General features: G+C 31.8%; 51 protein-coding genes, 1 tRNA gene, 1 pseudogene and 1 riboswitch (2 of these 54 cut by a window edge). Of the genes and pseudogenes, 45 read left to right on the forward strand and 8 right to left on the reverse strand.

Features of this window, described 5'->3' with window-relative positions:
- From ftsX to nrdG, 8 genes are all read left to right on the forward strand, one after another.
- Nucleotides 1-182, forward strand: partial view of a permease-like cell division protein FtsX gene (gene ftsX / locus GKG01_RS03975; RefSeq protein WP_094206029.1) — the 3' end only. It extends 712 nt beyond the left edge of the window; 182 of the gene's 894 nt are visible here — the last part of the coding sequence; the start codon falls outside the window, past its left edge; it ends in the stop codon at nucleotides 180-182.
- A gap of 10 nt (nucleotides 183-192) precedes the next feature.
- A complete protein-coding gene (locus GKG01_RS03980) occupies nucleotides 193-1,416 on the forward strand; it encodes a M23 family metallopeptidase (RefSeq protein ID WP_154271571.1) in 1,224 nt (407 codons plus the stop codon).
- A 155-nt stretch (nucleotides 1,417-1,571) separates the two neighbouring features.
- Nucleotides 1,572-3,026 (forward strand): peptidase S41, encoded by a 1,455-nt coding sequence (locus GKG01_RS03985; RefSeq protein ID WP_154271572.1) that lies wholly within the window; start codon nucleotides 1,572-1,574, stop codon nucleotides 3,024-3,026.
- A gap of 22 nt (nucleotides 3,027-3,048) precedes the next feature.
- Nucleotides 3,049-4,497 (forward strand): peptidase S41, encoded by a 1,449-nt coding sequence (locus GKG01_RS03990; protein ID WP_154271573.1) that lies wholly within the window; start codon nucleotides 3,049-3,051, stop codon nucleotides 4,495-4,497.
- A gap of 142 nt (nucleotides 4,498-4,639) precedes the next feature.
- Nucleotides 4,640-5,815, forward strand: a complete 1,176-nt coding sequence (locus GKG01_RS03995) for a S41 family peptidase (RefSeq protein WP_154271574.1) — start codon at nucleotides 4,640-4,642, stop codon at nucleotides 5,813-5,815.
- An 8-nt stretch (nucleotides 5,816-5,823) separates the two neighbouring features.
- Nucleotides 5,824-6,783, forward strand: coding sequence for a polysaccharide deacetylase family protein (locus tag GKG01_RS04000; RefSeq protein WP_154271575.1), 960 nt, complete (start codon nucleotides 5,824-5,826; stop codon nucleotides 6,781-6,783).
- 236 nt (nucleotides 6,784-7,019) lie between these two features.
- Nucleotides 7,020-9,143, forward strand: a complete 2,124-nt coding sequence (nrdD, locus tag GKG01_RS04005; RefSeq protein ID WP_094223669.1) for an anaerobic ribonucleoside-triphosphate reductase — start codon at nucleotides 7,020-7,022, stop codon at nucleotides 9,141-9,143.
- Nucleotides 9,143-9,643, forward strand: a complete 501-nt coding sequence (gene nrdG / locus GKG01_RS04010; protein WP_154271576.1) for an anaerobic ribonucleoside-triphosphate reductase activating protein — start codon at nucleotides 9,143-9,145, stop codon at nucleotides 9,641-9,643. The genes nrdD and nrdG overlap by 1 nt, the downstream gene beginning before the upstream one ends.
- A 48-nt stretch (nucleotides 9,644-9,691) precedes the next feature.
- Here the strand turns inward: nrdG and GKG01_RS04015 are convergent, their stop codons facing one another.
- Together GKG01_RS04015 and GKG01_RS04020 are read right to left on the reverse strand one after the other, a co-directional pair.
- Nucleotides 9,692-11,377: a hypothetical protein gene (locus GKG01_RS04015; RefSeq protein ID WP_154271577.1), complete on the reverse strand. Its 1,686-nt coding sequence runs from the start codon at nucleotides 11,375-11,377 to the stop codon at nucleotides 9,692-9,694.
- Nucleotides 11,377-12,285 (reverse strand): AAA family ATPase, encoded by a 909-nt coding sequence (locus tag GKG01_RS04020; RefSeq protein WP_094208904.1) that lies wholly within the window; start codon nucleotides 12,283-12,285, stop codon nucleotides 11,377-11,379. The genes GKG01_RS04015 and GKG01_RS04020 overlap by 1 nt, the downstream gene beginning before the upstream one ends.
- An 80-nt stretch (nucleotides 12,286-12,365) precedes the next feature.
- Here GKG01_RS04020 and GKG01_RS04025 point away from each other — a divergent pair, with 80 nt between their 5' ends.
- The 18 genes from GKG01_RS04025 (at nucleotide 12,366) to metK (ending at nucleotide 29,547) form a co-directional block, all read left to right on the forward strand.
- Nucleotides 12,366-13,178 carry a DnaJ domain-containing protein gene (locus GKG01_RS04025; protein ID WP_094207416.1) on the forward strand — a complete coding sequence of 271 codons (813 nt, stop codon included), beginning with the start codon at nucleotides 12,366-12,368 and terminating at the stop codon, nucleotides 13,176-13,178.
- A gap of 244 nt (nucleotides 13,179-13,422) precedes the next feature.
- A complete protein-coding gene (locus GKG01_RS04030) occupies nucleotides 13,423-13,953 on the forward strand; it encodes a hypothetical protein (RefSeq protein ID WP_154271578.1) in 531 nt (176 codons plus the stop codon).
- A gap of 57 nt (nucleotides 13,954-14,010) precedes the next feature.
- Nucleotides 14,011-14,721, forward strand: a complete 711-nt coding sequence (locus GKG01_RS04035) for a hypothetical protein (RefSeq protein ID WP_154271579.1) — start codon at nucleotides 14,011-14,013, stop codon at nucleotides 14,719-14,721.
- Nucleotides 14,722-15,007: 286 nt separating this feature from the next.
- A complete protein-coding gene (locus GKG01_RS04040) occupies nucleotides 15,008-15,316 on the forward strand; it encodes a hypothetical protein (protein ID WP_154271580.1) in 309 nt (102 codons plus the stop codon).
- A gap of 2 nt (nucleotides 15,317-15,318) precedes the next feature.
- Nucleotides 15,319-16,335: a V-type ATPase subunit gene (locus tag GKG01_RS04045; RefSeq protein WP_094208901.1), complete on the forward strand. Its 1,017-nt coding sequence runs from the start codon at nucleotides 15,319-15,321 to the stop codon at nucleotides 16,333-16,335.
- Nucleotides 16,336-16,347: 12 nt separating this feature from the next.
- On the forward strand, nucleotides 16,348-18,279 hold the full coding sequence (locus GKG01_RS04050) for a V-type ATPase 116kDa subunit family protein (RefSeq protein ID WP_154271581.1): 1,932 nt from the start codon (nucleotides 16,348-16,350) through the stop codon (nucleotides 18,277-18,279).
- Nucleotides 18,280-18,292: 13 nt separating this feature from the next.
- The gene (locus GKG01_RS04055; protein ID WP_094207412.1) at nucleotides 18,293-18,712 is read left to right on the forward strand and encodes an ATP synthase subunit C; all 420 of its coding nucleotides are present in this window, start codon (nucleotides 18,293-18,295) and stop codon (nucleotides 18,710-18,712) included.
- A 2-nt stretch (nucleotides 18,713-18,714) separates the two neighbouring features.
- On the forward strand, nucleotides 18,715-19,023 hold the full coding sequence (locus tag GKG01_RS04060) for a V-type ATP synthase subunit F (protein ID WP_154271582.1): 309 nt from the start codon (nucleotides 18,715-18,717) through the stop codon (nucleotides 19,021-19,023).
- Nucleotides 19,024-19,031: 8 nt separating this feature from the next.
- Nucleotides 19,032-19,640 carry a hypothetical protein gene (locus tag GKG01_RS04065; protein ID WP_154271583.1) on the forward strand — a complete coding sequence of 203 codons (609 nt, stop codon included), beginning with the start codon at nucleotides 19,032-19,034 and terminating at the stop codon, nucleotides 19,638-19,640.
- Nucleotides 19,633-21,399, forward strand: a complete 1,767-nt coding sequence (locus tag GKG01_RS04070) for a V-type ATP synthase subunit A (RefSeq protein WP_154271584.1) — start codon at nucleotides 19,633-19,635, stop codon at nucleotides 21,397-21,399. Before GKG01_RS04065 ends, GKG01_RS04070 begins: the two co-directional genes overlap by 8 nt.
- Nucleotides 21,400-21,407: 8 nt before the next feature.
- A complete protein-coding gene (locus GKG01_RS04075; protein ID WP_094207410.1) occupies nucleotides 21,408-22,784 on the forward strand; it encodes a V-type ATP synthase subunit B in 1,377 nt (458 codons plus the stop codon).
- Between the two features lie 4 nt (nucleotides 22,785-22,788).
- Nucleotides 22,789-23,406, forward strand: coding sequence for a V-type ATP synthase subunit D (locus GKG01_RS04080; RefSeq protein ID WP_094207409.1), 618 nt, complete (start codon nucleotides 22,789-22,791; stop codon nucleotides 23,404-23,406).
- A gap of 84 nt (nucleotides 23,407-23,490) precedes the next feature.
- Complete coding sequence (locus GKG01_RS04085; RefSeq protein ID WP_154271585.1) at nucleotides 23,491-23,844, forward strand: hypothetical protein; 354 nt, start codon at nucleotides 23,491-23,493, stop codon at nucleotides 23,842-23,844.
- A gap of 81 nt (nucleotides 23,845-23,925) precedes the next feature.
- Complete coding sequence (pepF, locus tag GKG01_RS04090; protein ID WP_154271586.1) at nucleotides 23,926-25,662, forward strand: oligoendopeptidase F; 1,737 nt, start codon at nucleotides 23,926-23,928, stop codon at nucleotides 25,660-25,662.
- 11 nt (nucleotides 25,663-25,673) lie between these two features.
- Nucleotides 25,674-26,045, forward strand: a complete 372-nt coding sequence (locus GKG01_RS04095) for a VOC family protein (RefSeq protein ID WP_154271587.1) — start codon at nucleotides 25,674-25,676, stop codon at nucleotides 26,043-26,045.
- A 1-nt stretch (nucleotide 26,046) separates the two neighbouring features.
- Nucleotides 26,047-26,961, forward strand: a complete 915-nt coding sequence (locus GKG01_RS04100) for an ATP-binding cassette domain-containing protein (RefSeq protein WP_102163657.1) — start codon at nucleotides 26,047-26,049, stop codon at nucleotides 26,959-26,961.
- Nucleotides 26,961-28,169: an ABC transporter permease gene (locus GKG01_RS04105; RefSeq protein ID WP_154271588.1), complete on the forward strand. Its 1,209-nt coding sequence runs from the start codon at nucleotides 26,961-26,963 to the stop codon at nucleotides 28,167-28,169. Before GKG01_RS04100 ends, GKG01_RS04105 begins: the two co-directional genes overlap by 1 nt.
- A gap of 57 nt (nucleotides 28,170-28,226) precedes the next feature.
- Nucleotides 28,227-28,322: riboswitch (SAM riboswitch) on the forward strand.
- A gap of 46 nt (nucleotides 28,323-28,368) precedes the next feature.
- A complete protein-coding gene (gene metK / locus GKG01_RS04110; RefSeq protein WP_154271589.1) occupies nucleotides 28,369-29,547 on the forward strand; it encodes a methionine adenosyltransferase in 1,179 nt (392 codons plus the stop codon).
- Nucleotides 29,548-29,667: 120 nt separating this feature from the next.
- Here the strand turns inward: metK and GKG01_RS04115 are convergent.
- Together GKG01_RS04115 and selB are read right to left on the reverse strand one after the other, a co-directional pair.
- Nucleotides 29,668-29,764 (reverse strand) — tRNA-Sec (locus GKG01_RS04115).
- A gap of 117 nt (nucleotides 29,765-29,881) precedes the next feature.
- Nucleotides 29,882-31,759, reverse strand: a complete 1,878-nt coding sequence (gene selB, locus GKG01_RS04120) for a selenocysteine-specific translation elongation factor (protein ID WP_154271590.1) — start codon at nucleotides 31,757-31,759, stop codon at nucleotides 29,882-29,884.
- A gap of 367 nt (nucleotides 31,760-32,126) precedes the next feature.
- Between selB and GKG01_RS04125 the strand changes: the two genes are divergently transcribed.
- From GKG01_RS04125 to fdhF, 5 genes and pseudogenes are all read left to right on the forward strand, one after another.
- Nucleotides 32,127-32,612, forward strand: coding sequence for an NAD(P)H-dependent oxidoreductase subunit E (locus tag GKG01_RS04125; protein ID WP_094207401.1), 486 nt, complete (start codon nucleotides 32,127-32,129; stop codon nucleotides 32,610-32,612).
- 17 nt (nucleotides 32,613-32,629) lie between these two features.
- Nucleotides 32,630-34,510, forward strand: a complete 1,881-nt coding sequence (locus GKG01_RS04130; protein WP_154271591.1) for an NADH-quinone oxidoreductase subunit NuoF — start codon at nucleotides 32,630-32,632, stop codon at nucleotides 34,508-34,510.
- 5 nt (nucleotides 34,511-34,515) lie between these two features.
- Nucleotides 34,516-35,439, forward strand: coding sequence for a 2Fe-2S iron-sulfur cluster-binding protein (locus GKG01_RS04135; protein ID WP_094207399.1), 924 nt, complete (start codon nucleotides 34,516-34,518; stop codon nucleotides 35,437-35,439).
- A gap of 32 nt (nucleotides 35,440-35,471) precedes the next feature.
- Complete coding sequence (locus GKG01_RS04140; protein ID WP_154271592.1) at nucleotides 35,472-35,927, forward strand: ferritin family protein; 456 nt, start codon at nucleotides 35,472-35,474, stop codon at nucleotides 35,925-35,927.
- Between the two features lie 7 nt (nucleotides 35,928-35,934).
- Nucleotides 35,935-38,625 (forward strand): annotated as a pseudogene (gene fdhF / locus GKG01_RS04145) (formate dehydrogenase subunit alpha); the annotation flags it as partial.
- 149 nt (nucleotides 38,626-38,774) lie between these two features.
- On the opposite strand, the gene GKG01_RS04150 reads toward fdhF, so the two are convergent.
- Both GKG01_RS04150 and GKG01_RS04155 read right to left on the reverse strand, forming a co-directional pair.
- Entirely contained in the window at nucleotides 38,775-39,851 is a 1,077-nt protein-coding gene (locus tag GKG01_RS04150) for a histidinol-phosphate transaminase (RefSeq protein ID WP_154271594.1), read from the reverse strand.
- A gap of 10 nt (nucleotides 39,852-39,861) precedes the next feature.
- The gene (locus GKG01_RS04155) at nucleotides 39,862-40,968 is read right to left on the reverse strand and encodes a ribose-phosphate pyrophosphokinase (RefSeq protein ID WP_094207395.1); all 1,107 of its coding nucleotides are present in this window, start codon (nucleotides 40,966-40,968) and stop codon (nucleotides 39,862-39,864) included.
- Between the two features lie 116 nt (nucleotides 40,969-41,084).
- Here GKG01_RS04155 and tadA point away from each other — a divergent pair, with 116 nt between their 5' ends.
- From tadA to fni, 5 genes are all read left to right on the forward strand, one after another.
- Nucleotides 41,085-41,552, forward strand: a complete 468-nt coding sequence (gene tadA / locus GKG01_RS04160; RefSeq protein ID WP_154271595.1) for a tRNA adenosine(34) deaminase TadA — start codon at nucleotides 41,085-41,087, stop codon at nucleotides 41,550-41,552.
- Nucleotides 41,530-42,411 carry a TIGR01212 family radical SAM protein gene (locus GKG01_RS04165; RefSeq protein ID WP_172975091.1) on the forward strand — a complete coding sequence of 294 codons (882 nt, stop codon included), beginning with the start codon at nucleotides 41,530-41,532 and terminating at the stop codon, nucleotides 42,409-42,411. The genes tadA and GKG01_RS04165 overlap by 23 nt, the downstream gene beginning before the upstream one ends.
- Nucleotides 42,412-42,482: 71 nt before the next feature.
- Complete coding sequence (locus GKG01_RS04170) at nucleotides 42,483-46,688, forward strand: acyl-CoA dehydratase activase-related protein (RefSeq protein ID WP_154271596.1); 4,206 nt, start codon at nucleotides 42,483-42,485, stop codon at nucleotides 46,686-46,688.
- A gap of 123 nt (nucleotides 46,689-46,811) precedes the next feature.
- Nucleotides 46,812-47,765, forward strand: a complete 954-nt coding sequence (locus tag GKG01_RS04175; RefSeq protein ID WP_154271597.1) for an LCP family protein — start codon at nucleotides 46,812-46,814, stop codon at nucleotides 47,763-47,765.
- Between the two features lie 26 nt (nucleotides 47,766-47,791).
- Entirely contained in the window at nucleotides 47,792-48,802 is a 1,011-nt protein-coding gene (fni, locus tag GKG01_RS04180) for a type 2 isopentenyl-diphosphate Delta-isomerase (protein ID WP_172975092.1), read from the forward strand.
- Between the two features lie 47 nt (nucleotides 48,803-48,849).
- On the opposite strand, the gene GKG01_RS04185 is transcribed toward fni, so the two are convergent.
- Both GKG01_RS04185 and GKG01_RS04190 read right to left on the reverse strand, forming a co-directional pair.
- Nucleotides 48,850-49,383: a biotin transporter BioY gene (locus tag GKG01_RS04185; RefSeq protein WP_154271599.1), complete on the reverse strand. Its 534-nt coding sequence runs from the start codon at nucleotides 49,381-49,383 to the stop codon at nucleotides 48,850-48,852.
- The gene (locus tag GKG01_RS04190) at nucleotides 49,376-50,065 is read right to left on the reverse strand and encodes a hydrolase (protein ID WP_154271600.1); all 690 of its coding nucleotides are present in this window, start codon (nucleotides 50,063-50,065) and stop codon (nucleotides 49,376-49,378) included. The genes GKG01_RS04185 and GKG01_RS04190 overlap by 8 nt, the downstream gene beginning before the upstream one ends.
- A gap of 178 nt (nucleotides 50,066-50,243) precedes the next feature.
- On the opposite strand from GKG01_RS04190, the gene rpsF reads away from it, so the two are divergent.
- The 9 genes from rpsF to GKG01_RS04235 form a co-directional block, all read left to right on the forward strand.
- Nucleotides 50,244-50,531 carry a 30S ribosomal protein S6 gene (gene rpsF / locus GKG01_RS04195; protein ID WP_002835043.1) on the forward strand — a complete coding sequence of 96 codons (288 nt, stop codon included), beginning with the start codon at nucleotides 50,244-50,246 and terminating at the stop codon, nucleotides 50,529-50,531.
- A gap of 20 nt (nucleotides 50,532-50,551) precedes the next feature.
- Nucleotides 50,552-51,064 carry a single-stranded DNA-binding protein gene (locus tag GKG01_RS04200; RefSeq protein WP_002835042.1) on the forward strand — a complete coding sequence of 171 codons (513 nt, stop codon included), beginning with the start codon at nucleotides 50,552-50,554 and terminating at the stop codon, nucleotides 51,062-51,064.
- Nucleotides 51,065-51,084: 20 nt separating this feature from the next.
- Nucleotides 51,085-51,309 (forward strand): 30S ribosomal protein S18, encoded by a 225-nt coding sequence (rpsR, locus tag GKG01_RS04205; protein ID WP_002835041.1) that lies wholly within the window; start codon nucleotides 51,085-51,087, stop codon nucleotides 51,307-51,309.
- Nucleotides 51,310-51,362: 53 nt separating this feature from the next.
- Nucleotides 51,363-52,424 (forward strand): branched-chain amino acid aminotransferase, encoded by a 1,062-nt coding sequence (locus tag GKG01_RS04210; protein WP_154271601.1) that lies wholly within the window; start codon nucleotides 51,363-51,365, stop codon nucleotides 52,422-52,424.
- Nucleotides 52,425-52,509: 85 nt separating this feature from the next.
- Entirely contained in the window at nucleotides 52,510-54,345 is a 1,836-nt protein-coding gene (locus GKG01_RS04215; RefSeq protein ID WP_154271602.1) for a nucleoside-diphosphate sugar epimerase/dehydratase, read from the forward strand.
- Nucleotides 54,346-54,357: 12 nt separating this feature from the next.
- Complete coding sequence (locus GKG01_RS04220) at nucleotides 54,358-55,731, forward strand: M15 family metallopeptidase (RefSeq protein WP_154271603.1); 1,374 nt, start codon at nucleotides 54,358-54,360, stop codon at nucleotides 55,729-55,731.
- A 9-nt stretch (nucleotides 55,732-55,740) separates the two neighbouring features.
- Entirely contained in the window at nucleotides 55,741-56,049 is a 309-nt protein-coding gene (trxA, locus tag GKG01_RS04225; protein ID WP_002835037.1) for a thioredoxin, read from the forward strand.
- A 196-nt stretch (nucleotides 56,050-56,245) separates the two neighbouring features.
- Entirely contained in the window at nucleotides 56,246-56,572 is a 327-nt protein-coding gene (locus GKG01_RS04230; protein ID WP_102163629.1) for a DUF6110 family protein, read from the forward strand.
- Nucleotides 56,572-57,671: the 5' portion of a heavy metal translocating P-type ATPase gene (locus tag GKG01_RS04235; protein ID WP_154271604.1), read on the forward strand. Its footprint extends 976 nt past the window's final position; 1,100 of the gene's 2,076 nt are visible here — the first part of the coding sequence; the start codon lies at nucleotides 56,572-56,574; the stop codon falls past the right edge of the window. Before GKG01_RS04230 ends, GKG01_RS04235 begins: the two co-directional genes overlap by 1 nt.

The following is a 57,671-nucleotide window of genomic DNA, read 5'->3' on the forward strand; positions in this document are numbered from 1 at the left end:
GTTATTACCTGTACAGATATGGATATTTGAGGTATAATAAGACTGTGTATGGATTGATATCAACTTATTTGGTTCCACCAGTGATGATTAGGTGGGATTTATTGAAGATTTTTATCAGTCTAGGTATCGGAATTGGAGCATTCGGTTCCGTATTAAGTAGCAAAAAATATCTCAAAATATAAGGAAGGAATTATGAAGAAGAAAATTGTCGCATTAGCCTTGTGCATGATGCTTATGACTAATGCAGTGTATGCAGACAAATTAACCGAATTAAATAACGAAAAAAAAGCAAAAACTTCGGATTTAAACGAATCTAAATCCAACCTAAATAAATTAAAAGATGACAAAGATGCTGAGTTGGAAAAGTTGAAAAACATCAACTTAAAATTAACTCAAACTCAGTCAGAACTTGCTATTCAACAACAAGAATTGGCAAAAATTAATAAATCAATAGATGACACTAAAAAAGAAATCGAAAATTACAAATCTAGTATCAACGAAAAAACAAAAGAATTTCAAAAAAGATTAAAAGGAATGTACATATCAAAAGACGGCGCAAAAGTCGATGTGCTTTTCGGATCTGGAAATTTGAATGATTTATTGAACAACGTAAGTTTGATGAATTACATTGCTAGGTTTGATAAAAATCTATTGAATGATTTAAAACACGAAAAAATTTCATTAGATTACAAAGAAGATGAACTAAAATCCAAAATGCAAACAATGGAAATTGTAAAAAAGAATTTGGAATTAAAAGTCGTAGCGTTAAACGATACATTAGCTGAACAACAAAAATTAATCGACGATATTTCTAAAAATGTAACGATGACTGAATCAGAAATATCTTCATTAATAAAAGAGCTTGAAAAAATTGATGGCAAAATCGACCAAGAAAAAAAGGCTATACTACAAGCAAAATTACTTGCAGCACAAAGAGCTCAAGCTGAAAAAAGAAGACGTGAAATGGCGCAAAGAAACAAGGCAATCAATACTAATATTTCAGCACCAGTCATCAATAACGACGGAGCATACTTACAATGGCCGGTACCATCATCTCACAGAATGACTTCTTTTTATGGATGGAGAAGCGATCCATTCGGAAGAGGATCGGGATTTCACACGGGATTAGACATTTCAGCACCAATGGGAACAAATGTCATATCTGCAGAAGATGGAGTTGTAGTTCATGTTGGATGGAGCGGTGGCTACGGAAATCTTGTGAAAGTTCAACATGATAATGGAGCATTGACATATTATGGACACTTGAGTGGATTTAATTGTAGTGTAGGTCAACGAGTAAAACGTGGACAATTAATCGCATATATAGGATCAACTGGATATTCAACAGGACCTCATCTTCATTTTGAAGTTAGATTCAATGGTCAACACACTGATCCATTAAACTATCTAAGATAATTATGAAACTAAGTTAGCAATAACTTAGTTTTTTTAATGCAATAAATCATCTGAAAATATTTGAAAAAATATATAACCAAATGTTTGACAATTATGTGTTTTATTTGTAATATGGAGTTATAGAAAACGATTGACAATATTTAAGAGGAAATAAAATGAAAAAAACAAAGAGAAGTCAAAAAATAATTTTATTCTTACTAACGTGCATTCTTGCATTAAATACACAAACACGAGGATTTGCAAAGAATGAATTGGATAATGAAATTCTTACATTTCCAATAGAAGATAACTTGAAATTAGAAAATTACAATCCCGATGATTTAAGAGTTAAACAATTGGGGAAAATTGAATTAAACAGAGTACTTACGAAATCTGAGTATGAAAAAGATATGAAGAATTTCGTAAATTATTATTTGGAATGGCAAGCTTATTTAGGAAATTCTACAAGAGAAGAATTAGAAAAACTTGCTGAAGAACTATTGAAAACATCAGATAATAAAACGGTTTCTGATTTAAACTTGGATTTTGCAAAATTAATTGCAAACACTCATGATGGACATACATCAGCTATGTATGAAATAGGGAAAAGCTGTATGCCAATTAAGATTAGAATTATTAATGGAGATTATTACATAATTAATACAACACCTGAATACGAAGATTTATTATATTCTAAGATAATAAAATTTGATGATATTGATACCAAGGACATAACAAAAAGATTATACAAATACACTTCAGCAGAAAATAAATATTTCAAAAATACGATAATAAAAGATTTCTATCTATATTATGGAGATGCACTAGAAAAAGAAAATATAATTAAAAATGGAGAATTAAAATTACAGATAGAAACTGATGGCAAAAAACTTAATAAAACAATCAAAATGATAGATTTGCCAGATGTTAAAATAAATAAATATCATTATGAAAATACGGATTTTTCTCAAATCATATACGATATGACAGATATCGCAAAAGATAAATTCATAAAAAATGACAAGATGAGATACATGCAAATGAAACCATTTCATTATTATATAAACGATAATAACTTAATTATCCAATACAACAATTGTTATAATACTGATAAAGATAACATCTTGGAAAATATGATAGAAAAAATGGATAAAGATGTTTCACAAAATAATGTAGAAAAAATAATTGTAGATGTCAGATACAATACAGGTGGTTGGCCAACACATGCAAGAGAACTTGAATTGGCACTGAAAAGATATCAACTATTGAATCCAAAATTGGAAATAAAATTATTAACTGGATCAAAAAATTACTCTGCTGGATCCTTTTTCGTAGATGGAGTCAAGAGAAATTTTGATAATCTTCAGATAATTGGGGAAAATACTGGAGGACCTTCTGGTTGGACGACAGAAACGTCAACAATTATGTATTTAGGAAATAGTAAATTATTTGTCAAAAAATCAAGTGGAGTTAGAAGATACGATTATACATTAGAAGACGTAGTACACTGTTCCAATCTTAATAAAAGAGATGGATTAACGTGGTATCCCGATATGTTTATCGAAAATCAAATCCAAGATTACGCCATTGGCAATGACAGGGTTATGAATTACGCATTGAGAAATCAATAAAATTAAATATAGGAGGAGATTTATGAAAAAATTAAAAACAATAACTTTGGTGTCTGTGTTAATAATAAGTCTGTTATGTACAAGTACAAACAGTTTTGCAGATAGTGAATTAGATGATGTTGAAGTATTAACAATAGATGTAAATTCTATGTTTCAAGATGAAAATGTAGACTACAGTAAGCTTAAGACGACTGTTGTACAAAATATAGATTTTAATAAGACTTTAACTGATAAGGAATATAATACAGATTTATCTAATTTTCTTCATTATTTTAATCAATCTCAGTCTTATCTTGGGTATTCAACAGAAGATGAAATGAAAAAAGAATTAAATAAAATTATCCAAAACAAAACAGGCAGAACAGTTTCAGATTTGAAGTTTGATATGGATAAAATTATCGCTATGACCAATGATGGTCATGCTCTTGGCATGTTTAATGTAGGTAGTGCTTATTTACCGATAAAAATGAAAATTATTGATGACGATATTTACATAATTAATACTACAGAAAATTACAAGAATTTACTGTATAGTAAAATTATTAGCATCAATGGAGAGTCTGCAAAAAGTTTGCTTGATAAGTTTTATAAATATGTTTCAGGAGAAAATGAATATTTTAAGAACGCTAAACTTGAATCATATTACTTGAGTTATATTGATATATATAATAAAGAAAATATAAGTAAGAATAACATGTTATCACTAGAACTAGAAAATGATGGCAAGATTCAAAATATCGATATAGAAGCTATAAAAATGGAACCTACTAAAATCTTCAAACAATATTTTGAAGGTAGTGAATCAAAGAGATTTGTTTATGATATTAATGATAAAATAGGTAAAAAATTCGTACAAAATAATAAGGAAAGATTTACCGATGACGAAGCATTTTATTGTTACGAAAGAGAAGGAAGCCTCATTGTAAAATATAATCAGGCAGCTGATAAAAGTGATGAGATTAGTTTAAAAAATCTAGAAAAAAATATGGATAGTATTATCAAGAAAAATAATACGAACAAGATCATATTAGACCTTAGATACAATAATGGAGGAGAAACGACACATTTTAGAGAGCTATCTAGAAAATTACAAACATATCAAATATCAAATCCACAACTTGAATTCAGAGTTTTGACAGATTACAATTCTTATTCAGCAGCGACATTTTTAATTGATGATATTAAGAGGGGGTTAAATAATGTTACTATAGTAGGTAATTTTACAGGAGGACCATCTGGTTGGACAACATCTGCAGGTTCTATGTTGTATTTTGGAAATAGTCACCTATTTATTTCATCTGCATCAAGTTATTTATTTAGATTTGACTATAACTATAATGATATAATGCACTGTTCTAATCTTAATAAAAGAGATGGTTTGACGTGGTATCCTGATATGTTTATCGAAAATCAAATCGAAGATTACGCCATTGGCAATGACAAGGTTATGAATTACGCTATTAACAATTAAATAATGTAATTAATATCTTCTTTTATTTATTAAAAGAGGATATTTTTTTATTAAAAGCACAATAATCTTAGACAAATTGTAACTCAATTTTAATACAAAAAATCGTTAATCTGTTATACTATATATTAGTTAGAGGTGATTTATGAAAACATTTAAAAAAGTTTTTATTGGATTGGGGCTTTGCTTATTGGTGTATCTAAGTTTTTCTGTAGGAAATGCTACAGGAAAAAGAACAGCGATTGCCAATGAAAATGGTATTCCATTAGCGAAGATCAATAAGATTGAAAACTTGATTGACCAATATTATCTTTTTGATATAGACAAAAACAAGCAACAAGAAGGAGCTGTTGAAGGCTATGTAAAAGCTTTGGGAGATCCTTATTCTGAGTTTTTGACTAAGGAAGAGATGGATAGTTTGAATCAACAAACTGAGGGAGAATATGCAGGTGTTGGAATTGTGGTTACTCCTTCTGAAACTGGTGCTATAACTGTTGTTAGCGCTATTAAAGGCAGTCCAGCTTTTGAAAAAGGCATCAAAAAAGATGATATTATACTTAAAATTAACGGCAAGGATTATAACGCATCACAAATGAATGATGCTGTAAAGGTGATGAAAGGTAAGCCTAATACAGATGTTAAGCTTACTATTGCCAGAATGGAGAATAAAACTAGTAAGATTTTCGATGTAAATATTACGCGTCGTATGATTAGTTTGACTACTGTTAATTCTCAAAAAATTGGAGATATTGGATATATCAACATTACTCAATTTGACAGAAAAACTGATAAGGAATTTATTGAACAGTACGAAAATTTGAAAAAACAAAATGTGAAATCAATTGTTTTGGATTTGCGTAACAACCCTGGTGGTTTGTTAGATTCTACGGTTAAAATAGCAGACTATCTTCTTCCACAAGGAGTAATAGTTAAGACTGTGGATAAGAATAAAAAAGAAGATGTCCAAAAGAGTGATGCTTCAGAACAAAATCTACCAATGGTAGTTCTTGTGAATGGTTCAAGTGCATCTGCATCTGAAATTTTGACAGGGGCTTTGAAGGATTACAAGAAAGCTACGATTGTCGGAGAGAAAACTTTCGGAAAAGGTATCGTTCAAACGATTATTCCTATGGATAAAGGCGAAGGGTTGAAGCTTACTATTAGTGAGTATTTTTCACCAAATGGCAACAAAATTCACAAGCAAGGTGTTAAACCAGATGTTGAAATTAAATTAGATGAAAAAGCTAAGGGTATCGGAGTTGAGTTTATGAAAGAAGATAATCAACTTCAAAAAGCTTTAGAGATTTTAAATAAAAAATAGGAGATATTATGAGAGAAGAAAGAGAAGCGAGAAGAAAACGCAAGAGAAGAAAAAAAATAATCAATTCAATAGTTCTTTTGGTTTTTGTATTGGCTGTAGGAAGTTTTGTTGCAGTAAAAGTGGCCAACAGCGAACAAAGTCTTAATCCAAAAGTAGCTGAGAATTCTTCTAAGAAATCAAACAAAAAAACTGTTGATAAAAAAGAAGAGCCAAAACCAGATCCTAATAAATTAATTAAGGGTTCAAATCATATTTTAAAAGCAGATTCTTATGCTTACGATGCGAAGAAAATTAGTCAATTTATTAGACCTACAAAATCTGAGGGCTATGTTAAAAACACTGACAACAAAAAAATTTGTTTCTTGACTTTTGATGATGGTCCAAATCACAGCATAACTCCACAAGTTTTGGATGTATTAAAGAAAGAAAATGTTCCTGCTACATTTTTTGTAGTTGGTAAACATGTTTCACAAGATACAAAAGATATTTTGGAACGCCAATTAAATGAAGGTCATGCAATTGCTCTTCACTCTTTTGAACACGATTATTCAAAATTATATCCAGGAAGAGTTGCAAACGCTGATAGAATTAAAAAGGAAGCAGAAATGGCACAAAAAGCATTGCAAGATGTGCTTGGTCCAGATTTTAAAACGAGTGTGTGGAGATATCCGGGCGGACACATGAGTTGGCAACAATTAAAGCCAGGTGATGATGCGTTAGAATCTTTGGGCATTCACTGGATAGATTGGAACAGTTTAGTTGGAGATGCTGAACCAAAAAGCAGAAGACCAACGACTGTAGAAGGTATGGTTGAATTTGCAAATACTTCATTAACTTATCAAGCTGAACAAGATTTAGTTGTAGTTTTGTGTCACGATGCACCAGGAAAACAACTAACTGTTGATTCACTTTCAGCAATTATTAAAAATTTTAAAGATAAGGGATATGAATTTGGAATTTTAAAATAATTTTAAAATTATAAATATTAGCTTAAATTTGCCACAATTAAATTATTATGCAGAGCACCTTTTTGATAAGGTGCTTTTTTAATGTTTTAAATCCTACTAACTATATATAGTATGAATAAAAATCAAAAACCCACATATTGATACTATCTGTAGTATTTGATATAATAAAGCAGTAATAAAAATCAAGTAAAAAAGATTTTAATCATATAAAAAAGGAAAGAGAAGAGGGATTGCAAATGCTAACTGTAGAAAAAAGAGACGGACGACAAGTTGAATTTGATGCTAAAAAAATTGTCGTTGCGATAGAAAAAGCTATGAATAGTAGTACAGGAATTTACGAGGAAAATTTGGCTGAAAAAATCGCCAAAGAAATTGAAGGATATGCCAAAACGATTGGAAAAGTTTTGAGTATTACCGATATCGAAGACCAAGTGTATTATAAATTAATTCAGTACAACAATCCCGCTACGGCAAGAGCATACGAAAACTATAAAGCCGTACAAAAATATAAAAGGGAAACTAACACGACTGATGAAAGTATAATCGGTTTATTGGAAGAAAGTAACAAGGATTTGTTAGAAGAAAACTCCAACAAAAATGCAGTGATAGCTTCTACTCAAAGAGATTTAATAGCTGGTGAAGTTAGTAAGGATATTGCTAGAAGAAAGCTTATTCCTCAAGATTTGCTTCAAGCTCACGATGAAGGAGCAATTCACCTTCACGATATGGATTACATAATTCAACCAATGTTTAACTGTTGCCTTGTAAATATGAAAGATATGCTTGATAAGGGAACAGTTGTAAACGGCAAATTAATCGAATCGCCAAAATCATTCCAAGTTGCTTGTAATGTAATGACTCAAATAATCGCACAAATAGCAAGTAATCAATACGGTGGTCAAAGTATCGATATTAGATGTTTGTCAAAGTATTTGAGAAAATCTTACGAAAAGAATTTGAATTTGTGTATTGAAACTCTTGGAGACATCGACATGGCTGAAAAAATGGCAGATAAGATGACTCAAAAAGACTTGGAATCAGGAATTCAAACAATCCAATATCAAATCAATACATTGATGACTTCCAATGGACAAGCTCCATTTGTGACTTTGTTTATGTTTATTGAAGATCACGATGAATACAAGGAAGAAACTGCAAAGATAATAGAAGAAATTTTGAAGCAAAGAATTCAAGGAATTAAAAATGAAGCAGGAGTGTATGTTACACCAGCATTCCCTAAATTAATTTACGTTTTGGACGAAAATAACATTCACAAGGACAGCGAATTTTATCATTTGACTTCACTTGCAATTCGTTGCACAGCTAAGAGAATGTATCCTGATTACATTTCGGCTAAGAAAATGAGAGAAAACTACGAAGGAAATGTGTTCAGTCCAATGGGATGCAGAGCGTTCTTGTCTCCATGGAAAGATGAACATGGAAATTATCAATTTGAAGGTAGATTTAATATCGGAGTTGTTACGATTAATTTACCACAAATCGGAATTTTGGCAGATGGCGATGAAGACAAATTCTTCGAAATATTAGACAAAAGATTAGAAATGTGTAAGCGTGCAGGAGTGTTGCGTTACGATTTACTAAAAGATGTCACTAGTGATTCTTCTCCAATTCATTGGCAACATGGAGCTATCGCGAGACTTAAACCACACACACCAATCAAAGATTTGTTGATAGGAGGATATGCGACTGTGACTTTGGGTTACATTGGAATTTACGAAGCAACGCTACTAACAATTGGTGAAAGCCACACAAATCCAAAAGGCAAAGAATTTGCAATGAAAATAATGGATATCATGAATGAAAAAATAAAACAATGGAAAAAGGAAACTAATCTAGGATTTGCATTGTATGGAACTCCAGCAGAAAGTTTAACTCACAGATTTAATAGTATCGACAGGGAAAGATTCGGAGTAATCGAAAACATCACAGATAAAGGTTACTACACAAATTCATTCCACGTTGATGTAAGAGAAGAAATATCTGCTTTTGAAAAGTTCTCATTTGAATCGAAATTCCAAGATAAATCATCAGGCGGATGTATTTCTTATGTAGAAATTCCAAACATGAGCAAGAATTTGAAAGCTTTGGAAACTCTTGTCAAATACATTTACGATAATATTCAATACGCAGAATTCAACACAAAAAGCGACTATTGTCAAAACTGTGGTTTCGATGGAGAAATTACAATCAACGAAGATGGTGATTGGCAATGCCCGCAATGTGGAAACAAAGACCATGCTACGATGAATGTTGTTAGAAGAACTTGTGGATATCTTGGAGAAAATTTCTGGAACGAAGGAAGAACAAAAGAAATCAAAGATAGGGTATTGCACATTTAATGAATTACGCACAAATCAGACAATACGATGTGGCAAACGGTCCTGGAATTAGGTGCACGTTTTTTGTAACAGGGTGCAGCCTCAACTGTAAGAATTGTTTTAACAAAGAATACCAAGATCCGGATTTTGGAGACAAATGGACCGATACGCAAACAAATCAAGTAATAGATTATTTGAATCAAGAAGAAATTGATGGACTCACAATTTTAGGTGGAGAACCATTCGAATCATGCGATGATTTGATAGAAATTGTGGGAAAAATTAGAGAAAATACGAACAAAAGTATCTGGATTTTTTCGGGATACACTTACGAAACACTTTCTCAAAAACAAAACTGCAAAAAACTATTGGACATGTGTGATGTACTTGTAGATGGAAGATTCGTAGAAGAATTAAAAGATTTGAGATTGAAGTTTCGTGGATCTTCAAATCAAAGATTGATTGATTTGAACAAGACCATAATGGACGACATCATATTAGTTGATGAAAATAAATTATAAATAAACCGTTAGAATCAGCTGGTTCTAACGGTTTCGTTTTGCAATTAATTACATATTAGATATTATATTTTTGATAAATGAGCCGACGGTTTTGCTAAACATTTCGGGAGATTTAATGTAGCAGAAATCATTAGTGAAGATTTCCTTTTCAAAAGTCAAATCGTCTTGTGATCCAGTGAACACTCCTAGTAATTTTATTTTTTGCATTCTAGTCAAGAATACTTCTTTTGCGCTGTCTTTTACTGCCAATTCTCCGACATAATCTTCTGCTTTAAATCTGGTTTTGCAAACAAAATTGAGATTTACAATATTGTTGGGCTTACCATCTGTTAGCATTATCAAAAGTTTGGACTCCATTTGTTCCGTCATAATATTTCTCATAAATTTGAGTGCCAATCCGTCTCTATTTGAGCCTTCTGGATGATAATGAAAAATATTTTTGCAGTTCTGCTCGTCGTAGTCTTTGAATTTTGTAATTATCAAATAATCGTACATATTTTGAAAACCAAGTACACGAACTTTTATGGACAAATCACTTAATGCTTTCGCTATAACATAAGCTTGTGCTGCTATAATTTCTTTCTTCTCACTTTGACTCGCAGACATATCCAACAATAAATCAACAGACATTGGACTGTTTTCGTTTTTGTAGATTTTGTTAAAAATTTTATTGTCGTTTAGTTTGGTGTGACGCCATGCTCTTTTGATATCGATAGTTCCGAACGTCGACCTTCTAACATCATCATCTTCATTTTTGAGAAGAGCAAGTTTCAGCATTTCACTTAAAACATTGACTTGGCGATTGTAAATGAGGATATTTTTCTCGAAATGTTTAATATTCTCATTGTAAGATTCTACCAAAAGATTCGTTCTATAATTTTCAATTCTAGTAGAATTGGCATTCACTATGTGAAAATTTATATCAGAATGAATATCAGTAGACAGTTTATTTTTCAAAGAATTCAAAATAGATTGATCAACGATACTTTTTCCGTACAATCTTTCGATATTTTGATGAACATCCTTAGTACGGGAAGTTTTTTGAGTGGAAGAGTCGTTGTCGACATCCTCATCTTCCAATAATTTGTACAAATCTTCAGTAAATTCTTGTGATCCAATGGAATATTTTTCAAGTTGAGATACATTTTCTTGTTTTGTTATAATTTTCTGATTAGTTTTCTGGATAACTGGTTTGACTTCTTTTTTTATCTTTTCGAAATTATCATTATTGCGAATATCTTTATATGAGTAGAAATATTTATTTATAATCTCAATCAAAAGATTTATAAGAGACAAGCTATCATTGCACTTTGTTTTAGTCAACATTAAGATTTCTCTGATGGATTTTGTAGTTGTCCAGGGCTTATCAGTGTAATGATATTTTTCCAATTCTTCAGATATATTTTTAGGATTGGACCTATAATACTTGTCACAATAGTATAATTTCTGTAACCTGTCAAAATCCTCAAGCCCATTTCTTTCATTTAACATTTTTTCTTTTAGATTGTTGTCTAAAATTATCATCAAAATCGAAAAAATATCCGTTTTATTTGACACATTATCAATTATTTTCATAACGGAATTAATATCGTAGAATCTGTGGGCAAATCCAAAAAGCACAGTCTGAAAAATCTCTGAATTGACATTTTCTTTTGTAATAAAATCTAAATTAGGGTTAATGTTGTAATCTTCACTCAACAACCAAAATAGATTTTTGGACCTTGAATCTTCCATTATTCAAATATCTCTTCCGGTTTTAAATCGTCCTTAAATATGGTATCGATAATATCTTGCACGATTGTTTTTTCAAATTCATCAAATGTTTTATTGACAATTCCAAGTTTTAAGCTTGATTTAACGCTCAAACCTCTTTTCATAGCGTGGATTGAAGATAACAAACCACGCAAGTCGATACATCTTCCAGAAATTTCAGAATTCAAACTTTTTTCTTGTAAATCCATAAAAAATCTCACGAACATTTTTTGAGCGGTGTCTGTCAATGAAAATTCTTCTGAAAGTATCTTGTTCAAAGTTTTTTCGTCTGTTTTTGGCATATCTATGACAAAAAATCTGGACAACAACGCTTCATTGATTTCACGCGTACCAGCGTATCCGTAATTCATTGTAGCTAAGAATCTTGTTTTATCGTGAATGTCTACTTTTTCAAAACCAGGTATATCTATAATTCGACGATAATCCAAAACGGAGTGCATAATAGCAACAGAATCGTTCTTAGCCATATTAATCTCATCGAACACGCAGAAACCTCCATTCAATGAAGATTCCAACACTGGACCTGCTCTGAAAATAACTTCATCGTTTTTCAAAGTATCCATACCAATCAAACTTTCAGAATCCGTGTTCACATGAAAAGAAATATTCCATTGTGGTCTTTGGAAAATATATGCCAAATTATCGCACAATATATTCTTGCCGGTAGCTTTAGGACCAACCAATAGCAAATTATTCGCTTCCAAAATGCTTGTTATAGCCATCTCCAAAACTTCTTTTCCATAGTAGTTGAATCGTGGTTTAGGAATTCTGGATTTGAATTTGTCATCTACATCATTGTCCTTCAAAAAGTTTTCTACATCTTTTATTAAATTTTTATTTATATTTTGTGATTCAAGTAAATTAATCATATTACCTCTTTCATAAACTATCTAATTTGTGACATTAGTATGATATAATAAATTAAAAGAAATTGGAAGTAGGTGAATAAATGAAGAAGGCATGGGGAGGTTTCGTAAAAGGATTTGCGAAATTTTTGGATGGATTTTTCGGATTTTTAATAGCATTTATAGAAACATTGGTGAATTTAACTGTGGGATTTAGGTATGTACTAGGATCCATATTATCCTTTGGTTGTATATTTATATTGTTCTTTCCTTATATATTTTTCAAATACAAATGGATTACATTTACGGTTTTGTTCATAACGATATTTCCTATTTTGGGTAAAGGATTCGTCAATTATCTAAAATATGTAAAATATTCTATGGTTGAATTCCTACTTGGATACGGGGATTATTATCTCAATAATTCACAAACAAAATACACCTCTTATTCTGATTACAAGAAAAAATACATCTTCAACAAACAAGAAGAAGAAAGAAAAGCGCGTGAAGAACGACAAAGACGTGAACAAGAAGAATGGACTAGAAGATTTAACGAATGGTTCAATCAAAACGGATTTGGCTTCGATGATTTCGGGTATTACCAACAACAAGGTCAATACGGTGGATACAACCAAGGTTATGGTCAACAAGGATATGGATATCAAAACCAATACCAAAATCCAGTGGATGATTTTGTGAGAACTTACGAACAACATTGCGACACGTTGGGAGTTGGATACAACGCAGACAAGTACGAAATAAAATTGAATTACAGAAAACTTGCCAAGAAATATCACCCTGATATAAACAAAGCAGCAGATGCAACTGCGAAGTTCCAAGAAGTTAACAATGCATACGACTTTTTGTCCAATGAACAAAACATAGAAAGATACAATAGAATCAAAAACAAAAAATAGTTTATCGCTGGGAGAATATCTCCCAGTTTTTTATTGGGGAAATTAGAAAAATCATAAAAAAGTCTTGACTAATTCAAAATTATATGATACTGTACAGTTAATAGAAAGGAAAACCATTTATAGATGATGGGAGGAAACAAAATGAAATTACAAAATCCTCAGAGATATAAGAACGGAGACATATTAACTTTAAGTATAAGGTTGTATATTTAGTTTAAATTATCAAAATTCAGGAGGAAATTATATGAAAAAATTTAAAAAAATAATATCGATATTGTTCATTGGAGTATTTGTGATTTTTAGCTCTAATTCTGTATTTGCAGCTAACCAAATTACAGATAAAAAAGATAAAGCTTTTGTTATAGTTAACGGACAAGAGATAGTTTATGAAGGCGAAAATTATGACAACCCGAATACTGGAGAATATATTCACTGGACGGGGGAAAGAAGTTCTGATAAAGACTTTACGTTTAAAATTAGATATTCAGTTCAATCTTCAAAATTTACAGTTCATAGTAGTAAAGTTTTAATTACATCAAATGCTCACATTGAAAATGTATATGGAAATGTCTTAAGTGGATATAATGGTCATTTATATCAAGTCACTATTGATGGATTTTATTCGAGAGCACTTCAATTTTCGGTAGGATCAAGTCAGTCTGGAACAATAAAAGGATTAAAAAATGGTGGAAGCTATAGAGTAACTATAATTAATAATGATTACTTAGACGGAAATAAATATTTAGTTGGATCTGGGAGCGTATCACCCTTATAGTAACTCATAAAAATATATTAAGGAATTTGTAAGTTATAGATAGAAGGGATAATTTGAATGTTTAAAATTAATGCTAATAATAAAAAGACGAGAAAAATATATATTGTTATATGTATGATTGTTTTTGCAATTGTGTTTAGTTCAACAATTTATGCGGTTAAATTAGTTAATGAACAAACTAAGGTTAATGAATTAGAATTACCAGAATTAGATTCTATGAAGGTTACTAATCAAATAAAAAATAGAGAAAAAGGTATTAAACCACAATCTATTTCTAGAATGAATTACAAACAAATTCAAGAACAATTGGGAGTTTCCCTTTTAAATAGTGAATTGTCAAAAGACGATAGATATATGATTACAGATGTTGAAACTGATAATAAAGACTATGCTATAATCAAATGTGATAATTATATTCTTGGAGACACTTCAAATTATTCTTATAATGAAGAAGATGGATTTTATAGTTATGATGAAGGAAACTTGTACAAATCTCCAATATCAATACAAGCAGATATAGTTTTAAGTGAAACTCAGCTGAATAATTTATGGACTACTGATTATTTAGGAATGTACAAATTCACTGAGCAGTTCGTTTCAGAACAAGGGTATAAAGTTAATTTAATTGAAGAAACAATTGACGGAATTCAACCACAAAATTTTGTATCTAAAAAGACAGCTATTTTCGTAGCGGATGGAATTAGATATACATTGACAGGTAGAACAACAGTTGAAAATATGAAACAAATAGTAAATTCAATGAAATAAAATATTTAGGTGCTGCACAATAAAAAGTGCAGCATTTTTTATTGAAAAAATTTTAAAATTTTAATCACAAAAAGCAAAACTTTGTCTAAATTTTTAAAAATTTATTTTTCATTTAAAAAAATATAAATTAAAAATATCAAAGTTACAGCAATCAAAAAAATATAATAAAAATGTTTTCATTTATACATATAGCAATTTTTATAAAAAATTCAACAATATATCTAAAATCAATTTAGATTTAAAAAATTATATGGGTTATAATAGGTAGATGTGAGGAAGTGAGTTTATGAAAGATGTAATCAATAAAATAATTGAGATTGATAAAAAAGCACAGGATTTGGATGAATCTTTTCAAAATGATCTTGTGACTGAACAAAAAAAACAAAAAGAAGCTATAAGACAGCTTGAAGACAAATATCAATCAGAATCTGTAACTAAACTTAATTCTGTCCATGAAGATATTATTAATAGCCAAAACAATAATATCGATAATCAAAAGAAGAGTATTGAAGAAAGGAAAAATCACTTGAAGGAAATCTTCGATAATAACGAGGATAGATTGGTGGATAAATTCTTCAATATTATTACGGAGTAATTATGGGATCTGCAAGATTATATAGTGCGCTTAATACTAAGATTTCTAAGATTAGCTCAGAGCTTTTGTCTGATGAAGATTTTAAGAAATTATTAGAAGCTGATACTAATAAGGATCAATATGATTATCTTTTGAAATTGGGAAAGATTGAGGGTGAATACGCAAACGAGGGCGTGAGTCAGTTTGAAAATAGTCTTAATGATAAGATGATTAGAACTGAAGAAAAGTTGAAGTATTATATGAACGGCAGATACAAGGATTTTTATAATTCTTTGTTGGAGTATTATGTCGTTGAAGATATTAAAACTTTGGCGCGTGTTATCGTTAGAAGGGAATACACCGATAGGTTGAATGATAATCTTATAGTTCTAAAGGATACAAAATTTTCTCGAATTTCTTCGTCGACTACGATTCAAGATTTTGTGGATATGTTAGATGAGCCATACAAATCTATTGTCGATAGGTACAAGGAAGAAAATCGTCACAGAATTTTGTTTTTTATTGAGATGAACTTGGATAGAAATTATTATTCAAACATTATCAAGATGAGTCAAGGTTTATCGAAACAAGATTCTAAGATTGTCCAAGATTATTATGGTGAAAAAATCGACTTATTGAATTTGGAATGGATTTATAGAGCTAACAAATATTATGAAATCAATAGCGAGATTATTTTCAACTTTACGATTTTGGGCGGTAAATTGTTCCAATTGGACGATTTGAAGAAGATTTCGTATATGGATTTTGATGATTTGATAAATTTTATTTCCGAAAGTAAGTATTCTTTCTTGGTTAATACCGACAATGATATTGATTTGTACATGGATAGGAGAGTTTACAGATATCTTTATTTCAAGGCTATGGATTTGCTACATACTAATAAGTACAATATTTCGAAACTTATTGCGATTGGCGAATTACTTGAGTTTGAAAAATTTGATATTGAAAAAAGTGTGGAATCTAAGAGATTTAATTTGGATTTTGAAAAGTCCAAGTCTTATCTGATTAGAAGAGTTTAAGGAAGTGGTAAATTGAGAGCAGAAAAAATGTACATGATGAATGTAGTTGGAAATCTGAAGTATCTTGAATCCACTATAAAAGATTTGTTGGATATTGGAAGTGTCGAACTTACTGATAGTTTGAGCCAAATCGAAAACAATACTTTTATCGTTAATATCAATAGTGAAAATATCGAAAAAACTATGGAGTTTAATAATGTTACTGGTTTCGAAAACAGGGATATTAAGGAATTGAATTCTATTGCTAATAATTTGAAGGATATTTTCAAAATTGATTTGAAAGATGAGAGATTAAAAAGAGAGTACAACGAAGATGAAATCAAAGACTTCTACAGTTCTATTAAATCTAAGGTGGACAAGATTTACGATTGTGAAAATCAAATTGATGAAAATAAAAAAGAGTTAGAAGATTTGTATTTGATAGAAGATTTGGATGTATCTATTGAAAGCTTGTGTGATATGAAGTATTTCGATTATCGCTTTGGCTATTTGTCTAAGGAAAATAGATTAAAGTTGAAGAAAAACTACGATAATATCATGGCAAGTGTACTTCATTTGGCAAGTAAGAACAAAAAGGAAGTTTATGTAGCGATTTATCCTAAAGATGTGTCCATTGAAACAGATAGAATTTTGAGATCGTTGAACTGGACGGATATCAATATTAATAAAAATAGAAAAGAAGTTCCAAAAGAAATAATTTCCAAAATTGAATTGGAAAATGAAAACTTGGGAGCTGAAATCTCAAAATTAAATCAAAGCTTAAATGAGATTTACAGAGATAACAAAAGCAAAATCATTGATATGGTGATTTCTGCTAATTTGTTGATTCAATTAGAAGATGTGAAGAGTTTACTTGGAAGAAGTGAAAACTACTTTTACTTGGCAGGTTGGGTTCCTGAATCAGCTAAGAGTGTTGTTCAAGAAAAATTATCTGCATACGATGATATGTTCATAAATTTCTTGGATGCAGATGACAGTGGACTAACTCCTCCCACTAAGCTCAAAAACAACAAATTTTTTAAGCCGTTTGAGCTTTTAGTTAATATGTATGGCACTCCAAATTACAAGGAAATCGACCCAACTGTATTTTTCGGATTGACATATATGTTGTTGTTCGGTGCTATGTTTGGGGATTTGGGACAAGGCGCTGTGATGTTTGTAGCAGGTGTCTTATTAGCGAAATTCAAAGATAAGATGATGGGCGGACTTCTTGAAAGAATTGGTGCAAGTTCCATGGTGTTTGGAATTCTTTACGGTTCTTTCTTCGGACTAGAAGGAATTATTCCGGCATTATTTTTGAAACCATTTGAAAATATCAACAAAGTTTTGATTATAGCTATTGGACTTGGTGTAGTACTTTTACTGATAGCTTATATTTTGGGATTATGTAACAATTACATTTTCAAAGATGTGCAAGAAGGGCTTTTCGGACAAGAAGGTTTGGCAGGATTTTTGCTATTCTTGTTATTCTTATTATTAGCTGCAACAGTTGCATTAGAATTGCACATTGTCCCTGTTGGAGTAATTGCGGCATGTATGTTGATTGTGATTTTTGTCATGATTTTCAAAGTTCCTTTGACACAACTTTTGTACAAGAGAAAGCCTCTTCACAATGGTTTGGATGTTACAGGTTATTATGTTGAAAGTTCATTTTCAATTATTGAAACTTTGATTTCGATGTTTTCTTCAACTGTATCATTCATAAGAGTGGGGGCATTTGCTATCAACCACGTTGGTTTATTCTTGGCATTTACATCTATTGGTAAAATGATCGGAACTAATGCTGGTAACATAGCTATGATAATCGTAGGAAATATCGTGATTTTGGGTCTTGAAGGTTTGATTGTGTTCATTCAATCATTGAGACTTGAATATTATGAATTGTTTAGTAAATATTTTAAGGGTGATGGAATTTTGTTCCAACCAACTATAAAGAGAATTTAAAGGAGATAAATATATGTATTTTATTTTAATTTCAACAGCAATAATAGTTTTATTAACTATAGGTTCAGGTGTTTATTTGTTATACAACAACACTGATTCATCAAAAACAAAATTAAAGAAAGCATTAAGAACTAATCTTTTTGCAATTATTCCATGTCTTGTAATGGCATTTGTATTCTTAATGCCTAACTCTGCATTTGCAGAATCTGCTGCTGGTGCAACTAATGGTCTTGGACTTTTGGCAGCTGCTTTGTCAACAGGTCTTGCAACAATTGGTACTGGTTATGCAGTAGGTGTTGTAGGCTCATCAGCATTGGGAGCTGTTAGTGAAGATCCATCATTATTAGGTAAATCATTAATTTATGTAGGATTAGCAGAAGGTATTGCAATTTACGGATTGGTTATTTCAATTCTTATTTTGCAACAATTATAATTATGAAATCCGTAATTATAAGTGCGGATAATGTTACAAATCTTGGTATGCGCCTTGCTGGAATCACAGGTTTAGTTGCGAAAAACGAAGCTGAAATGAAGAGAGCTTTTAAGGCTGCAACTATTGATGATACTTTGGGCGTTGTCATTATCACTGAAGAAGTGTTCAATGCTATAAAAGAGGAAGTTACAAAACACAAAGACAAGGGTAAGAAGCCATTAGTTGTAACAATACCCGGAAGAAAAGGACTTGAAGACAAAGATTTCTTGATGAAATACATCAAGGGGTCTATAGGAATTAAGGTAGATTAGAGGTAGAAATGATTTTATTAGAAAAGAAATTAGATATTTTTAACAAAATAATCTATGCAAATAAGAAAAAAGATTATGAAAAAAAACTTCTTGAAGTAAAAAACTCTAATCAAAATGAGCTAAAAGACTACGAACAAAAATTAATTGATGAATACAATTTAAATTTGAAAAAAAGAACCAGAAAAGCTGAACAAAAATCTATCGAAAAATTGAGAACTGCTGAACAAGAAAGCAGAAGAGAGCTTTTGGTTTTAAAAGAAAATGTATTGCAAAAATTGTTTGATAATGTTACTAAAAAAATATTGGATTTTGTGAAGACTGATGAGTACAAGGAGAAATTAATCAAGAACATTGAAGAAAACTTGGCTGATTTGGATTACAAGGTAGTGTTATTGGTTTTACAAAACGATTATGATTATGTAACTGAGAATTTCAGTTCAGAAAAAGTCGAAGAAATCAAATCCATTGCGAACAATTACTTGGGTGGATTTATGATTCAAGATGTAGAAGAAACAGTGAATTTTGATTACACTTATTTGTCAAAAATGCAAGATTGTAAACATGAAATGGGTGAAGATATTCATAATCTAATGACTGGTGGTGATATCAATGAATAATGGTAAGATTTTTTCTATTAATGGTCCTGTAATAAAAGGAAGAAATATGACCGATTTCACAGCGAAAGAAATGGTGTTAATCGGTGAAAAGAAATTAATCGGAGAAGTTATCAGCCTTGAAGATGATATCGCAGTTATCCAAGTTTACGAAGAAACTGAAGGATTGAAAAAGGACGATGAAATTTATCACACTAATAAACCACTTTCATTAAAATTAGGACCTGGTTTATTGAAAAATATGTTTGATGGAATAGAAAGACCATTAAAAGAAATCAGAGATAAATTTTCAACTTTTATCCCAGAAGGTATCGGACTTATTTCCATCGACGAAGAAAAATTATGGGATGTCACTATAAAAGTTAAAAATGGTGATACAGTTACTCAAGGACAAATAATAGCAGAAGTTCCAGAAACAGAAGCTATCGTTCACAAAATTATGATTCCAGTTGGAGTTAATGGTACCGTAAAAAATGTGCTTGAAAATGGCAAGTACAATATTGAGACTACTATTATGCAAGTGGAAGATGATTTTGGAAACTTAACAGATATAAAATTGTACCAAGACTGGCCAATAAGAATTCCAAGACCTTCGAAAGAAAGACTAGATGTCGATCGTTTATTGGAAACTGGTCAAAGAATTTTGGATGTGTTCTTCCCACTTGCAAAAGGTGGTACTGTAGCAATTCCTGGTGGATTTGGTACAGGAAAAACAATGACACAACACCAATTGGCAAAATACGCCGACGCAGATATTATTATTTACATTGGTTGTGGTGAACGTGGTAATGAAATGACAGAAGTATTGGAAGATTTTCCAAAACTTATCGACCCAAACAACGGTAAGCCACTTATGGAAAGAACTGTATTGATAGCCAATACTTCCAACATGCCAGTAGCCGCCAGAGAAGCAAGTATCTACACTGGAATTACAATGGCAGAATATTTCAGGGATATGGGATATGATGTCGCTATAATGGCAGACTCTACTTCTCGTTGGGCAGAAGCTCTTCGTGAAATTTCTGGAAGACTTGAAGAAATGCCTGCAGAGGAAGGATATCCTGCATATCTTCCATCTAGAATTGCACAGTTCTACGAAAGAGCGGGAATTGTGAAAACTTTGAACGACAACGAAGGATCAGTTACAATTATCGGAGCAGTTTCTCCAGCTGGTGGGGATTTCAGTGAACCAGTTACAGAAAACACTAAGAGATTCGTAAATGTATTCTTGGGTTTGGATAAGGACTTGGCATATTCAAGACACTATCCAGCTATTAACTGGATGAGTAGTTATTCTTCTTATGTAGAAAAATTAAGAGATTATTACGAATCCAAACTTGGTGAAGATGTTGTCGATTTGAGAAATCAAATGCTTAAATTGTTATACGAAGAAGACAAATTAAAAGAAATAGTAATGCTTGTTGGTGAAGATGTTCTTCCAGACGATCAAAGATTGATTTTGGATATTTCAAATGTAATGAAGTTAGGATTTTTGCAACAGAATGCTTTTAGCAAGGTGGACACTTATGTTCCTCTTAAAAAGCAAGTTGAAATGCTTAAAACTATCAAATTATTATACGAAGAAGGACGCAAAGCGATCAAAGAACAAATTCCTATTTCTCAAGTAAAAAATGCAGATTTGTATTCAAAAGTTATCGCCATGAAAAACACAATTTCCAACGAAGATTTAAGTGGAATAAAAGATTTGAATGACGAAATCAAAGAGTTTTACAGCGATTTAATTAGAAAATACGAAAAGTAGGTGATTTTATGATAAAAGAATACATTAAACTAAAAAAAGTTGAAAGTTCAATTATAGAAGTTGAAAATGTAAATGAAGCATCTTTTGGGGAAGTTGTCGAAGTAAAATCATCTGCATCAGATAAATCAATGGTCGGTAAAGTTGTAAACATTAACGACGATACTGTTACTATCCAAGTTTTTGGTGACAGTACAGGAATGAGTACACAAAATACTAAAGTTAGATTTTCACAAAGGCCATTTGAAATAGCTTTGTCAGAAGATATTTTGGGAAGAAAATTCAACGGAATTGGTCAACCAATAGATGATGGAGGAGATATTTACGCAGCAAAACGCTACAACGTAAATGGACGTGCCATCAACCCGGTTTCCAGAGTTTATCCAAGAGATTTCATCCAAACAGGAATTAGTTCGATAGATTGTTTGATGACTTTGATTAGAGGACAAAAACTTCCAGTATTTTCTGGCTCTGGAATGAGTCACAATAGATTGGCTGCACAAATCGTTCGTCAAGCCAAAATCAAAGGCGCAAACGAAGATAACTTCGCTATTGTATTTGGAGCGATTGGTGTAAAACACGACGAAGCAAGATTTTTCGAAGATACTTTCAGACAATCCGGTGTATTGAATAATGTGTGTATGTTTGTAAATTACGCTGACGATTCAATAATGGAAAGAATTATTACTCCAAGGGCGGCACTAACTGCAGCGGAATACTTGGCTTTCGAAAAAAATTATCACGTATTGGTTATCATTACTGATTTGACAAGTTATGCAGAAGCTCTTCGTGAAGTTTCATCAAAAAGAGAAGAAGTTCCTTCTAGAAAGGGCTATCCAGGATATTTGTATTCTGATTTGGCATCATTGTATGAAAGAGCAGGTATGATTAAAGATGCAGAAGGCTCTGTAACTTTGATTCCAATTTTGACGATGCCTAATGACGATATCACACATCCTATTCCGGACTTAACAGGATATATTACTGAAGGACAAATTGTTTTGGAAAGAAGTTTGATGCAAAAAGACATCTATCCACCAATCAATGTTCTTCCATCTCTTTCAAGACTTATGAAAGATGGTATTGGTGAAGGATACACAAGAGAAGATCATCCAGATGTAAGTAGCCAATTATTTTCAAGTTATTCTCATGTTCAAGAAGTCAGAGATTTGGCACAAATTATCGGAGCAGATGATTTGAGTGAAGCAGATCAAAAATATTTGAAATTTGGAGACGAATTTGAAAATAGATTTGTAAAACAAGATTATTATGAAAACAGAGAAATAGAAGAAACACTAGATCTTGCGTGGGATTTATTGAAGATATTACCAGAAAACGAATTGGACAGATTATCACCAGAAATGATAAAACAACATATGAATAGGTGATTATATGGCAGTTTATAAGATGACTCCTACAAAGGGGAATTTAATAAAAGCTAAAAAGACATTAGATTTTTCCAAAAAAGGTTACAATCTTTTGGATAAAAAAAGAACTGTCCTCATCAAAGAAATGATGGGACTAATGAAAAAAGCACAAACTCTTCAAGATTCCATCGAAAAAGAATTCGATGAAGCTTACGAGCTTTTGACAGAAGCATCCATAACAGTTGGAACTGATAGACTTGAAGAAATTTCCCATTCGATTAGTCACGAAAAAGAATTCGATATAATTTACAAATCAGTAATGGGAGTTGAAGTTCCGAATATTGTATATCCAAAATCAAAAGCCGAAGCACAATATGGTTTCTTTAGAACTAATGCCTCATTCGATAGGGCGGTTCTTGCTTTCAACAAAATCAGAGAAACTATATACGAATTGGCTGAAATGGAAAATGCAGTGTATAAATTGGGTAAAGAAATTAAAAAAACTCAAAAACGTGCCAATGCGTTGGATAAAATACAAATTCCAAAATACGAACAATCCATCAAAGATACTGAAGATATCTTAGCCGAAAAAGAAAGAGAAGAATTCTTCAGATTGAAGATGGTCAAAAAGAAAAAGAAATAAATTTCGGTTGGGCAGTAGATTTGCCTGACCGTTTTTTTGTTATAGTATAGATATAACAAATCAATTTAAAGGAGAGATGAGAACTTGATAAAATTTTTAGCACAATGTATTTGGTGGCAAGATATTAGAAAACCAAAGAAAATTTCTGAAAATATTTTAAGAATATTGTATATTGCATTGGAATTATTTATCAGCTGGTTGTTGATAATGTATTTGACAAATTTCAGCTTGAATAAAGTTGTTTATGTGATTTTGTCTGTTTATGTAGTGTTATCTTTGTTGACATTCGGGGCTATTAAATCGTATGAGTTGGAAATATCTGAAGACAAACCTCTTTTATCTTGGGGATTTTGGATTTTGGGATGGCCGCTTTCTTTAATCGGCCTATTCTTTTTAGCTTTTAATAAAGAAAATATTTTGAAAAAAACTGAAAAATAATTTTAGGGAATTCTAAAACGAATTCCTTTTTTGTTTGTGATTGATGTGTGTTTGGGGTATTATATAAAGAGAGGTGATTTTATGTGTAATTGGGATTTGTCCAAGATGTATAAGGACAAGAACGCAATCGAAAAAGATATTAAATTAGTTAACGAAAATATTAATAAAATTGATGAATTGAAGAAAAATGAAAAGGATAATTTCTTAGAAATATTGGATTTACTTTTCGAAACTGACAGAGTAATGGATAATTTGTACACTTACGCTTCAATGAAAAAGGATGAAAACAGCAAGGTTTCAGATAGTGTAAAATTGGAATTGGAATTATCATCATTGTACAACAAGCTACAATCTAGATTTTCTTTTGTTGAACCATTTGTTTTATCATTAAAAGAAGATGAACAAGACAAACTTATCAGAGAAAATCCAAGTTATGAAATATTCTTCAAAAAGATTTTGAGATTTAAGGAACACACATTATCTGCAGAAGAAGAAAACATTATTTCTCTTATGAGTGAAGCTATGTCAAGCCCACACAATGATTTCTACAGTTTGCAAAACACAGATATGGAATTTCCATATGTAGAATCAATCGATGAAAAGCTTACAAATGCTAATTTTGTTCCACTATTATCTAAGCTTCCACGTGAGCAAAGAAAAGAAGTTTTTGAAAAATATTACGATGAATTAGCGAAGTACAACAATACATTTGGATCCACTTTGTATGCAAATATCAAAAATTTGGTTATACTATCTAAAATCAAAAAATACGACAGTGCAAGACAAATGGAATTGTTCAACGATGATGTTGAAGAAGTTGTGTACGATAATTTAATCGACATTGTGCACGAATACTTGCCATACATGTACAAATACTACAAGGCAAGAACAAAATTGTTAGGATTAGATGAACACCACATGTACGATGTTTATGTTCCATCTACAAAAGGTTTTGACCGTGAAATCCCATTTGAAGAAGCTAAGAAAATGGTGATTGAAGCTGTAAAACCAATGGGAGAAGAATATCAATCTATCATGAAGAAGGCTTTTGAAGAAAATTGGATTGATGTTTATCCAAAAGATGGCAAGAAACCAGGCGCTTACAGTTGGGGATCTTACGACTCTTATCCATACATTTTATTAAACTACACAAATGATGTGGATTCTGTGTTCACTTTGATTCACGAATTGGGTCATTCGATTCATTCATATTATTCAAGAGCTAACAATGAGTTCAAATATGCAGGTTATACTATATTTGTTGCGGAAGTTGCAAGTACTTGTAACGAAATGTTGTTGTTAGATTATATGATTAAAAACGCTAAAAATGACGATGAAAAATTATACTTGTTAGATCATCACATCAATTCATTCAAATCAACAATTTTCAGACAAACTATGTTTGCAGAATTTGAAAGAGAAACTCACAAATTAGTTGAAGAAGAAAAGGCATTAACTGGAGAAGATTTCAACGAAATCTACCTTAACTTAAACAAAAAATACTTCGGAGATAGTGTTGTATCAGATGATTTGATTAAGTACGAATGGTCAAGAATCCCTCATTTCTACACTAACTTCTATGTGTATAAGTATGCTACAGGTCTTAGTTCATCATCAATCTTGTCACAAAAGATTTTATCGGGAAATGAACAAGATTTGGAAAACTACAAGAATTTCTTAAAAGATGGTAACAAAAACTATCCACTAGTACAACTTAAAAACGCTGGAGCAAACATCAAAGATAAAGAAGTTTTGAGAACTGCTTTTGAAGTTTTTAAAGAAAAAGTATTAGAATTTGAAAAAATTGTCAATAAATAAAGGAGAAATTCATGAAATATAAATCATTACACACATGTATCAGAGTAACTAATTTGGAAAAATCAATCGAATTTTATGAAAAAGCTTTAGGTATGGAAGTTACAAGCAAGAAAGATTTCCCTGAAGATGAGTTCACACTTGTGTATATGACAAGCGATCACAACTACGAAATCGAATTGACTTATAACTACGGGAAGACAGATTATACTCATGGCGATTTCTACGGTCACATGGCTTTTGAAGTTGAAAATTTGAAAAAATCACACGAATATCACAAATCTTTAGGTTATGAAGTTGATGAATTAGGTGGACTTGAAGGTGTTGCAACATTTTATTTCATGAAGGATCCAGATGGATTTAACATCGAAATAATTGGTAAATAGTATGAATCTTGAGTTAAAACATGTGAATAAATCTTTTGGAGATAACAAAGTTTTAACCGATATTTCATTTAAAGTTGAAAGCGGACGTGCTTTTGGGTTTTTGGGTAGAAATGGAGCCGGAAAAACTACAACTATGAGAATCATTACGGATGTTTTGAGTGCTGATAGTGGACAAGTTTTGATTAACGGCTCTCCCATTAATTATAATGAAGTTAATATCGGATATCTTCCAGAAGAAAGAGGATTGTATTCCAACGAAAAAGTGTTTACACAATTGTATTATTTTGCCAGACTTAAAGGTACAGACAGAAGAAGTGCTCTTCAAAATGTAAGATATTGGCTTGACAGATTTGACCTTGCAAAATACAAGAACAGAAAATTGTCCACTTTATCCAAAGGTTTAAGGCAAAAAGTTCAAATCATTTCTGCTCTTTTAAATGATCCAGATATTTTGGTTCTTGATGAGCCGTTTTCTGGACTTGATCCAATCAATGCCCACGAACTAAAATTGGCTGTTGGAGAATTTATACAGAATCAAAAAATAGTTATATTCTCCAGCCATTTGATGAGTTATGTAGAAGAATTCTGCAGAGATATATGCGTTATCGAAGAAGGTAGAATTATTTTGAATGGGGATTTGAATGAAATCAAAACTTCTATGGCTGAGAAGAAAATGCTACTTAATGCAAACAACATGGGAATTTGGGAATTAAAAGAACTGTTAGAAGCAGAAAATTTGATTTATCCAGATGCAGTTGTCAGAGAGTTCAAACTTTTGGTTAGACTTACTGAAAATGTAACAAAAGAAGACATATTGGAATTTATGATGCTCAATCAGATTGACATCAATTGTTTCAGCCAATATGAACCAAGTCTTCAAGATGTGTTCGTGTCAAAGGTTGGTGTTACAGAATAATGAAAAAATTCAGTAGAGTATTTAATTTTGAATTTAACTCCATAATTAGACACAATTCTTACTTGATTGCGACATTGGTAATTACGGTATTGGTGTTTGCTTTGTCTTTTTTGCCAAGATTTATGCCATCTATTTTTAATAACGCCAATGCAGGGGCAAACAAAAACGCAACCGTTGATATTAATGCACTCACATTTAAAAACACATGCATTTATTCATCTAATAAGGATATTGATGTTGAATATTTGAAGACTATAATGGGTTTGGATAGCAAAGATGTGCTTACATCGGAGGCTGATGTAAAAAAATCTGTAGAAAATGGTGAATACAATATAGGATTTGTAGTAGAAACTCCAACAAAGTTCAATTCTTATATCAAAAACAAAGAATTTATGGACGATCATTCCGAAAGGTTCATAAGGACTTTGGAAAAGTATAATTACGACAAAAGTTTAATTAATAATGGAGTAGATCCTGGAATAATTGAGAAAAATTCTAAAGCGGAGATTAATTTTACAGAAAAAGTTTTGAATAAAGACAGGTCGCATTCATTTGTATTTTCAATAGTTTTTGTTATTCTTTTCGATTTGATGATACTATTTTATGGAAGCGTTATGAGTAACAATATTTCAAGAGAAAAGAAGGACAAGACAATTGAAGTGCTCTTATCATCTGCAAAGCCAAGTGTGTTTGTATTTGGTAAACTTTTAAGTTCAGCAGTTTTGGGAATAATCCAATACTTTATATTTATTATTGCGGGAATAATCGGAATATTTGTCAATAAAAACTATTATCCAGAAGGCATATGGACGTTTTTCACAAATACTTTGAGTCTAAAATTCTTGTTGACTATACTTTTGTTTGTAGTGTTTGGATTTGTTTTGTATTTGATATTGTTCCAAATTCTTGGCCTTGCTGTAAAAAGAGCGGAAGAAGTTAATTTCCTAATAGTTCCAATATTTTTGGTACTCGTTGGATTATTCTTTGTAATAATCAATTCATTAGGAAAAGACAGCGATATTTTGATTAAAATATTATCGTTTGTGCCTTTTTCATCTGCAACCTTGATGCCAGTTAGATTTTTATTGAATGATGTGAAGTTATTGGAAATAGGAATATCATTTGGATTGATGCTTGTAGTGATAGTTTTGTTGTTAATAAAAGCAATAAAAATGTATCGAAAAAGCGCAATGGAAAATATCGATTAAAACACTTGACAGAATATGCAAATAGTGTTAGTGTTATATTGTAACAATTAGATAATTATCTTATTAAGAGTAGTGGAGGGAATGGGCCCTATGAAACTCGGCAACCTATTAAATTAGGTGCTAAATCCCACAGGAAATCCTGAAAGATAAGTTTACACATCCTTACCTTTTCAGGTGAGGATTTTTTTATGGAGGTATTATGAAAAACATATTTTTAACATCTGAATCAGTAACAGAAGGTCACCCAGACAAAGTTTGTGACCAAATTTCAGATGCAATATTAGATGCAATAATTAAAGAAGACAAAGATGCAAGGGTTGCTTGTGAAACTTGTTCAACAACAGGACTTGTTATGGTAATGGGAGAAATCACTACAACAAGTTACGTGGACATCAGATCAATAGTTAGAAAAACTTTGGCTGAAATTGGCTATGATAATGCAGATTATGGTATTGATGCAAGAACTTGCGCAATCATCACTTCATTAGAAGAACAATCTACAGATATCGCACAAGGCGTTGATGAATCTGAAGAATATAAGGGCAACAAATCAGACGAATACGATAGATACGGTGCAGGAGACCAAGGAATGGTATTTGGTTATGCAACTAATGAAACAGAATCAGGATTGCCATTGCCATTGGAATTATCACACAAATTAGCTAGAAGACTTGCTACTGTAAGAAAAGAAAAAATCTTGAATTATTTGAGACCAGATGGAAAAACTCAAGTAACTGTTGAATACGAAAATGACGCTCCAAAAAGAATTGAGGCTATAGTAGTTTCAACACAACACGATCCAGATGTTGATTACGAACAATTAAAAGAAGACATCAAAAGAGAAGTTATCTTGAAAATCGTAGATGAATCTATGATTGATGAAAACACAAAATTCTTCATCAACCCAACAGGAAAATTCGTGATTGGGGGACCAATGGGAGATGCTGGACTCACAGGAAGAAAAATAATAGTAGACACTTACGGTGGATTCTGTAATCATGGTGGCGGAGCATTCAGTGGAAAAGACCCTACAAAAACTGATAGATCAGCAGCATATTTTGCAAGATATATTGCAAAAAATGTCGTAGCAGCTGGACTTTGCGACAAATGTGAAGTAGGTTTCTCTTATGCAATCGGAGTTGCAAAACCAATCAGTATGTTCATCAATACATTTGGAACGAATAAAATCGAAGAAGAAAAAATTATTGAAGCAATAAATGAAATCTTTGATGCAAGACCAAAAGCAATAATCGACAAATTGGATTTACAAAGACCTATTTACAGAGATGTTGCAAGCTACGGACATTTCGGACGTAATGATTTGGATTTATCATGGGAAAAATGTGACAAAGTTGAAGCTTTGAAGAAATATCTATAAAATAAAAATCAGTGAATGTTAAAATATTTCAACATTCACTGATTTTTTTAGTACTTTTTTAGTACTTTTTTAGTACTCCAAAAAAAATAGATAGCTAAATTTAGCTATCTATAAGGTGTTTGGCGGGAATTGGTAGGAATCGAACCTACCCGGGCAGCTCCTAACTACCTGAGACGGTTTTGAAGACCGCAGGGCACACCAGCACCCATCAATTCCCAAATACCTTAATATTATACCAAAAACAAAGTTAATTTACAAATTATTTTACAATCAATTCACAAAACTGTAATAAATATAATAGATTAGGGCAATGCACAAGCAAAGCCCAGCTCTATTATTTAAAATCTTTTACTTTAACCCTGTCATTTTCAATTCTTTTAGTGTAGCCTTTAATGTCCAATGTTTCTAAAAGAGTGATTGCACTTTTTCTTGACATATTGAGCATGTCTTTGAGTTCTTTTACATTCAAAGTTTTGTTGTTATTGAAATGATCATCGACAGTTTTGATGAATTTGTCGTAACATTTTTTAGAAATCAAAAAGTTATCTCTTAAAATTACGACGTCTTTTTGCAATAAAATTCCCAAAATAGTCTTGTCCTTTTGGTTGTGAACAACATTGTCTATCTTCAATAATTTGTCGAACTGGTTTTGACAAATATCTTGAAGCATTTTCTTTCTGATTTTTTCATCTTCATCACTTAATTGAACTTTGTGAGATTTAGAAGATATTATACCACTTTCTTCCATCAAAACCTCTTGGTCGTTTAAGTCTTTAAGCATGTAATTGAAGAATGGTCTATCGTCATCAAGTTGTAATTTTTTAAGAAGTTCTTCCTTGTTAATACCAGGTAATAAAGGATTTGTCTTGTGGAATGATATCACAAACATTTTTAATTTACCTAATAATTTTAAGTAAGCTTCTTTTTCTAATACTTTATCATTTCTAATTACAACTTTATCTTCTTGTTTTAGTTCGTCTAATTCTTTTAAAACTTTGTCTTTTGATTCCGAAGAATAGAATACCAAGTCATCAATTTTAGTAGGAAAAATCTCGTCTCGCAGATAATTTAAGATGATGTCTTTGATTTTACCTTCTTCTTTGATTTTTAGATTTTCAATGATTTCTTCATCGAATAATTTATGTTTTCTAACAGAACCATCTATTATAATTCCGCCACCAATTGTAACTTGTGGTGAAAATTGTCTCAAAATAAATGGGTCAGATGTTTTTGCATAAATTTTTTCTTCAAGTCTTATTTGAACCAGTGCTTGAGTTCCTGGTTGGATTACTTGCTTATCAAGAGGAACAACTCTTCCGAAAATTTCTTTTGTTCCGTGGAATAGTCTGACTCTGTCCCAGTGGTTAAGTGGAGAGGCACTTTCAAGTAGCGTAAGTCTAACATCTATCATATTGAAAGCTTTCAATGAGTTTTTCTTAGCTATTACATAACCTCTGTCTATTTCATCTAAATTAAGATTTATATTCAAAGCAACCCTCTGTGATGGGTGAGCTACATTCACATTTTTGTTATGGACTTGAATATTTTTAATGTTGATATCTTTTTCTATTGGATAAATAAAAGATTCTCCCTTATGAATATCTCCGTCTAATAAAGTTCCTGTAACAACTGTTCCAATTCCTTTTACGTTGAACTTTCTGTCAATATTCATTCTGTAATCTCTTTCTGCATGTTTTTGCTTTAAATTCTTGGATTCAGAATCTATCATTTGAATCAAATTATCTAGTCCTCTTTTCGAAATAGAATCTACTTCGCAAATAGGACAATTTTCAAGGAAAGTTCCTTTTACTAATTCTTTAACTTGTTCGATTGTTTTTTCAGTTTCTTCATCAGTTGCCAAGTCTCTTTTGGTTAAAACGACAATGCCTTCGGTTTTATTTAAAAATCTAAGTATATCCAAATGTTCAACAGTTTGAGGCATTACACCTTCCTTACTATCGATACATAAAAGAATCATATCCATTCCAAAAGTACCGGTCATCATATTTTTTACGAATTTTTCGTGACCTGGTACGTCAATTATTCCAGCTCGTTGACCACTTGGAAGATCAAAATAGCTAAAACCTAAATCGATAGAAATTCCTCTCTTTTTTTCTTCCGGTAGTCTATCAGTGCTATTTCCGGTTAAAGCTTTTATTAATGTAGTTTTTCCATGATCAATATGGCCTGATGTACCTATAATAAAATCCATATAACCTCCAATTAATTTACTAATTCATATTATATCATATTTTTCTATTTTGTATAAAACATAAGGAAATTATTTTCATAAATTTTTGTACAAACATATTAATTTAATTAAATGAAGTAATAACAATTCAAACTTATCAATTACTTTATCAATATAACAAAGTTGATTATCCGAATAATGCATTACAAAGAATACTTATGCAATAAAAGTGCGGAAATATGATAATATTTAAAATGATAATGAATATTAATGTGGTTTTCAAATATAATACTAATTTACTTTAGGCAATATAAGTGGTATAATTAAGAATATAAAAGAAAAAATAATTTTGATAACGGAAGGAAAACAATTTTATAGGAGGATTTTAATGAGTTTTACATTTGACTTAAAAGAACATGCTTCTCAAGTCGAAGAATTTCGAGAATTTGTAAGAAGCAAAAAGGATATTAAAGGTCCTTTGATGCCCGTTTTACAACGTGCACAAGATGAATTTGGTTATTTGCCTAAGGAAATTATTACAATGATTTCTAAAATATTAGACATTCCTTTGTCAGAAATTTACGGTGTTATAACTTTTTATGCACAATTTTCTTTGATTCCAAAAGGAAAATACGATATTCAAGTTTGCGAAGGAACTGCTTGTTATGTAAAAGGAGCTCAAAGAGTTTCTGAAAAACTACAAGAGATTTTGAAGATTCCAGCAGGTAGCACTACTGAAGATCAAAAATTTTCTATCACACCATGTAGATGTGTTGGTTTGTGCGCATTAGCTCCAGTTATTGTTATTAACGGCGATGTGTACGGTAAGGTAGCTGTTAATGAATTAGAATCAATTGTTAGTAAATATAATTAGTTATTAGGGGATTTGTTATGAATATTGAAAAACTTAATGAGATAAGAGAAGAGTATGCAAAAAATATCAAAATGCGTGAACTCGTAAAGGATAAAATTTATGTTGAACATACTAATCCAAAAGAAAAACAAATAGTTGTGTGTGGTGGGGCTGGTTGTGAAGCTACAGGCGCTAAATCTTTGATTGATGAGTTTAACAAATATATAGAAGAAGAAAAAATTGAAAACGTAGTCGTTGTTCCAGTAGGATGTATTGGACTTTGCGAAACTGGTCCTAATGTTGTTGTATATCCTGAAGGAATTTTCTACACAAGAGTTAAATTATCAGATGTTAAGAGCATTGTCGATAAATCTATTGTAAATGACGAAGTTGATGAAGATGTAGTTTACGAAAATGCAAAACAAGACGATAAGATTTTGAAATACAATTCAGTTGATTTCTACGATAAACAATTTAAGATAGCTTTAAGAAATGTAGAAAAAATTCAATTAGAATCTTTAAACGAATATATTGGTGCAGATGGTTATCAAGCTTTACATAAAGCCATTTTTGATTTAGACCAAAAAGAAATAATTGAAGAAATGAAGAAATCAGGATTGAGAGGTCGTGGAGGAGCAGGTTTCCCTACAGGAAGAAAATGGGAATCAGCTTATAAAGTAGAAAATAATCAAAAATATGTTATCTGTAACGCAGACGAAGGTGACCCTGGTGCTTTCATGGACAGAGCAATCCTTGAAGGAGACCCTCATTCAGTATTAGAAGGTATGGCTATTTGCGGTAGAGCGATAGGTGCTAATCAAGGTTTTATATACGTAAGAGCAGAATATCCAATTGCAGTTAAAAGATTGAGAATTGCAATTCAACAAGCAAAAGAAATGAATCTTTTAGGAAACAACATTTTTGGATCTGATTTCTCATTTGATATCGAATTGAGATTGGGTTCTGGAGCTTTCGTATGTGGTGAAGGTACTGCATTGATGGAATCTATCGAAGGAAGACGTGGAATGCCTCGTACTAAAATATTCAGAACTGCTGAAAGAGGATTGTGGGATAAACCAACTATTATCAACAACGTTGAAACATTTGCTAACGTTCCAGCAATCATGTACAAAGGTGCAGATTGGTTTACAAGTTATGGTACAGAAGGTTCTCCAGGAACTAAAGTATTCGCTTTAGGTGGTAAAGTTGTAAACACTGGTTTGGTAGAAGTTCCAATGGGATCAACTTTAAGAGAAATCATATTTGACATCGGTGGTGGAATTAAAGACGGCAAGAAATTTAAAGCTGTTCAAACAGGTGGACCATCTGGTGGATGTATTCCAGAAGAATTTTTGGACACTCCGGTTGATTTTGAATCATTGGCAAAAATCGGTTCAATCATGGGATCAGGCGGAATGATTGTTATGGATGAAGATGACTGTATGGTTGATATCGCTAGATTCTTCCTTGAATTTACAGTAGATGAATCTTGCGGTAAGTGTGTTCCATGTCGTGAAGGTACTAAGAGAATGCTTGAAATCTTAGAAAAAATCACTTCTGGAAAAGGTGAAGATGGAGATATCGAAGCATTAGAAGATTTGTGTGACACCATTACTTCTGCATCACTTTGTGGTCTTGGACAAACAGCTCCAAATCCGGTTATATCAACATTAAAATACTTCAGAAATGAATATGAAGCTCACATTTACGATAAGAAATGTCCTGCTCATGCATGTAAGGCACTTTTATCATACGAAATTACAGACAAGTGTATAGGTTGTACAAAATGTGCTAAAAATTGCCCTGTAAGTTGTATAGAAGGAGAAGTTAAGAAACAACACGTTATCGACAAATCTCAATGTATAAAATGCGGTAATTGCGAAACTGTATGTCCTGTTCACGCAGTAGTTAGGAGATAGATAGTATGATTACTGTAACTATTGATGGAAAAGTAATTCAAACTGATAAGCCTAAATTCATTATCGATTTAGCAAGAGAAAATGGGATTGATATTCCAAATTTATGTTACGATAAAAATTTGGCTGTGGTGAGCGCTTGTAGACTTTGTTTAGTTGAAGTTGAAGGAAGCAAAAAATTAATGACTGCTTGTTCTACTTTGGCAAAAGACAACATGGTTGTTCATACTAAAACTGATAGATTAATAAAACACAGACAAAGAATTCTTCAAATGTTGTTGGATTCTCATCCAAATGATTGCTTGACTTGTCAAAAATCCGGTGAATGTCAATTACAAAAATATTCTTATGAATACGGAGTAAAATTCAGAGAACATGACGGAGCAAGAAGAGAAAAATTAGTAGATGATTCTTCTCCATACATCATTAGAGATGATAGCAAGTGTATACTTTGTGGAAAGTGCGTAAGAACTTGTAATGTCATGGATGATAGAAAAATTCTTAATTTCTCAAATAGAGGATACGAAACAAGAATTAACTTAGATATTAACGATACATTTGAATCTTCTTATTGTATATCTTGCAATAGATGCGTAGTAGCTTGTCCAGTAGGTGCATTGATGGATAAGAGAGCTATGAATTTAGGAAGAAAATGGGAGTTAGAAACTAAGAAAGTTCAATGCAAAGTTTGCGAATACGGTTGTGAATTTGAAGTCTTGAGAAAAAATGGAAAGAATCTTGCATTAAGAGCATTAAGCCCAGAAAATGGCAGACCACTTTGCTTAAAGGGTAGATTGACTACAGAATTATTGAATGTGGATAACCCAAAACAACCTTACAAAAAAATTGGTGGAGAATTTGTCGAAGCTAGCTGGAATAATGTATTAGGTTTGGATAAGATTCTAGACAAAATCGAAAAAATAGATAATTAATGTATAAATAAAAAGAATGAATAGGTGAAATAATGAATAGAGAACAATTAATATCAATTATTGATGATGCTGTAAATAGAGAAGATGATTCGTATACATTTTACAAAGATGCAGCTGAAAAAGCAGAAGATCCACAAACTAAAAGTCTTTTTGAAAGACTTAGCAAAGAAGAATTAAAGCACAAAGATTACTTACAAAAATTCTTAGAAACTAAGGCTGAAACTATCAAAATTGATGATAGCGAAGATTATAATTTATCACAAGACATTGATAGACCAAGAATGACTACAGAAATGGACTTTAGAGATGCTATCAAATTAGCTATCAAAAGAGAAGAAGAAGCTATGCAATTGTACGCTGATATTGCAAATTCTTGCTTAGATAAAGCTGAACAAGATATTTTTTCTGGATTATCTAAAATGGAAAAATTGCATAAAACTGAACTAGAAGAAATATTTTTGAATGTAGGATTTAACGAAGTTTGGTAGGTGTAATATGTTAAATATAAATATTGATGGTATTGATATTCAAGTCGAAGAAAATACCACTGTATTAGAAGCTGCGCATAAAGTTGGGATTGATATTCCGACATTGTGTCACGATAAATATCTGAGCGAATTTGGCGGTTGTAGAATGTGCTTAGTTGAGATAGAAGGATCCAGAAAACTTCAAACATCATGTTCTACCATGGTCAAAGACGGAATGGTTGTTAAGACAGAAACTGATCGTTTAGTAAAAACTAGACAAAATATACTTAAACTTTTGATGATGAATCACCCTAAAGATTGTTTGACTTGTTCAAAAGTTGGTAATTGTAGATTACAAGATTTGTGCTACAGATATGGTGTTAAAAACCCAGAAGTATTAGGAAAATATGGAAATTACGACATAGAAGTTCAAAATCACGAAGTCGATGATACGAATCCATTGATTTTTAGAGATCAAAACAAATGTATTTTGTGTGGAAAATGCGTCAGAGTTTGTGAAGAAGTTCAATGTACACATACAGTAGATTTTAAAAATAGAGGATTTGATTCTTATATTTCTACAGCTTTTGATCTTCCTCTATCTAAGGAAAACTGTCGTATGTGTGGACAATGCATAAGCGTGTGTCCAACAGGTGCATTAATCAATAAACAATTAAAAGATACAAGACCTTGGGAAGTTGAAAAAGTTAAGACAACTTGTCCATTCTGTGGAACAGGATGTCAATTCAACTTAATAGTAAAAAATGGAAAAGTTCAAGGTGTTGAACCATGTGATGGTTATGTAAATCAAAACGCACTTTGTATCAAAGGTCGTTTCCATACAGATATGATTCACTCAGACGAAAGATTGACTTCTCCATTGATTAGAAAAAATGGAGAATTGGTTGAATGTAGCTGGGATGAAGCCATAGGTTATGTTGGAAATAAGTTAAGAGATATTAAGATGGAATTTGGTCCAGATTCAATAGCTGGTCTAAGTTCGGCTAGATGTACAAATGAAGATAACTTTGTATTCCAAAAAATGATGAGAGCAGCGATCGGAACAAACAACGTCGATCACTGCGCCAGAACCTGACACGCCCCAACAGTTGCAGGTCTTGCAGCTACATTAGGAAGTGGAGCTATGACAAACTCTATAGAAGAAATTCTGGGTGCAGAATTGTTGTTTGTTATAGGTTCTAATGCTACAGAAGCTCATCCTATTATTGGTAATAAGATGAAACAAGCTGTTAAAAAAGGAACTAAGCTTATCGTTGTTGATCCAAGAAAAACAGGCTTGGCAGAAGAAGCGGATATTTGGTTGAGATTAAATCCAGGTACGGATGTATTCTTATTAAATGCTATGATGAAAGTTATCATAGAAGAAGGATTAGAAGCCAAAGATTATATTGAATCACGTGTTGAAAACTTTGAAGGCTTGAAGAAAACAGTAATGAAATACGATTTGGAAGAAGCTGAAAAAGTTACAGGTGTGGACAAAGAATTAATCAGACAAGCAGCTTTGTTGTATGCAAAGACTGAAAAGGCTGGTATATTCTATACACTTGGTATCACAGAACACACTCATGGAACAGAAAACGTAATGAGCTTGGCAAATCTAGGAATGTTAACTGGACACGTTGGTATTGAATCTGGAGGAATCAACCCTATCAGAGGTCAAAACAACGTACAAGGAGCTTGTGATTTGGGTGCATTGCCTAACACATATCCTGCTTATGCAAAAGTTACAGATCCAAAAGCTCGTGAATTTTTCGAAAGCGTATGGAAGACTCCATTGAGTCCAAATCTTGGATACCAAATTCCTGAAATGTTTAATCAAGCAGTTAAGGGAAATCTTAAAGCAATGTATATAATGGGTGAAGATCCTGTTTTATCAGATCCAGATGCAAACCACGTTAAGAGAGCTTTGAATAATTTAGATTTATTAGTTGTTCAAGATATATTCATGTCTGATACTGCAAAACTTGCGGATGTTGTATTCCCAGCAACTTGCTATGCAGAAAAGGACGGAACATTTACAAATACTGAAAGAAGAGTTCAAAGAGTTAGAAAAGCTGTTGCTCCTCCGGGACAAGCTAGAAATGACTGGTCGATTTTGTGTGATGTAAGTAAAATCATCAATCCAAATGTATTCTTTGGTTATGAAACAAGTGAAGATGTATTTGAAGAAATGAGAGTAACTATGCCAAGTTACAGAGGTATGACTTACGAAAGAATTGACAAAGTTGGATTGCAATGGCCATGTCCTACAACATCTCACCCTGGTACAAAATACTTGCATAAAGGAATATTTGCAAGAGGTCAAGGTCAAATGATGGAAATAGAATACAGACCATCAGAAGAATTGCCAGATGAAGATTATCCAATGATTTTAAGTACAGGAAGAATGTTGTATCATTACAATATAACTACGAGATACTCAAAAGATTTGGATGGAGTAAGTCCTTACGAACTTGCAGAAATCAATCCAGTGGATGCAGAAAGATTGGGAGTAAAAGATTTGGATACTATTAGAGTTACATCCAGAAGAGGAAGTATCGTAACTCGTGTTGTAGTAACTGACAGAGTGTTACCTAATATGATATTCATGACATTCCACTACAGAGAATCTCCAGTAAACGAAGTGACATCAAATCACTACGATCCAATTACAGGAACTGGTGAGTATAAAGTGTGTGCAATTCATGTTGAAAAAGTTGATTTGCATCCAGATCATGAGGATACAATTCAAAGATTTGTTAACATGGCAACTTTATTATCAGACGAACACAAAAAAGATAAAAAAGTAATTTAAACAAACAAAAAAAGATCTCAGATTTTTAAAATCTGGGATCTTTTAAATTGCGATTATTTTAAAATATCTTCAATCAATTTTAGCAATTTGTCGTTTGATTGCTCATCCAAAATACAAAATCTAAAAAAGTATTCACTCAAATTATTAAACGATGCACAGTCTCTTATGATAAGAGCATGAGGAATTAATTTTTCTCTTAATTCATGCGCAGTTAATTTTTTGTCCAATATTTCGCATAGTACGAAATTCGATTTTGAAGGATAAACTTTCAAGCAATCTATTTTTTCTAAAGTAGATATCATTTTTTCTTTTTCACTATTAATAAATTCGAACACGTTTTTGTGGTAATAAGTATCCGTGAACATCTCGCCACCAAGAATGTCGGCAAAGATATTTATGTTCCACAAATTTGTGTGTTTATTTATTTCATCGTAAAGCTTTTTATTTCCAGTTATTCCGTAACCCAATCTTATTCCTGCAGCTGCGAAAAACTTCGATGTAGAGCGTATAACAAGTAGGTTATCGCATTTTTCAGTTAAATTTACTGCTGAATATTTGTCTACATCTGAAAACTCAACATAAGTTTCATCTATCATAAAATAGCAATTGCTTGATTTGATAAGTTCTTCAAGTTTTCCGTTTTCAATGGCATATCCTGTTGGATTATTAGGATTGGTTAATATTACAAGACTTACGTCATTTTCTTTTATCATTCTCGATAATTTCTCACAATCTATCGCAAAATCATTTGATTTATCCAAATCGTAAGAAATTATATTGGAGTTGATTTTGTTGAGTTCTCTTTCGTACTCAGAATAACTAGGGTTGAATATTATTGCGTTTTTTGGATTGATTAGAGATATAAATGATGAAATCAAATTAGTGCTACCCGATGTAAGCAAGATTTTGTCTCTTGATACATTGGTGTATTTTTCAATAGATGATAATAATTGATCGTAATTTGGGTCAGGGTATACTCCGACTTTATTAAGATTTTTTTCAAGCTTAGTCATCGCTTTAGGGCTTGGACCCAAAGGATTGACGTTTGAACTGAAATCCTTGATTTCATCTATATTAAATCCGTATTCTTTTTGAATTTCAAAAAGATTTGCTCCATGAGATGATTTCATTATTTTCTCCTTATAAAATATTAATACCTCTTGTTTTATCTAACAAAATTGAGATAGATTCTTCTCTGTTGATGTGGTGAATAAATTCGCTCATCAATTCGCTCATATCTACAGCGTGGAACCATTCTTTGTTTTTGATTGATTCTGGTACGTATGTCAAGTTTGTAGAATAAACTCCGTCGATGTAGCCTTCTTTATTCATTTGATCGAATTTGTCAGGACCTTCAGTAAACAAAGCGAAACTTACTGCGCAGAATATTCTGTTTGCTTTTTGTTTTTTCAATTGTTTTGCAATATCAATAACAGATCCACCTGAGGCAATCATATCATCTACGATTAATATGTCTTTGCCTTCTACTTCACGTCCGATGTATTTGTGTTCAATAATAGGGTTCTTGCCGTCGACTACTTTAGTGTAATCACGTCTTTTGTAGAATAATCCTATGTCTTGTTTTAAAATATTTGAATAGTAGATTGCTCTATCCATTGCACCAGTATCTGGTGAAATAATGATCATATTTTTCTTGTCTAATTCATCAGTAGTTATGTTTTCTTTTTCTAAGAAGTGAGTAACTATTTCTGCTGTAGGATAGATGTTTTCAAATGTCATCAATGGGATTGCGTTTTGTACGTTTGGATCGTGCACATCAAATGTGTAAATTCCATCTACTCCCATGTCTTCTAATTCTTGAAGTGCCATTGCACAGTCAAGTGATTCTCTGGATTTACGTCTGTGTTGACGTGATGAATATAAAAGAGGCATCATTACATTGATACGTGAAGCCTTTCCATTGATTGCGGAGATAACTCTTTTGATATCTTGGAAGTGTTCATCTGGACCGATTATAGTTTGTTCGCCAAACATATTGTACTTCAATCCATAGTTTCCAACGTCCGATATGATTAAAATATCACGACCTCTAACTGATTCGTCGATTGTAACTTTTCCTTCACCGTTACTAAATCTGGATTCTGTTATCTTTAATAAATAACTTTCTGTTGCACCGTTTTTTTTCATTAAAAGTTCGTCAACTTCTTTTGCCAAACCTTCAATGTTTTTCATAGCTATGATTCCAAGTTCTCCGTATGGAAACTCTTCAAATTTTGATTCTGACATAAGTCCTCCTTAAATACTACATTATATATAAAGAATATCACAAACAATTTCCGTATTCAAATTTAAATAACACAAACTATTTGATATAATCGGATAGGAAAGGTGTTTTATAATTTATGGAAAATAATGATGAAAAATTCATGATGAAAGCTATAGAACAAGCGAAGATTGCTTATGATATGGATGAAGTTCCTGTAGGTTGTGTCATTGTTAAAGATGGAGAAATAATTGCTCAAGCTTATAACAGTGTGGAAACAGATAACAATGCGACAATGCATGCAGAATTAAAAGCTATTAATCAAGCAACTAAGGTTATTGGAAATTTTAGGCTTGATGATTGCACAATGTATGTGACATTGGAGCCTTGTGTGATGTGCACAGGAGCTTTGGTATATTCGAGGATACCAAAAGTTGTGTTTGGAGCTTTTGATAAAAAAAGAGGCGCTTGTGGGTCTTTACTATCATTACATGATTACGAAGGACTCAATCATAAAATAGAAGTAAAAAGTATCATGGAAAATGAGTGCGTAGAATTGTTGCAGAGTTTTTTCAGGGGGATTCGTGAAAAAAATAGAAATAAATAGATTAAGTGATTATTTGAAAAAAACATACGGAACGAAAGTTTACAAATTACCGCTAGATGGTGGATTCAGTTGTCCTAATAGAAAAAATTCTAACGGTTGTATTTTTTGTTCTGAAAGTGGATCTGGTGAATTTACTTTTAATGAATATTCAATTAAGGAGCAAGTCGAATTGCAAATTAAAAGATTATCTGAAAAGAAAAAAGCAGACAAATTCATTGCGTATTTTCAATCGTTCACCAATACTTACAAGCCTGTAAATGAACTTAGGAAAATTTACTCAGATGCTATTGATAACGAAAATGTGCTGGTGCTTGATATAGCCACCAGAGGAGACTGCTTAGATGATGAGAAGATAAAGCTTTTGAGTGATTTAAACAAACATGTGGATGTATGGGTTGAAATGGGCCTTCAATCCACTAAAAAGTCTACGATAGAATTAATCAATCGTGCTTATAGCAATGGTGTTTATTTTGATATGGCAAAGAAACTAATGGATAATGACATCAAAGTAATCTCACATGTAATAGCAGGTCTTCCTTATGAAACTGAGGATGATTTTTTGGAAAGTGTTTATCAAACGCAATTGCATGATATTTGGGGAATCAAAATTCATTCATTATATATACAAACAGATTCAAGGTTGTACGATTATTATCTACGAAATAAATTTAAAATTCTGACGATGGATGAATACACTGATTGGGTCGTAGATAGTTTCAAAATTCTGAACGAGGATACTGTTGTGCATAGAATGACTGGAGATGCTTACAAGCCAAAACTTTATCTTCCTAAATGGTCTTGTGATAAATTGAAAGTAATTTCTGAGATAAATAGTAAAATTAAAACATACAATACATAAAAAAATTTATTGAAGTTTTTGTGCTTTTGAAATATACTTACTTAGTATAGGAATATGGAGGGAATAGCACAATGAAAATCCACATGGGATTAGATGTAGGTTCAACTACTGTCAAGCTTGTCGTTATAAATGAAAACTACGAAATTTTATTTCAAGAATACACTAGACATCGTTCTGACATAGAAGAAACTGCCAAAAATGTTCTTAAACAAGCATACGATTCACATCCAGAGTTCAAAAACAGCGATTGTACAATTATGGTCACTGGAAGTGGCGGAATGTATGTTGAAGATAATCTAAATATCGAATTTATACAAGAAGTTGTGGCTGGAACTACAGCTATTAAAAAATATATCCCTAATGCCGATGTGTGTATTGAGCTTGGGGGAGAAGACAGTAAGATAACTTATCTAAAAGGAAACGTAGAACAAAGAATGAACTCCATCTGCGCAGGTGGAACTGGAGCATTCATAGACCAAATGGCAGCTTTGTTAAAGACGGATGCATCTGGTCTTAACGAATTAGCCAAAGATTACAAGAAAATATTTTCGATTGCAAGTAGATGCGGTGTATATGCAAAAACTGACATTCAAGCTTTGATTAACCAAGGCGCAACAAAAGAAGACATGGCAGTTAGTGTATTCCAATCTGTTGTCAATCAAACAATATCAAATCTTGCTTGTGGTAGACCTATTGAAGGAAATATCGTATTTTTGGGTGGACCACTTTATTTCTTATCAGAATTAAGAAATAGATTTATCACGACACTAGATGATGGTGTCAACACATTCTACAGTCCTGAAAATGCTCAAGTATTTGTGGCATTAGGAGCAGCTATTGCATCAATGGATGGAGAAGTTGTTAAGTATGAGGATTTGTTGAACAGATCTTATGACAAAAAACAAGAAATTAGTGATGAGTTAATACTTGAGCCGTTATTTAAAAATGAGAATGAAAAAGAAGAATTTTACGAAAATCACAAGAAATCAAACGTGAAATTCAAAAATCTTGACGAAGTACAAGGAAACTTGTATTTGGGGATTGATGCGGGCTCAACTACTAGTAAAATTGTAGTAATTGATGAAGATTGCAACATTGTTTACGATTTTTATGCGAATAACCAAGGAAATCCACTTGATTTAGTTAAGGAACAATTATCTGTAATTTATTCTAAACTAAATGATAACCAAAAAATTGCAAGTAGTGGTATAACAGGTTATGGTGAAGATTTTATAAAACAAGCTTTATCGGTCGATTTTGGTGAAGTAGAGACAATAGCGCATTTGACTGCTGCAAGATATTTTGATCCAGATGTTGATTTTGTTTTGGATATTGGTGGTCAAGATATGAAAGCTATGCATGTGAATGATGGAATAATTGATTCCATTCAATTAAATGAAGCATGTTCTTCTGGTTGTGGATCATTTATTGAAACATTTGCTCACAGTTTAAATTTATCCGTACAAGAATTTCAACAAAAAGCACTTGAATCAAAAAATCCTGTAGATTTAGGTTCAAGATGTACAGTATTTATGAATTCGAAAGTAAAACAAGCGCAAAAAGAAGGCGCTAGTGTCAGTGATATTGCAGCGGGTTTATGTTATTCAGTAATCAAAAACGCAATCCAAAAAGTTATAAAACTTAGAGATCCATCAAAGTTAGGTGAACATATCGTAGTTCAAGGTGGTACATTCTACGGGGATGCGATACTAAGAGCTTTCGAAAAAATTACAGGTAAAGTTCCTACAAGACCAAATATTTCTGGACTTATGGGAGCTATGGGAATGGCTTTGATTGCAAAAGAAAAATCAACAGGATATTCTACGATTTTATCTGAAGACGAACTTGAAAAATTTGAATACACTCAAGAACAAGCAGAATGTAAATATTGTTCTAACCATTGCAAATTAACTATCAACAAATTTGCAAATGGCAAAAAATTTGTTACTGGAAATAGATGTGAAAGAGGAGCTGGAATTAGTCTGGATAAAAAAGACAAGCTTCCAAATATGTACGATTATAAAAACAAAAGATTATTTGGATATAAGAGCATTCCAGAAGATAAAGCAAGAGCGACTGTAGGAATTCCTAGAGTGTTGAATATGTACGAAAATTATCCTTTCTGGCATACATTCTTCACGAATTTAGGATACAGAGTTGTGTTGTCTTCTAAATCATCAAGAGAAATTTACGAAAAAGGCATTTCTTCGATTACAAGTGAAACATGTTGTTATCCTGCAAAATTAGTTCACGGTCACATTGAAGATTTATTAGAAAAAAATGTTGATATGATATTCTATCCTTCGGTATTTTTTGAAAAACAAGAATACGATAAGGCGAATAATCACATTAACTGTCCAGTAGTTACTGGATATCCGGAAGTTATTAAAAATAATGTCGATGGATTGAAAAACACGAAGTATTTCAACCCATTTATATCATTCCAAGACAAAAACAAATTAAAAACAAGACTTATCGACGAATTAAAAGAGCTAGGACTTTCTGATAAGGACATTTCAAACAGCGTTGATAGAGCGTGGGATGAACTTGAAAAATACAGAAAAGATGTAAAGGTTGAAGGGAAGAAAGCTTTGTCCAAAATTCGTGAAATGGGCAAAAAAGCAATTGTGTTAGCTGGTAGACCATATCATGTCGATTCAGAAATAAATCATGGAATTCCTGAACTGATTACTTCATTAGGTCTTGGAGTTTTATCAGAAGATTCTATAATTGATTATGATGATGACGTTGATAGCGATTTGAGAGTATTGGATCAATGGGTATATCACTCCAGACTTTACAGAGCAGCAGAAATTGTTGGAAACAGTGAAGATTTGGAAATGGTTCAACTTAATTCATTCGGTTGCGGAATAGACGCTGTAACTACAGACCAAGTTAATGAAATATTGTCTGCTAAAGGGAAAATCTACACTGTATTAAAAATCGATGAAATTAGTAACTTAGGTGCCGTTAAAATCAGAATAAGATCATTGATACAAGCACTTGAAAAGAAAAACTTCGTTCCAAATGTTAAAAAATCATATCACGTAGAAAAAGTCGAATTCACTAAGAAAATGAAAGAAGAATACACGATCCTAGCACCACAAATGGCGCCAGATCACTTTGAAATAATGGAATCTTTATTCAAAGATAATGGCTACAAAGTGGAATTTTTAAGAGATGTTAATTCAAAAGTGATCGACGAGGGATTAAAATATGTAAACAACGACGCTTGTTATCCATCTATAACTGTTGTAGGACAAATGATGGAAGCTATAAATTCTGGTAGATATGACACTAACAAACTAGCTTTGTTAATGAGTCAGACTGGTGGAGCATGTAGAGCAAGTAACTATGTTGGTTTCATAAGAAAAGCATTAAAAGAAGCGGGATATGAAAATATTCCTGTAATTGCTATTTCTTGGCAAAATATAGAAACAAACGAAGGCTTTAACCTTTCTCCATTAGTATTACAAAAAATGATTGTTGCAGTATTATATGGGGACTTGATAATGAGATTATCAAACTTCACAAGAGCCTACGAAAAGGAAAAAGAAACTGATACTTTAAAACAAAAATGGATTGAAGAATGTCAAAATAGAGTTTTGAAATCAAGTTCAAAACTATTTAGACAAACTGTCGATGAAATTATTGAAGATTTTTCAAAAATAGAATTATTAGATATACAAAAACCAAAAGTTGGTATTGTAGGAGAAATTCTCGTAAAATATCTTCCTCAAGCCAATAATAATTTGCAAGATTTATTGGAAAAAGAAGGCTGCGAAGTTGTAATGCCTGATTTGACAGATTTTGTACTTTATTGCTTGAGAAATGAATACCATAAGGGAAACTTCTTATCCAAATCCAAATTCACAGGATTCATGTGCAATATGGGAGTAAATTTGATTGAACATTACAGAAAATACATCAGAAACCAATTAATCAAATCGAAGTTTACTCATCCGCTTAAGATACAAGAACTGGAAGATTACGCACAAGAAGTTGTATCGCTTGGAAATCAATACGGTGAAGGATGGTTGTTGACTGCAGAAATGATAGAATTAATTCATATCAATGCTAACAATATTGTATGTATCCAACCATTTGGTTGTCTTCCAAACCATATCACAGGAAAAGGAGTCATTAAGAGAATTAGACAATTGTATCCACAAGCAAACATAATTCCAATTGACTACGATCCTGGCGCAAGTGAAGTAAATCAAATTAATAGAATTAAACTTATGCTTTCACAAGCAAAGGAGAAAATTAATAATTAAAACTTACAAAAAATCAAAATTAGTGTAAATTTTCATTGTTTTTGATATAATTAAATAAGTGTTATGGCAAAGCACCGGTGAATCCGAGTGCTTTGTTCATTAAGAAAGTAATTGGAGGAAAGAATGAAAAAAAGAGCTGTTATTGTCTTTTTTATTTCGCTAGCACTATTTTTGGGAGTTTATTTCGGTGCTGGTAAATTTTTAGGAAGCTTAAAAACAACTGGCTCTGATATTAAAGGCGATGAATTAGGAAAAAACAATGTAATTGAACAAAATATACCGGATGAATTTTTGTTTGTCCTATTAGGAATTGACAAAGAAGTAAGCACAACAGATCATCAAAGATCTGATACTATAATGGTTTGCAAAGTTAACTTTAATTCTGGTAATGTGGATATACTGTCTGTGCCAAGAGATACTCAAATTAGATTGAATGGAAATATTCACAAAGTAAATGCAGCTCATGCTTATGAAGGAGCAAAAGGATCTTTAAAAGCGTTGAGAGATTTATTGGGAATAGATTTGGATTATTACGTTGAAGTTGATTTTGATAGTGTTGAACACATCGTAGATGCTATGGGTGGAGTTGAAGTTGATTCACCAGCTGAAATAGTTGTCGAATCAAGACATATCCGTATCCCAAAAGGGAAATCAAAACTAAACGGAGATGAAGCGTTGCAATATGTGAGGGCACGTCATCCATTAGGTGGATCAGATGAAGCGAGAATTGAAAATCAACATTATTTTATAAAAACATTGATGGATCAATTATTGAGTCCAGCAAATATTACTAAAATGCCAAAAATGATTGAAATATTCAAAAGAGATGTTAAAACGAATATTCCATTGGGAGATATGACGGCTTATCTTACAAAAATTCCTAACTTTTCATCTAGCAAAATACATAGCTATATACTACCTGGAGATTATAAAGATGATGGAATTAGTTGGTATATGGCGGATGAAGAACAATTACCAGAAATTGTAGACAGATTATTTGCTGAATACAAACTGGATGATCAAACCACTAATGATAATGACAGAAAAGAAGATGAGGAAGAATCTCAAAATAGTTAGCGGTTTTGTTTTTGGGAGGTATTTTTGTGGAAAGAAAGCAAGAACACATTGAAAACTATTTAAAATCAGAATACAAGGGAAACAATTTATTTGATTGTGTTTATTTGGAGCATACATCACTACCAGAATTAGATTTGAATGATGTCGATTTGTCGATGGAATTTAACGGCAAGAAAATCGACTATCCTTTTATGATAAACGCCATGACTGGTGGTGGAGATTCCTGCTGTGACATCAATGAAGATTTGGCTAGATTGTGTAAAACATTCAACATTCCAATGGCAGTTGGCAGTCAAAAAATTGCTCTTGTGGAAGATGAAGCGATTGAAAGTTTTGAACTTGTACGTGAAAATTTGATTAAGAACGAAAACATCGTAATAGGAAATCTTTCTGCAAGAGAAAGCTTGGAATCAGTTCAAAAAGCAATTGAGATGATAGACTCTGATATGTTTGGCCTTCACTTGAATCCAATTCAAGAATTGATTATGGAAGAAGGAGACCGAGAATTTTCCGGAATAAAAGATAACATTAAAAATATAGTAGAAAATGTAGATGTGCCTATAATCGTAAAAGAAGTAGGTTACGGAATGAACAAAAAAACAATCTATGAATTATACGATTTGGGTGTTAGATACATTGATATTGCTGGTTTTGGTGGAACAAATTTTTCTGAAATAGAAGATAATAGAAGATTCGATATGGAATTTTCTGAATTTTACTGTTGGGGAATTCCTACGGCGAAGATTTTATTGGACATGCAAGATAAACCTGACGATTTGTTTTTGATTGCAAGTGGTGGGATAAAAACATCAATTGATATTGTAAAAGCATTAGTCCTTGGTGCAGATATGACAGCGATGAGTGGCGAAGTATTGTCTTATTTAATGCATGGTGGTTATGAATTTGCTAAGGAATTTTTAGATAGCTTGATTTATAAATTAAAAATGCTTATGGTAATGCTCGGAGCAAAAAACATCAATGAGCTTAAAAATGTGGACTACAAAATATTTGGAAAATTAAAAGAAATTACAGAATAAAAAAAGTCATACAAATTTGATTTTAATATCAAACTTGTATGGCTTTTTTAAATGTATTTTTCTACTCTTTTCGTAACAAAACTAAACACTAATGCTTTTAACATATCTCCAGGTAAGAAGACTATCATTCCAGTGAATAACAATTTCCATAGGTCGAATTGTTTATTAGATAATTTGAAAAATATTCCCATGTATATCACACCAAAAGCGTAAATTATAAGTGATGACACCATGAACATAATAAAAAGGTTTAATTGTGACAGGTTGCGGTCTTTGAATTTTACATAAAAAGTTTGTGCCAAAAATCCTATTACATAACCAAAACTCGGTGAAAATATTGTCTGCATTCCGCCCTTTCCTCCCGCAAAAACAGGAAGACCAATAAGCCCTAATACAATATACAATAAAACTGACATGTTCGCGTATTTTTTACTTAAATAATATCCAGATGCTATTGCGAACAAACTCTGCAACGAAATCGGAACTGGAAATAGTGGAATTATTATATAAGATCCAATTATTATTAGCGCACTAAATAAAGCAATTTTTATGAGTTCTTTTGTATCTATGCTTCTACTCATCTTGCTTTTCTCTCATGTCTTGTCTGTAATTTGCCATTACTTCGTGGAAAATTTCTGCTGATGTTGGGGGAGTATAACTTAAAGCATTTGCTCCAGCATTGATCGTATCGATAACATTTTGCTCATTATCACCGCCTGTTGCAATTATTGGAAATTCATATCCAACTTTTTTTCTAATTTCTTCAACTAAAAATGCAGTTTTCTTTCCACCAGATACATTTAAAATATCTGCACCAGAATTAATTTTTCCTTCGATATCATCATATGAAGATACTATTGTAGCGACGATAGGTATGTCTAAAACTTTTTTCATCTGAACAATAGTTTCGTTTTTCATTGGAGCATTTACGATTACTCCGTAAGCTCCTAACATCTCTGCTTGTAATGCCATATTTACACTTCTAATTCCAGATGTAATTCCACCACCTACTCCAGCAAAAACTGGAAGACTTGAAGACATTATAATAGCATTTGTGATTGATAATGTTGGTGTGAAAGGATATACTGCCATTATTGCGTGGCCATTTGTATTATTAATTATTGCAATGTCTGTTGTGAAGACAAGAGTTTTTATTCTTTTTCCTAAAACTGTTATGCCAGATGCTTTGTACATAGCTTCTGGAATATGTACCATTCTGTGTCTCAAATTAGATTTTACTTCTGGTATAAATTTCTTTTCCATAAGATGCCTCCTTAAAATGAATTTCATATTTATATTATAATAGATAAAGCCATTCTAGCAAATCAAAAAACTAAAAAATATTTTGAGAATTTGTTGTAATTGTTAGAAGATTATGGTAATATATATAGGTAAATCCTTGCTCCGGATAGGGGCCAAATAGACCACAAGGAGGTGTCATATGAATAAATATGAATTAGTGCTAATCTTTAAGCCAGAATTATCAGAAGAAGACAGAAATACTGTATTCTCAAGAATTCAACAAGTAATTGACGAAAATGGTAAACTTGAAGAAGTTCACGATTGGGGAAAAAGAAAATTAGCTTATGAAATTAACTACATTAAAGAAGGATACTATTATATTGTAAACTTCGATTTAGATCCACAATTTGTTAAGGAAATCGAAAGAAGATGTAGATTATTCGACCAAATCATTAGATACATGGTTGTTAGAGTAGACGAACAATAATCGTAAGAGGAGGAAATGTTTTGAATAATGTTAGTTTGATGGGTAGATTGACAAGAGACCCTGAAGTGAGATATTCAGCGAATACTCAATTAGCTAACGCTAGATTTAGTGTTGCTGTAGATAGAAGATTATCTAAAGAAAAAAGAATGGAAGCTGAAAACAACAATCAACCAACTGCGGATTTTATCAATTGCGTTGCTTTTGGAAGGACTGCAGAAGTTATTGGACAATATTTCCACAAAGGAAATAGAATTGCTATTACAGGTCACATTCAAACGGGATCTTATGAAAACCAACAAGGACAAAGAATTTATACAACTGATGTAATTGTCGATCAATTTGATTTTGTTGAATCAAGTAATTCACAACCAAATTCAGGTAACTATCAAGGTTACAACAATAACCAATCATTCAACAATAATTCTTTCCAAAACAACAATTTCCAAAATTCAAACGATATTCATAAGAGTAATGACGATTTCGGAATGGGAGACAATGCAGTTCCGACTGATATTGACGAACTTCCATTCTAATAGTAGGAGGTTTTAAAGATATGCAAAGAAGATTTAGACCTAGAAAAAAGATAGATCCATTCCAAAAGGATAAAACAAAAGTTATTGATTATAAAGATGTAAATATGCTTAAAAACTATATCAGCGAAAGAGGTAAGATTTTACCAAGAAGAGTAACTGGATTAAACGCAAAACATCAAAGACAAATAACGGATGCTATCAAAAAAGCTAGACAAGTTGCACTATTACCATACAGTGCTGAATAAGACAAAATTAAGCTACCTTGATGGTAGCTTTTTTTACATATAAGGAGATATAAATGAGTTTAAAAATCGAAAAAACAACAACACCAAAACAAAAATACTCTAATAGTGAAGAATTGGGATTTGGAAAAATATTTACAGATCACATGTTAGTAATAGATTACGACAAAGAAAAAGGTTGGCACGATGAAAGGATAATTCCATATCAAAATATTTGTCTTGATCCTTCTTCTATGGTTTTTCATTACGGACAAACTGTTTTTGAAGGAATGAAAGCTTATAAAAATGACGGCAAAGTATATTTGTTTAGACCATTAGAAAATTTAAAAAGATTAAATAAAAGCAATGATAGATTGTGTATTCCACAAATCGATGAAGAAAAAGTTTTAGAATATTTGTACAAATTTGTCGATTTGGAAAGAGATTGGATACCTGAAGAAGAAGGGTGCTCATTATATATCAGACCTTTTATTATTGCAACTGATGCACAATTAGGAGTAAAAGTTAGTAATGAATACAAACTTATCATAATAGCTTCTCCAAGCGGATCTTATTACAAAAATGGTTTGAGTCCTGTTAGTATTTATGTAGAAAAAGACTATGTAAGAGCTGTTAGGGGTGGAATGGGAATGGCAAAAACTGGTGGAAATTATGCTGCTAGTATGAAAAGCCAAGATATTGCTCACGACAGAGGTTATTCACAAGTTTTATGGCTAGACGGTGTGGAAAGAAAATACATCGAAGAAGTCGGTGCGATGAATATATTCTTTGTGCTAAAAGACAAAGTTATAACGCCAATGATTAATGGAAGTATTTTGGAAGGAATAACTAGAAAATCTGTTATCGAATTACTAAGATACGAAGGTATGGAAGTTTCAGAAGAAAGAATTTCCATTGACGATATCGTAGATTATTACACAAATGGAGAGCTTCTAGAAATATTTGGAACCGGAACTGCAGCTGTTATCAGTCCAGTTGGAAAGCTATTGTATGATGAATATGAAATGATTATTAACGATGGTCAAATTGGAAAAACTAGCCTTCACGTTTATGAAACATTAACTAATTTACAATTTGGAAAGATTGAAGATAACTTTAATTGGAGAGTTGAGATTTAAACGTTAAAAGTCATATTCCAAATAATTTTATCTTGTATTTATGGTATAATGAATACGATAAGTAATATTTGTCAGAGGAGTTAAAATGAATAAATACAGAAATATAGTATTGGCAATTTTAGATGCTATAATCATTAATATATCGTATGTTGTAGGATTGCTTTTAAGATTTGACGGACAAGTACCCTCAAGATACATGAGTTACTATCTTAAATACGCAGTTGTAGTTACAATAATACAAATTTTGATACTTTTTATTTTCAAAATGTACAAGGTAATGTGGAGGTATGCAACATTTGAAGACTACTTAAAAGCTGGTGTGTACACTGCTATTGCAAGTGTTGGTTCATCATTGTTTTTGATTTTGGTAAAATCAACGCTTCCAAGATCAAGCTTTTTGATTGCACTTGTTTTTGAAGTTGTATTGATTTTAATAGTTCGTATGATTGCAAGAACTCAAACTGATAAAAAATCAGCTGTCGAACAAACTATCGAAGGACAAGTTAATTCAATGGTAATAGGAGCAGGTGCAGCTGGGGTTTTGATTGTTCGTGAGATGCTAAATCATCCTGAAATGAAATCTAAACCTGTGTGTATACTTGACGATGATAATACGAAAATAAACAAAAGCATATCTTCAGTTCCGGTTGTTGGTGACACAAGTGATATTGTTAAAAAGGCACATGAGTACAACGTTGAAGAAATTGTTTTAGCGATACCAACTATAGATTCAGATCGTAAGAAACAAATTCTTAATGAATGCGAAAAACTTAATGCAAAAGTTAAAATAATGCCTGGTTATTATGAATTTATAGATTCCAAGGTTGATTTGAAAGATTTAAGAGATGTTCAAATCGAAGACTTGCTTGGACGTGACCAAGTAGTATTGGATAAAGAAATTCTTAATGAATTTTTGAACAATAAAGTCGTAATGGTAACTGGCGCAGGTGGATCAATAGGTAGTGAGCTTTGTAGACAAATATTAAAATATAAACCAAAAAAATTGGTGATGATTGATATCTATGAAAACACTACTTATGATATACAAAATGAAATTTTGAGAAATGATCCTGATGCACCAATTGATGTTATTATAGAATCTATAAGAAACTTCGATAGAATGAATGCGATTTTTGGAATTCACAAACCAGATGTTGTGTTCCACGCTGCAGCTCACAAACATGTTCCTTTGATGGAACATTCACCACAAGCAGCTGTTTTGAACAATGTATTTGGGACGAAAAATATAATAGATTGCTGCGATATTCATAACGTCAAGAAATTCGTATTAATATCTACAGATAAGGCGGTTAATCCGACATCTGTAATGGGTTGCACCAAGAGAATTTGTGAGCTATTAGTACAATCTAAAAATCAAATTTCTAAAACAGAGTATGTGGCAGTTAGATTTGGAAACGTGCTTGGATCAAATGGTTCAGTAATTCCACTATTCAAAAAGCAAATTCAAGAAGGTGGACCAGTTACTGTTACTCATAAAGATATCATCAGATATTTCATGACAATTCCTGAAGCTTGTCAACTTGTTATGCAAGCTGGAGCAATGGCAGAAGGTGGAGAAATATTTGTGTTAGATATGGGAGATCCTGTTAAAATAGTAGATTTGGCTAAAAAATTGATAAAGTTATCAGGTTTGGAATTGGACAAAGACATCAAGATAGAATTTACAGGACTTAGACCTGGAGAAAAACTTTATGAAGAAACTTTGATTGAAGCTAATAATATAAGTAAGACAAAATATGATATGATATTTGTAGAAGAACCGGTGGTTCACGATATAGAAAAATTATCTGACGACTTAGTAGATTTGAAGAAAACTACAGAACAAAACTCTAAGTTAGTAATTGTAGAACAATTGCAAAAGATCGTACCAAATTATACTCCGGATGTAGAACATCAATAAAAGAGGTGGAATATGGCTGACAAGAAAAGAAAATCAAGCTACAGTGATATTAATAAAAAATACGATTTTTCAAGCGGCAGAGTTTCAGAAAGCGAAATGAAGCGCAGAAAGAAAAACGCCGAGAAAAATCGTAGAGAAATGAGACGACAAAGAAATAGTTACAATCATGAACAAGACATGGGCAAAACAATAGTTTTGACTCCAGAAATGGTTGAAATGGAAAGAAAAAGAATAGCTAGACAAAAAAGAATAGCTAGAAAGAAAAAGTTGAGAAGAAGAAGAATTATTTCCGCAATCGTGGCAATAGTTTTGATACTTTTAATAGTTTTTGCGGTTAAGAAGGTTGCAAATAAAAATAACCCAAAACCAAAACAACAAACAACAATAACTAACCAAACACCAGTAAAACCACAACCGATTGTTCAATCATTAGTTAAGTTCTCAAAGACAAATAAAATGACTAATTTGTATGAAAAGAGCGAAAAAGTATCCACTGTCCTTGAACAAATCCCTAACAATGCTTATGTAAAGTATTACTCAGATGAAGGAGATTTCTCATACGTAGTGTATAATGGCAAAAAAGGATATATTTTAAAATCTGATTTGTCAGATATAGAAAACAAAAATCAATTCAAAGTAATAAAAGGCGTTTTGATTGTAAACAGCGACTACACATTGCCATCAGATTACGATCCAGGTATTGATGAAGACGCTCGTAAATCATTTACTTTAATGGTTAATGATGCAAACAAAGACGGTGTAATACTAAGAAGTGTTAGCGATTATAGATCATTCGAACAACAATCTAAGTTAGAAGATGTTGAAGATGTAAAATTTGTAAAAGCTGGTACTTCTGAACATCAAACAGGGCTTGCTTATGATTTGATAGGAGAAGATTACACTCTAAAATATAAATTAGATTTCTCAAAATCAAAAGAATATAAGTGGTTGATGGACAATGCTTATAAATACGGGTTCGTATTAAGATATCCTGAAGATAAGAAAGATATAACAGGCTTAAGCTTTGCTCCATGGCACTTCAGATATGTTGGAATTGATTTGGCTAAAATTCTTCACGATCAAAATCTAACTTTGGAAGAATACCTTAAAGTTGCAGATGAAAATGTAACAAACACTGATAACAACAAAGAAGATGGCGACAAGCAAAACATCGAAGAAAAAGAGCCGTCAAATTCAGAAGAAAACTCTGAGAGAAAAACAGACAATGATAACTCAAATAATAACAGAGATAATTCAGATGATGAAAACTCAGAAAATTCTGACAAAAGGAGAAATAACAACCAAACTTCTGAAGATAATGAACAAAATAATAATCAAAATGACAGAAATAATGACAACAACGACAACAATGATAACAATAATTAGAGGTGAAATATGATATATTTAAACAATGAAAACTTTGATGAAGAAGTAATTCAAGCAAAAGGTAAAATTTTGGTGGATTTCTATGCGGATTGGTGTGGACCATGCCAAGGACTTGCTCCAATAATTGAAGAAATTGATGAAGAAAACAAAGACGAAAACATCAAAATCTGTAAACTAAATGTAGATGGAGCACAAGAAATTTCCAGAAAATACAAAGTAATGAGTATTCCTACAATATTAGTATTTGAAGATGGAGAAATCATAAAATCTACTGTAGGTATGGTTGAAAAAGAATATATCTTGGATATGCTAAAATAACAAATCAAATATAAACAAATGAGAACTAATCTAGGACAAATAGATTAGTTCTTTTTAAAAAGTAAAAAATCGAAGAAAACACTTATATTTTTAAGAAAAAAATTGTATAATAATGGTGAGATAGAATATAAAGAAATTGTAAATTTTATGTAAAAACTTACAAATATTTTAAGTTATAAAATTATGGAGGTATATTATGATAAACAAAAAAATAATTAGCATAGGTGCAGGAATAATAGCTGGAGCTATTGGTGGAAAAGTTTTGAATTCAAAGCTAGCTAAAAAAGCTGCTGTTAGTACAGTTGTTGGAGGATTAAAAGTTAAAGAATCTATCGATAAAACTGTTGAAAATATTAGAGTTTCTGCAGAGGATGTTATTGCAGAAGCAAAAGATGTAAAAGAAAGAGAAGAAAAAGAAGAAGCTAAGAAAAACGATGAAATGGACATCGAAAAAGTAGCTGAAGAACAAGAAGAAAAAACTGAAGAAAAAGTTGAAGATAAAAAAGAGGAAGAAAATAAATAATGAGAGCGTCAATAGCCCACAGAATAAAGGGCAGATGCCGTTTTGTTTATGAAGATAATTTAAAAAAAGAAAATCTTAATAAACTTAAATATTGTATAGAAGAAGTTAGTGGAGTGAGATCATGTAAGATTTCACTTCTTACTAATTCTATTACTGTTAGTTATGATGAAAACTGTGTTTCGAAATTGGCGAAGTTTATTCTTGATTTAGATATGGATACAATTGAGAATACATCAATAGATAATGTAGATTTTCAAGCACAATCAGAAAATGATTTGTTTAATATTCTGAGAAATGCGATGTATCGAAGAATCTTTTTCAAATATATGCTTCCTGCTCCAATAGGAACAGTTGCATTGTTCTTTAGAGCTTATCCGTTTATAAAAAATGGAATTAAATCTTTACTCAATAGAAAACTAAATGTTGAATTGTTGGATGCAACAGCTATTTCTGTATCTCTTGCAACAAGACAGTTTGCAGATGCTGCAAATATTATGTTCTTGTTAGGATTAGGTGAAGAAATAGAAGATTATACAATGAAAAAATCTCAGGAAAATTTGGCACATTCTTTGGCATTGAATATAGATAATGTATTTGTCATTGAAAATGACGAAAAAATCATTAAAAATATTAAAGATGTTGAAATTGGAGATATTGTCGAAGTTGAAATGGGTAATAGTATTCCTGTTGATGGAAAAGTCATTAAGGGTGTTGCCATGGTTAACGAATCTTCATTCACTGGAGAATCAAATCCTGTCAAGAAAACGTCGGGTAGTGTTGTATTTGCTGGAACTGCAATTGAAGAAGGTTCTATTCTAATCGAAACGGCGAAAAAACACGATGATTCAAGATTATCTCATATTATCAGTTTGATTTCAGAAAGTGAAAAGAACAAGTCACTCGCTCAAAAGAAAGCTGAGAACACGGCTGATAGTCTTGTGAAGTATTCATTTATAGGCACAGCATTGACTTATTTATTCACAAGAAATCTTCAAAAAGCTAAGTCCTTCTTAATGGTGGATTTCTCATGTGCATTAAAATTAACTATTCCAATTGCCGTAATGAAGGCGATTAGTCAAGCATCTGAAGAAAAAATCCT

This window comes from Finegoldia sp. BIOML-A4 (assembly GCF_009679635.1).
Classification (GTDB): Bacteria; Bacillota; Clostridia; order Tissierellales; family Peptoniphilaceae; genus Finegoldia; species Finegoldia magna.

What these genes read in the sequence shown, in the direction of transcription:
- GKG01_RS03995 (WP_154271574.1), top strand. Translation starts at nt 4,640, where the DNA reads ATGAAAACATTTAAAAAAGTTTTTATTGGATTGGGGCTTTGCTTATTG.
- GKG01_RS04015 (WP_154271577.1), bottom strand. Translation starts at nt 11,377, where the DNA reads ATGGAAGATTCAAGGTCCAAAAATCTATTTTGGTTGTTGAGTGAAGAT.
- GKG01_RS04190 (WP_154271600.1), bottom strand. Translation starts at nt 50,065, where the DNA reads ATGGAAAAGAAATTTATACCAGAAGTAAAATCTAATTTGAGACACAGA.
- GKG01_RS04025 (WP_094207416.1), top strand. Translation starts at nt 12,366, where the DNA reads ATGAAGAAGGCATGGGGAGGTTTCGTAAAAGGATTTGCGAAATTTTTG.
- pepF (WP_154271586.1), top strand. Translation starts at nt 23,926, where the DNA reads ATGTGTAATTGGGATTTGTCCAAGATGTATAAGGACAAGAACGCAATC.
- GKG01_RS04035 (WP_154271579.1), top strand. Translation starts at nt 14,011, where the DNA reads ATGTTTAAAATTAATGCTAATAATAAAAAGACGAGAAAAATATATATT.
- rpsF (WP_002835043.1), top strand. Translation starts at nt 50,244, where the DNA reads ATGAATAAATATGAATTAGTGCTAATCTTTAAGCCAGAATTATCAGAA.
- GKG01_RS04230 (WP_102163629.1), top strand. Translation starts at nt 56,246, where the DNA reads ATGATAAACAAAAAAATAATTAGCATAGGTGCAGGAATAATAGCTGGA.
- GKG01_RS03980 (WP_154271571.1), top strand. Translation starts at nt 193, where the DNA reads ATGAAGAAGAAAATTGTCGCATTAGCCTTGTGCATGATGCTTATGACT.
- GKG01_RS03990 (WP_154271573.1), top strand. Translation starts at nt 3,049, where the DNA reads ATGAAAAAATTAAAAACAATAACTTTGGTGTCTGTGTTAATAATAAGT.
- GKG01_RS04100 (WP_102163657.1), top strand. Translation starts at nt 26,047, where the DNA reads ATGAATCTTGAGTTAAAACATGTGAATAAATCTTTTGGAGATAACAAA.
- metK (WP_154271589.1), top strand. Translation starts at nt 28,369, where the DNA reads ATGAAAAACATATTTTTAACATCTGAATCAGTAACAGAAGGTCACCCA.
- selB (WP_154271590.1), bottom strand. Translation starts at nt 31,759, where the DNA reads ATGGATTTTATTATAGGTACATCAGGCCATATTGATCATGGAAAAACT.
- GKG01_RS04130 (WP_154271591.1), top strand. Translation starts at nt 32,630, where the DNA reads ATGAATATTGAAAAACTTAATGAGATAAGAGAAGAGTATGCAAAAAAT.
- GKG01_RS04155 (WP_094207395.1), bottom strand. Translation starts at nt 40,968, where the DNA reads ATGTCAGAATCAAAATTTGAAGAGTTTCCATACGGAGAACTTGGAATC.
- GKG01_RS04040 (WP_154271580.1), top strand. Translation starts at nt 15,008, where the DNA reads ATGAAAGATGTAATCAATAAAATAATTGAGATTGATAAAAAAGCACAG.
- GKG01_RS04095 (WP_154271587.1), top strand. Translation starts at nt 25,674, where the DNA reads ATGAAATATAAATCATTACACACATGTATCAGAGTAACTAATTTGGAA.
- GKG01_RS04070 (WP_154271584.1), top strand. Translation starts at nt 19,633, where the DNA reads ATGAATAATGGTAAGATTTTTTCTATTAATGGTCCTGTAATAAAAGGA.
- tadA (WP_154271595.1), top strand. Translation starts at nt 41,085, where the DNA reads ATGGAAAATAATGATGAAAAATTCATGATGAAAGCTATAGAACAAGCG.
- GKG01_RS04125 (WP_094207401.1), top strand. Translation starts at nt 32,127, where the DNA reads ATGAGTTTTACATTTGACTTAAAAGAACATGCTTCTCAAGTCGAAGAA.
- GKG01_RS04150 (WP_154271594.1), bottom strand. Translation starts at nt 39,851, where the DNA reads ATGAAATCATCTCATGGAGCAAATCTTTTTGAAATTCAAAAAGAATAC.
- GKG01_RS04105 (WP_154271588.1), top strand. Translation starts at nt 26,961, where the DNA reads ATGAAAAAATTCAGTAGAGTATTTAATTTTGAATTTAACTCCATAATT.
- GKG01_RS04020 (WP_094208904.1), bottom strand. Translation starts at nt 12,285, where the DNA reads ATGATTAATTTACTTGAATCACAAAATATAAATAAAAATTTAATAAAA.
- nrdD (WP_094223669.1), top strand. Translation starts at nt 7,020, where the DNA reads ATGCTAACTGTAGAAAAAAGAGACGGACGACAAGTTGAATTTGATGCT.
- trxA (WP_002835037.1), top strand. Translation starts at nt 55,741, where the DNA reads ATGATATATTTAAACAATGAAAACTTTGATGAAGAAGTAATTCAAGCA.
- rpsR (WP_002835041.1), top strand. Translation starts at nt 51,085, where the DNA reads ATGCAAAGAAGATTTAGACCTAGAAAAAAGATAGATCCATTCCAAAAG.
- GKG01_RS04065 (WP_154271583.1), top strand. Translation starts at nt 19,032, where the DNA reads ATGATTTTATTAGAAAAGAAATTAGATATTTTTAACAAAATAATCTAT.
- GKG01_RS04170 (WP_154271596.1), top strand. Translation starts at nt 42,483, where the DNA reads ATGAAAATCCACATGGGATTAGATGTAGGTTCAACTACTGTCAAGCTT.
- nrdG (WP_154271576.1), top strand. Translation starts at nt 9,143, where the DNA reads ATGAATTACGCACAAATCAGACAATACGATGTGGCAAACGGTCCTGGA.
- GKG01_RS04055 (WP_094207412.1), top strand. Translation starts at nt 18,293, where the DNA reads ATGTATTTTATTTTAATTTCAACAGCAATAATAGTTTTATTAACTATA.
- GKG01_RS04045 (WP_094208901.1), top strand. Translation starts at nt 15,319, where the DNA reads ATGGGATCTGCAAGATTATATAGTGCGCTTAATACTAAGATTTCTAAG.
- GKG01_RS04000 (WP_154271575.1), top strand. Translation starts at nt 5,824, where the DNA reads ATGAGAGAAGAAAGAGAAGCGAGAAGAAAACGCAAGAGAAGAAAAAAA.
- GKG01_RS04175 (WP_154271597.1), top strand. Translation starts at nt 46,812, where the DNA reads ATGAAAAAAAGAGCTGTTATTGTCTTTTTTATTTCGCTAGCACTATTT.
- GKG01_RS04080 (WP_094207409.1), top strand. Translation starts at nt 22,789, where the DNA reads ATGGCAGTTTATAAGATGACTCCTACAAAGGGGAATTTAATAAAAGCT.
- GKG01_RS03985 (WP_154271572.1), top strand. Translation starts at nt 1,572, where the DNA reads ATGAAAAAAACAAAGAGAAGTCAAAAAATAATTTTATTCTTACTAACG.
- GKG01_RS04185 (WP_154271599.1), bottom strand. Translation starts at nt 49,383, where the DNA reads ATGAGTAGAAGCATAGATACAAAAGAACTCATAAAAATTGCTTTATTT.
- GKG01_RS04220 (WP_154271603.1), top strand. Translation starts at nt 54,358, where the DNA reads ATGGCTGACAAGAAAAGAAAATCAAGCTACAGTGATATTAATAAAAAA.
- GKG01_RS04140 (WP_154271592.1), top strand. Translation starts at nt 35,472, where the DNA reads ATGAATAGAGAACAATTAATATCAATTATTGATGATGCTGTAAATAGA.
- GKG01_RS04210 (WP_154271601.1), top strand. Translation starts at nt 51,363, where the DNA reads ATGAGTTTAAAAATCGAAAAAACAACAACACCAAAACAAAAATACTCT.
- GKG01_RS04075 (WP_094207410.1), top strand. Translation starts at nt 21,408, where the DNA reads ATGATAAAAGAATACATTAAACTAAAAAAAGTTGAAAGTTCAATTATA.
- GKG01_RS04215 (WP_154271602.1), top strand. Translation starts at nt 52,510, where the DNA reads ATGAATAAATACAGAAATATAGTATTGGCAATTTTAGATGCTATAATC.
- GKG01_RS04135 (WP_094207399.1), top strand. Translation starts at nt 34,516, where the DNA reads ATGATTACTGTAACTATTGATGGAAAAGTAATTCAAACTGATAAGCCT.
- GKG01_RS04030 (WP_154271578.1), top strand. Translation starts at nt 13,423, where the DNA reads ATGAAAAAATTTAAAAAAATAATATCGATATTGTTCATTGGAGTATTT.
- GKG01_RS04060 (WP_154271582.1), top strand. Translation starts at nt 18,715, where the DNA reads ATGAAATCCGTAATTATAAGTGCGGATAATGTTACAAATCTTGGTATG.